Origin of the sequence: uncultured Lactobacillus sp., from assembly GCF_902491705.1 — a bacterium.
In the GTDB taxonomy this organism is placed as follows: Bacteria; Bacillota; Bacilli; order Lactobacillales; family Lactobacillaceae; genus Lactobacillus.
In genome coordinates, this window is sequence record NZ_CABUIW010000006.1 from 1 (window position 1) to 57671 (window position 57671).

General features: G+C 34.0%; 44 protein-coding genes, 1 other RNA gene and 1 pseudogene (1 of these 46 running past the window's edge). 19 read left to right on the forward strand and 27 right to left on the reverse strand.

What is annotated here, in order from left to right; translation table 11 throughout:
- A partial coding sequence (locus RDN22_RS02195; RefSeq protein WP_308554877.1) for an IS3 family transposase occupies positions 1 to 117 on the forward strand: 117 nt, incomplete at its 5' end.
- Positions 118 to 164: 47 nt separating this feature from the next.
- On the opposite strand, the gene RDN22_RS02200 is transcribed toward RDN22_RS02195, so the two are convergent.
- Positions 165 to 746 carry a hypothetical protein gene (locus RDN22_RS02200; protein ID WP_308555472.1) on the reverse strand — a complete coding sequence of 194 codons (582 nt, stop codon included), beginning with the start codon at positions 744 to 746 and terminating at the stop codon, positions 165 to 167.
- A gap of 189 nt (positions 747 to 935) precedes the next feature.
- On the opposite strand from RDN22_RS02200, the gene RDN22_RS02205 reads away from it, so the two are divergent.
- Entirely contained in the window at positions 936 to 4454 is a 3519-nt protein-coding gene (locus tag RDN22_RS02205; RefSeq protein ID WP_308555474.1) for a DEAD/DEAH box helicase, read from the forward strand.
- Positions 4455 to 4583: 129 nt separating this feature from the next.
- On the opposite strand, the gene plsY is transcribed toward RDN22_RS02205, so the two are convergent.
- Positions 4584 to 5213 (reverse strand): glycerol-3-phosphate 1-O-acyltransferase PlsY, encoded by a 630-nt coding sequence (plsY, locus tag RDN22_RS02210; protein ID WP_308555477.1) that lies wholly within the window; start codon positions 5211 to 5213, stop codon positions 4584 to 4586.
- A 97-nt stretch (positions 5214 to 5310) separates the two neighbouring features.
- Between plsY and parE the strand changes: the two genes are divergently transcribed.
- The 5 genes and pseudogenes from parE (at position 5311) to RDN22_RS02235 (ending at position 12542) form a co-directional block, all read left to right on the forward strand.
- Positions 5311 to 7257 (forward strand): DNA topoisomerase IV subunit B, encoded by a 1947-nt coding sequence (gene parE / locus RDN22_RS02215; protein ID WP_308555479.1) that lies wholly within the window; start codon positions 5311 to 5313, stop codon positions 7255 to 7257.
- Positions 7258 to 7273: 16 nt separating this feature from the next.
- Positions 7274 to 9730, forward strand: coding sequence for a DNA topoisomerase IV subunit A (gene parC / locus RDN22_RS02220; protein WP_308555481.1), 2457 nt, complete (start codon positions 7274 to 7276; stop codon positions 9728 to 9730).
- 152 nt (positions 9731 to 9882) lie between these two features.
- Positions 9883 to 10846 (forward strand): annotated as a pseudogene (locus RDN22_RS02225) (LysR substrate-binding domain-containing protein).
- Between the two features lie 26 nt (positions 10847 to 10872).
- Entirely contained in the window at positions 10873 to 11808 is a 936-nt protein-coding gene (locus tag RDN22_RS02230) for a manganese-dependent inorganic pyrophosphatase (protein WP_308555483.1), read from the forward strand.
- A 134-nt stretch (positions 11809 to 11942) separates the two neighbouring features.
- Positions 11943 to 12542 carry a peptidylprolyl isomerase gene (locus tag RDN22_RS02235; RefSeq protein WP_308555485.1) on the forward strand — a complete coding sequence of 200 codons (600 nt, stop codon included), beginning with the start codon at positions 11943 to 11945 and terminating at the stop codon, positions 12540 to 12542.
- 58 nt (positions 12543 to 12600) lie between these two features.
- Here the strand turns inward: RDN22_RS02235 and RDN22_RS02240 are convergent, their stop codons facing one another.
- Entirely contained in the window at positions 12601 to 12954 is a 354-nt protein-coding gene (locus tag RDN22_RS02240) for a helix-turn-helix transcriptional regulator (RefSeq protein WP_308555487.1), read from the reverse strand.
- Between the two features lie 332 nt (positions 12955 to 13286).
- On the opposite strand from RDN22_RS02240, the gene RDN22_RS02245 reads away from it, so the two are divergent.
- Positions 13287 to 13985, forward strand: coding sequence for a YoaK family protein (locus RDN22_RS02245; protein WP_308555490.1), 699 nt, complete (start codon positions 13287 to 13289; stop codon positions 13983 to 13985).
- Between the two features lie 1448 nt (positions 13986 to 15433).
- Here RDN22_RS02245 and RDN22_RS02250 read toward each other — a convergent pair.
- Positions 15434 to 15589 carry a hypothetical protein gene (locus RDN22_RS02250; RefSeq protein ID WP_308555492.1) on the reverse strand — a complete coding sequence of 52 codons (156 nt, stop codon included), beginning with the start codon at positions 15587 to 15589 and terminating at the stop codon, positions 15434 to 15436.
- A gap of 471 nt (positions 15590 to 16060) precedes the next feature.
- Between RDN22_RS02250 and RDN22_RS02255 the strand changes: the two genes are divergently transcribed.
- Both RDN22_RS02255 and RDN22_RS02260 read left to right on the forward strand, forming a co-directional pair.
- A complete protein-coding gene (locus RDN22_RS02255) occupies positions 16061 to 17209 on the forward strand; it encodes a GH25 family lysozyme (RefSeq protein ID WP_308555494.1) in 1149 nt (382 codons plus the stop codon).
- Between the two features lie 102 nt (positions 17210 to 17311).
- Entirely contained in the window at positions 17312 to 17920 is a 609-nt protein-coding gene (locus RDN22_RS02260; protein WP_308555496.1) for a DUF5052 family protein, read from the forward strand.
- A gap of 58 nt (positions 17921 to 17978) precedes the next feature.
- Here RDN22_RS02260 and RDN22_RS02265 read toward each other — a convergent pair whose 3' ends face one another.
- Together RDN22_RS02265 and RDN22_RS02270 are read right to left on the reverse strand one after the other, a co-directional pair.
- Positions 17979 to 18467, reverse strand: coding sequence for an adenylate kinase (locus tag RDN22_RS02265; RefSeq protein ID WP_308555498.1), 489 nt, complete (start codon positions 18465 to 18467; stop codon positions 17979 to 17981).
- 61 nt (positions 18468 to 18528) lie between these two features.
- Positions 18529 to 18984, reverse strand: coding sequence for a hypothetical protein (locus tag RDN22_RS02270; protein ID WP_308555500.1), 456 nt, complete (start codon positions 18982 to 18984; stop codon positions 18529 to 18531).
- 432 nt (positions 18985 to 19416) lie between these two features.
- Here RDN22_RS02270 and xerS point away from each other — a divergent pair, with 432 nt between their 5' ends.
- Positions 19417 to 20502, forward strand: a complete 1086-nt coding sequence (xerS, locus tag RDN22_RS02275) for a tyrosine recombinase XerS (protein WP_308555502.1) — start codon at positions 19417 to 19419, stop codon at positions 20500 to 20502.
- Positions 20503 to 20683: 181 nt separating this feature from the next.
- On the opposite strand, the gene RDN22_RS02280 is transcribed toward xerS, so the two are convergent.
- Together RDN22_RS02280 and RDN22_RS02285 are read right to left on the reverse strand one after the other, a co-directional pair.
- The gene (locus RDN22_RS02280; protein ID WP_308555504.1) at positions 20684 to 21565 is read right to left on the reverse strand and encodes a DegV family protein; all 882 of its coding nucleotides are present in this window, start codon (positions 21563 to 21565) and stop codon (positions 20684 to 20686) included.
- A gap of 77 nt (positions 21566 to 21642) precedes the next feature.
- Positions 21643 to 22059 (reverse strand): winged helix-turn-helix transcriptional regulator, encoded by a 417-nt coding sequence (locus tag RDN22_RS02285; protein ID WP_308555506.1) that lies wholly within the window; start codon positions 22057 to 22059, stop codon positions 21643 to 21645.
- A 277-nt stretch (positions 22060 to 22336) separates the two neighbouring features.
- On the opposite strand from RDN22_RS02285, the gene RDN22_RS02290 reads away from it, so the two are divergent.
- Positions 22337 to 24031, forward strand: coding sequence for an NFACT RNA binding domain-containing protein (locus RDN22_RS02290; protein ID WP_308555508.1), 1695 nt, complete (start codon positions 22337 to 22339; stop codon positions 24029 to 24031).
- An 80-nt stretch (positions 24032 to 24111) separates the two neighbouring features.
- Here RDN22_RS02290 and RDN22_RS02295 read toward each other — a convergent pair whose 3' ends face one another.
- From RDN22_RS02295 to RDN22_RS02345, 11 genes are all read right to left on the reverse strand, one after another.
- Entirely contained in the window at positions 24112 to 27303 is a 3192-nt protein-coding gene (locus RDN22_RS02295) for a carbamoyl phosphate synthase large subunit (RefSeq protein WP_308555510.1), read from the reverse strand.
- A gap of 3 nt (positions 27304 to 27306) precedes the next feature.
- A complete protein-coding gene (locus tag RDN22_RS02300) occupies positions 27307 to 28362 on the reverse strand; it encodes a carbamoyl phosphate synthase small subunit (protein ID WP_308555512.1) in 1056 nt (351 codons plus the stop codon).
- Positions 28363 to 28366: 4 nt separating this feature from the next.
- The gene (locus RDN22_RS02305; protein ID WP_308555514.1) at positions 28367 to 29275 is read right to left on the reverse strand and encodes an RluA family pseudouridine synthase; all 909 of its coding nucleotides are present in this window, start codon (positions 29273 to 29275) and stop codon (positions 28367 to 28369) included.
- A complete protein-coding gene (gene lspA, locus RDN22_RS02310; protein WP_308555516.1) occupies positions 29268 to 29732 on the reverse strand; it encodes a signal peptidase II in 465 nt (154 codons plus the stop codon). The genes RDN22_RS02305 and lspA overlap by 8 nt, the downstream gene beginning before the upstream one ends.
- A 2-nt stretch (positions 29733 to 29734) precedes the next feature.
- Positions 29735 to 31411 carry a formate--tetrahydrofolate ligase gene (locus RDN22_RS02315; protein WP_308555518.1) on the reverse strand — a complete coding sequence of 559 codons (1677 nt, stop codon included), beginning with the start codon at positions 31409 to 31411 and terminating at the stop codon, positions 29735 to 29737.
- A 4-nt stretch (positions 31412 to 31415) separates the two neighbouring features.
- The gene (locus tag RDN22_RS02320) at positions 31416 to 31745 is read right to left on the reverse strand and encodes an EbsA family protein (RefSeq protein WP_308555569.1); all 330 of its coding nucleotides are present in this window, start codon (positions 31743 to 31745) and stop codon (positions 31416 to 31418) included.
- A gap of 115 nt (positions 31746 to 31860) precedes the next feature.
- Complete coding sequence (locus RDN22_RS02325) at positions 31861 to 33093, reverse strand: metallophosphoesterase (RefSeq protein ID WP_308555520.1); 1233 nt, start codon at positions 33091 to 33093, stop codon at positions 31861 to 31863.
- Positions 33090 to 34220 carry a class I SAM-dependent RNA methyltransferase gene (locus tag RDN22_RS02330; RefSeq protein ID WP_308555522.1) on the reverse strand — a complete coding sequence of 377 codons (1131 nt, stop codon included), beginning with the start codon at positions 34218 to 34220 and terminating at the stop codon, positions 33090 to 33092. The genes RDN22_RS02325 and RDN22_RS02330 overlap by 4 nt, the downstream gene beginning before the upstream one ends.
- Positions 34221 to 34285: 65 nt before the next feature.
- An RNA gene (gene rnpB / locus RDN22_RS02335) (RNase P RNA component class B) lies at positions 34286 to 34652 on the reverse strand.
- A gap of 26 nt (positions 34653 to 34678) precedes the next feature.
- Positions 34679 to 35086 carry a DivIVA domain-containing protein gene (locus RDN22_RS02340; protein WP_308555525.1) on the reverse strand — a complete coding sequence of 136 codons (408 nt, stop codon included), beginning with the start codon at positions 35084 to 35086 and terminating at the stop codon, positions 34679 to 34681.
- A gap of 89 nt (positions 35087 to 35175) precedes the next feature.
- Positions 35176 to 35745 carry a DUF1273 domain-containing protein gene (locus RDN22_RS02345; protein WP_308555527.1) on the reverse strand — a complete coding sequence of 190 codons (570 nt, stop codon included), beginning with the start codon at positions 35743 to 35745 and terminating at the stop codon, positions 35176 to 35178.
- 70 nt (positions 35746 to 35815) lie between these two features.
- Here RDN22_RS02345 and recU point away from each other — a divergent pair, with 70 nt between their 5' ends.
- Both recU and RDN22_RS02355 read left to right on the forward strand, forming a co-directional pair.
- On the forward strand, positions 35816 to 36451 hold the full coding sequence (gene recU, locus RDN22_RS02350; RefSeq protein ID WP_308555529.1) for a Holliday junction resolvase RecU: 636 nt from the start codon (positions 35816 to 35818) through the stop codon (positions 36449 to 36451).
- Positions 36451 to 38769 (forward strand): PBP1A family penicillin-binding protein, encoded by a 2319-nt coding sequence (locus tag RDN22_RS02355; protein WP_308555531.1) that lies wholly within the window; start codon positions 36451 to 36453, stop codon positions 38767 to 38769. Before recU ends, RDN22_RS02355 begins: the two co-directional genes overlap by 1 nt.
- 178 nt (positions 38770 to 38947) lie before the next feature.
- On the opposite strand, the gene nth is transcribed toward RDN22_RS02355, so the two are convergent.
- The 7 genes from nth to RDN22_RS02390 form a co-directional block, all read right to left on the reverse strand.
- Positions 38948 to 39577, reverse strand: coding sequence for an endonuclease III (gene nth, locus RDN22_RS02360; protein WP_308555533.1), 630 nt, complete (start codon positions 39575 to 39577; stop codon positions 38948 to 38950).
- Position 39578: 1 nt separating this feature from the next.
- The gene (locus tag RDN22_RS02365; protein WP_308555535.1) at positions 39579 to 40223 is read right to left on the reverse strand and encodes a DnaD domain protein; all 645 of its coding nucleotides are present in this window, start codon (positions 40221 to 40223) and stop codon (positions 39579 to 39581) included.
- A gap of 81 nt (positions 40224 to 40304) precedes the next feature.
- On the reverse strand, positions 40305 to 41603 hold the full coding sequence (gene asnS / locus RDN22_RS02370) for an asparagine--tRNA ligase (RefSeq protein ID WP_308555537.1): 1299 nt from the start codon (positions 41601 to 41603) through the stop codon (positions 40305 to 40307).
- A 54-nt stretch (positions 41604 to 41657) separates the two neighbouring features.
- Complete coding sequence (locus RDN22_RS02375; RefSeq protein WP_308555539.1) at positions 41658 to 42155, reverse strand: hypothetical protein; 498 nt, start codon at positions 42153 to 42155, stop codon at positions 41658 to 41660.
- A gap of 6 nt (positions 42156 to 42161) precedes the next feature.
- Positions 42162 to 44927, reverse strand: coding sequence for a helicase C-terminal domain-containing protein (locus RDN22_RS02380; protein WP_308555541.1), 2766 nt, complete (start codon positions 44925 to 44927; stop codon positions 42162 to 42164).
- Between the two features lie 20 nt (positions 44928 to 44947).
- Complete coding sequence (gene addA / locus RDN22_RS02385; RefSeq protein ID WP_308555543.1) at positions 44948 to 48568, reverse strand: helicase-exonuclease AddAB subunit AddA; 3621 nt, start codon at positions 48566 to 48568, stop codon at positions 44948 to 44950.
- Positions 48569 to 48570: 2 nt separating this feature from the next.
- Positions 48571 to 52053 (reverse strand): PD-(D/E)XK nuclease family protein, encoded by a 3483-nt coding sequence (locus RDN22_RS02390; RefSeq protein ID WP_308555545.1) that lies wholly within the window; start codon positions 52051 to 52053, stop codon positions 48571 to 48573.
- Positions 52054 to 52134: 81 nt separating this feature from the next.
- On the opposite strand from RDN22_RS02390, the gene mvk reads away from it, so the two are divergent.
- Genes mvk through fni form a run of 4 tightly spaced genes read left to right on the forward strand, consistent with a single transcriptional unit; the run spans position 52135 to position 56160 of the window.
- Entirely contained in the window at positions 52135 to 53043 is a 909-nt protein-coding gene (gene mvk, locus RDN22_RS02395; RefSeq protein ID WP_308555547.1) for a mevalonate kinase, read from the forward strand.
- Positions 53043 to 54008, forward strand: a complete 966-nt coding sequence (gene mvaD / locus RDN22_RS02400) for a diphosphomevalonate decarboxylase (RefSeq protein ID WP_308555548.1) — start codon at positions 53043 to 53045, stop codon at positions 54006 to 54008. The genes mvk and mvaD overlap by 1 nt, the downstream gene beginning before the upstream one ends.
- Before the next feature lie 40 nt (positions 54009 to 54048).
- Positions 54049 to 55131, forward strand: a complete 1083-nt coding sequence (locus RDN22_RS02405; RefSeq protein ID WP_308555550.1) for a phosphomevalonate kinase — start codon at positions 54049 to 54051, stop codon at positions 55129 to 55131.
- A 12-nt stretch (positions 55132 to 55143) separates the two neighbouring features.
- On the forward strand, positions 55144 to 56160 hold the full coding sequence (fni, locus tag RDN22_RS02410; RefSeq protein ID WP_308555552.1) for a type 2 isopentenyl-diphosphate Delta-isomerase: 1017 nt from the start codon (positions 55144 to 55146) through the stop codon (positions 56158 to 56160).
- Here the strand turns inward: fni and RDN22_RS02415 are convergent.
- Positions 56157 to 56996 (reverse strand): MurR/RpiR family transcriptional regulator, encoded by an 840-nt coding sequence (locus tag RDN22_RS02415; RefSeq protein ID WP_308555554.1) that lies wholly within the window; start codon positions 56994 to 56996, stop codon positions 56157 to 56159. The two genes, fni and RDN22_RS02415, sit on opposite strands and share 4 nt — an antisense overlap.
- 140 nt (positions 56997 to 57136) lie before the next feature.
- Between RDN22_RS02415 and RDN22_RS02420 the strand changes: the two genes are divergently transcribed.
- Positions 57137 to 57671: the 5' portion of a ribose-5-phosphate isomerase A gene (locus RDN22_RS02420; protein ID WP_308555556.1), read on the forward strand. The gene runs 164 nt beyond the window's last position; 535 of the gene's 699 nt are visible here — the first part of the coding sequence; it begins with the start codon at positions 57137 to 57139; its stop codon lies beyond the right edge, outside the window.

Below are 57671 nucleotides of genomic sequence, written 5' to 3' on the forward strand. Positions count from 1 at the left end.
GCTCAAGCTATAGAGGAATATATCAAATACTATAACGAAGAAAGGATAAAGAGCAGATTAAAAGGCTTAACTCCGAAAGAATATCGGAATCAAGCCTCTATTAATCCTATGTTTTAAAATGTCTACTTTTTAGGTCCCACTTCATCACGATGTAGAATACTTTTTTAATTAGAATAATTTGAATCTGTATTTAACTCACTTTTATCATCGTCAAAAAAGGTAACTAAATCATCATAATCAGGGTAGGGTTCTGGATAAACTTCTAAGTAATCGTGAATATTACGACAATATTCGCGATTTTTTTCATTTTGACTGCGCCGGTATATCTTCTCTAGACTGTTTCGAGTCACAGGGTAAAGATAGTTTTCTTCCGCAAATCCTACGGCATTAGATTGCACATCGTTAAATATATATGACGTGCCAAATTGATCAATTAAATTAATTAAAACATCGATTCTTTGTACTTCTTGATCTACATTATGACTTTTAGGCAACAATAATAAAGATACGCCAGTGATATCCATTTCATATTGATCCCAGAACTTTTGATATAGATCATTAAAATCCATATCTTCTTGAGATAATAACCATTGACGGTATATTCTTAGAATTCTAATTGTTTTTTGTACATCGAAAATATAAAAATTACTATAGCAAAACTGCTGAGTCTTTTTAGTAATGCCCGAAAATAGTTCTCTGTAGCAATCCAAATCTTCAGCAGTTAATCTTTCAAATTGCTGAGTCATTTTAATTACTCCTATTCTATTCGTGTTTCATTTACATTATCGTATTATTCCATAAGCAAATATGTTAATACTGCACTACTTACAACCATATTATAATGTGATTTCAGGATTTGTTAATAATAAAATGCTTGTTATTTTCGTTACAAATTGTTAGGTTAAAGCTATATATCAATATGAGGAGTTTTCAAGATGGCACAGTGGTCTAAACTATTTCCTCAGCGAATTCTTGATCGCGGAGAAATTTATTTTGAAAATGAAACGATACAAAGTGTTCAGCTGGCAACTGATAGAGAGCACTTTACTGCAAAAGTCCAAGGCGGAATTGGGCAATATTATAATGTTTCCGGTCGTTTACGCTTAGATGGTCGGGCATCGGAACTAAAATGCGATTGTCCATGGGCTAAGAAAGGTCATCGCTGCAAACATCAAGTGGCAGTACTAATGGCTGTAGAAAAAGAGCAAGAACATACCGAATCAACTAGAAAAGGTACTGAAATCAACTTTAAAGATTTAATCTCAGATCAACTTAAAGAAGCCATTCTTCAAGCTAATCCTGCTGTAGATCCTTTTGAAATTATTGGACCAAGGTCTTTTAGTCAAGATGCTTATGATCGTGCATTAGAGTTAACTGATAGTTTTCATGAAATCAATTTTCGTAAGCTTGACGATAAAATGCGGGCATATGCATATATCTGGAATTTTGAAGACGAAAATGGTAAATGGCAGAATCTATCTATTAAATTTACACGCTGGCAAATTTTAACCATTGATTTTGAAGATAATGCATCAGACTCTGCTACTATTTTTGCTTTACTTAATTTTTTAAAGAAGTACATCCAAGATGATCCTTTTGATGTAACTAATCAGGCAGCTAATCAATTACTGGATTTATATTCAAAAGACACTGCTAAAACTGAAAGCGCAATTGTTCTAAGAGCACAGATTGATGATTATGGTAGAATGCCTCGACTCAGTTTTAAATTAGGCGTAGAGAAACATCTTTATCAACTAAACGATTTGACTGCGCTAATCGATGCAGTTCACCAGCAAAAGCCAGTAAAATTAGGTAAATTCTTTAACCAGACAATTGATCCTAATCAGATGACTCAAGATAGTAAAAAGTGGCTTGAGTTTATTGCAAAAATTATTGATGCACGAAATTTAAGTGTTTACTACGGTGGATCTAGTCATTTTGATTCAATCGAAATTGAAAATTCAATTGCCGATGAACTAAATGATCTGATCTACAATGGTACAAAGCTTTATTCTGGAACTCATTTAGTAGGATATACTTCTGACAAGTTAGATTTAAATATTGATATAACCGACGATAATGGTGGAGCAATTGTCACAATTGAAGATTTTCCTGCCGGAACCATAATAACCGGTAGAAATAGTTATTATGGTTATTACAATGGCGTCTGGATCAAATATACAGGTTTATCACCCAGTTATTTGCAAAAATTAAAACTTCATCCGGGAGATGAATTGCGTTTTAGCAAGAAGACTGTTTTGCAATTTGCTCGTAAAGTTTTGCCTACACTAGAACAGGCTGATCATATTTCGATAACAGGAGCACAAGAGTTAAAAGATAAACTACCACCTAAAGCTAGATTTGTTTTTAAAATAGACTATTTAGCTGGCAAAATTCGCTGCAATGCTTCTGTATTATATGGGGATGCTGAATATCCATTAAATGATGACTATACTTCAGTGCAGCGAGAAGCCGATCTTGAAGAATCTGTTCAAGAGAAGTTAAAGCAATACTTTCCTGATTTTGATAAGGGACAGTATCTACTTCCTAACGAAGACGCAGATGCAGTTGCTGACTTTTTAGATAATGGTCTAGCTAAATTAAAAGAGCTTGGTGAAGTTCAGATTACTGCCAATTTCAGATCACTACTAAAAGGCATTAAAATTAATACTCAAATCGGTGTAAGCGTCAATTTAACTGATGAACTGCTTAATATAGATCTGACTAGTCAAAAATTAAGCTGGGAAGAAATCCAGACAGCTTTAAAGGCCTATCAAGAAAAGAAACGCTATTTTGTTTTACAAAATGGCATGTTAGAGCAAACCGAACAACCTACAATCGAGCAGCTTGCTCAAGTTATGCATGATCTAAATATCAAATTTACTGATTTTATTCATGGGAAGTTGCAAATGCCTGCATATAGGGCATTTTACTTTGCTAAGAAGATGCAGAGTATGAAAGCTTTGCACTTCTCAACGAATAAAACCTTCAATAGATTGATTAGTGATTTATCTAATAATGAAATAAAGAGGGATGCAATACCTAAGAGCTTAGTGAATACTTTGCGACCATATCAAAAAGAAGGTTTTAACTGGCTTAGTACTATCATTAATTATAATTTTGGCGGACTCTTAGCAGATGAAATGGGTCTAGGAAAAACGCTACAAGTTATCACTTTGCTTTTAGCTAGAAAAGAACAAAATAAGAGTAAACAGCCTAGCTTAATTATTGCCCCTGCTTCTGTGATTTATAATTGGCAAGCCGAAATTAAGAGGTTTGCTCCCCAACTAGTTGTTGGTGTATTAGGTGGCAATAAAGCTGAACGTCAAAACATGTTATTGCACCAAAGTGATTATGATGTGCTTATTACTTCTTATCAATCACTTAATCATGATCTTGAGAACTACAACAACCTGACTTTTGATGTGCAAGTTCTGGATGAAGCACAAAACATTAAAAATCATCAGTCAATTACAGCCCAAACTGTTAAAGTAATTAAAGCACACCATAGATTAGCTTTAACAGGTACACCGATTGAAAATAAACTAAGTGAATTATGGAGCATCTTTGACTATTTAATGCCAGGCTTTTTAGGTTCTTATGTTGATTTCAAAAAGAAATTCGAACTGCCAATCGTTAAAAAAGAAGACAAAGATATGGAAGCTATCTTAAGTGAGACAGTAGCTCCTTTTATATTGCGTCGCCTTAAGAAGGATGTTTTACAAGACCTGCCTGAGAAAGATGAAGAAGTAGTCTATGTAAAAATGAGTAAAAAGCAGACTGAATTGTATCAGCTGCAGATGGAAAAGATTATTGCTCAGTTAAACGGACAAGACGATAATGATTTCAAGAAATCTCGTTTTCAAATTCTAGCGCAGATTACCAAGCTTAGAGAAATATGTTGTGATCCGCATCTGCTATATGATAATTATCACGGTAGATCCACTAAATTAATTTCAACTATCAATCTAATAAAAAACAATATAGAAAATGGACACAAGATTTTATTGTTCTCTCAATTTACTACCATGCTATCTATTTTGCGTGAAAAACTAACTAAATTGAGCATCCCTATTTTTATGCTTACTGGAGCTACACCAAAAGAGCAAAGACAAAACGATATTCAAAAATTCAATTCACTCAAAAAGCCGGGTATCTTCTTAATTTCTCTTAAAGCTGGAGGAACAGGAATTAATCTAACCAGTGCTGATATAGTAATTCACTATGATCCATGGTGGAATTTAGCGGCAGAGAATCAAGCAACCGACCGAGCACACCGAATTGGGCAAAAACACTCTGTAAAAATTTATAAGATGGTCTCACAAGATACGATAGAAGAACGTATTATTAAGCTTCAGCAAAAGAAGGCAGAATTAGCTCAAGCTATATTAAGTAATAAAGATATGTCAAATACTGCTATGAGAAGAGAAGATCTACTTAAATTACTGAAGTAGCTTATAGTTATATCTTTATTAAATTATATTTTTGTCCTTGCGAACTATTGTTTGCATGAGTATAATAATTTATGTAACAAAAAAGCCAACAAGTTAAATACTTGCTGGTTTTATATTTTAGTTATTAGTTTATTTAGCATGTTTCTTTTTATACCAGTAATATAGACCAAACGGTACCATGTTTTCTTGGTGATGTTCGATTCGTACAATATTACTTCTATGGCTCCAGTAGATTAAGACTACGAGCAATCCACTGATAATGCTTAAGGCAAGATCGTGGAAGAAGAATGAAGCAATAAAGATTAGAACCACTGAGATTAAACTAGTTAATGAAACCATACTTGTGATAAACAAGATAGGGAAGAAGATCACTGCACAGATTAAAAAGAAATGTACATTGTATCCTAATAGAAAACCTGCTGTTGTTGCAACAGCTTTGCCTCCCTTGAATTTTAAGAATACAGGGAAAGCATGGCCAATGATTGCAGCTAAGCCAAAGAGAAGACAAAGATAATGTGGCCCTAAATTAAAGATGACAGGAATTAATGTAGCTAGTGTTCCCTTGAAGAAATCAACTAAGAATACAACTATACCTGCTACAGGTCCTAGAACTCTAAATGTATTTGTAGTTCCTATGTTTCCTGAACCATATTTTCTGATGTCCTTATGGAAAAAGGTTTTTCCTACTAACACACCTGTCGGAAACGATCCGAGCAAATATGCTAAAATAAACAACGATGCAAATTTTAATGCAAACATATTTAACAACTCCTATTGAATCTATCGCTATTTTAGCAAAGATTATCCTTTAAATATATGGTGGTTGCTGAATTTATGAACAAGTGGAGGAATTTTAGTGGCAAAAGCTAATACTTATGATGATTCTTCAATTCAAATATTGCATGGCCTAGAAGCTGTTCGTAAAAGACCAGGTATGTATATTGGTTCAACAGATATACACGGTTTAAATCAATTGGTTTATGAAATCGTTGATAACTCAGTTGATGAAGCTATGGCCGGCTTTGGTAAAGAAATTGATGTAACAATCCATAAAGATAATAGTGTAACTGTAAGAGACTTTGGACGTGGTATGCCTACGGGGATGCATAAGTCTGGTAAGCCAACAATCGAAGTTATTTTGACTGTGCTTCACGCTGGTGGTAAGTTTACCGAACAAAACTATAAGACATCTGGTGGACTTCACGGTGTAGGTTCATCAGTTGTTAATGCTCTTTCAAGTTATATGAAAGTAAGAGTAGTTCGTGATGGCAAAGCTTACGAAGAAGAATTTAAAAATGGTGGTCATCCAGTAGGTACACTTAAGTGTGTTGGTAAAACCAAGGATAAAACAGGTACAACTATTACTTTTAAACCTGATGAAACTATTTTTTCAACTACTAAGTATAAGTACGAGACTATTCAAGAAAGAATTCGTGAATCTGCATTTTTACTTAAAGGTGTTAAATTTGTTTTAACAGATGAACGTGAACCTGAACATCATGATGTTTTTCAATATGATGATGGAATTAAGTCATTTGTTTCATACCTTAATGAAGGTAAGGGAACAATTAGTGATGTTTTCTATTTTGAAGGAAAACAAGATGGCATGGAAATTGAATTTTCTGGTCAATACAGTGATGGATATTCAGAAAATCTAGTTTCATTTGTTAACAATGTACGTACTGCAGATGGTGGTACTCATGAATCTGGTGCTCGTAGTGGATTTACCCGTGCATTTAATGATTATGCTAAAAAGCAAGGTTTACTTGGTAAAAAAGATAAGAATATAGATGGATCCGATTATCGTGAAGGATTAAGTGCTGTTTTATCAGTAAAGATTCCAGAAGAATTGCTTGAATTTGAGGGACAAACTAAAGGTAAACTTGGTACGCCTCAAGCTCGTTCTGCTGTTGATTCTCTTGTATATGAGAAGATGTCTTACTATCTCATGGAAAATGGTGAACTAGCCCAAGAGTTGGTTAAAAAGGCTCAACGAGCTAGGGATGCACGTGAAGCTGCTAAAAAAGCTAGAGATGAAAGCAGAAACGGTAAAAAGAGACGAAAGAAAGAAGTTCTTTCAGGTAAGCTTACTCCAGCTCAATCACGCAATCCTAAGAAAAATGAATTGTTCCTAGTAGAAGGGGACTCAGCTGGTGGTTCTGCAAAACAGGGTAGAGATAGACGCTTCCAAGCTATTCTTCCTCTTCGTGGTAAGGTATTAAATACCCAAAAAGCTAAACTGCAAGACATCTTCAAGAACGAAGAAATTAACACAATGATTTATACCATTGGTGCAGGTGTTGGTACAGAATTCAATGTTGATGATTCTAACTACGATAAAGTTATCATCATGACTGACGCCGATGACGATGGTGCTCACATTCAAATCTTGTTATTAACTTTCTTCTATCGCTACATGCGCCCAATGATTGAAAAAGGCAAAGTTTATATTGCATTACCACCTCTTTATCGTCTGCAAAAAGGTCGCGGCAAAAAGACCAAGGTTCAATATGCTTGGACTGATGAAGAATTAGCAGAAGACGAAAAGAAAATGGGTCGTGGATACTCTTTGCAAAGATTTAAAGGACTTGGTGAAATGAACGCCGAACAGCTTTGGCAAACAACTATGAATCCTGAATCTAGAATGTTAATCAGAGTAAAAATTGATGATGCTGCTTTAGCAGAAAGAAGAGTAACCACTCTAATGGGCGATAAAGTTGCTGCAAGAAGAAAATGGATCGAAGAAAACGTCAAATTCAGAATGGGCGAAGACAGCTCAATTCTAGAATCTGAAAATGAATAAAGAAGGTTTTAATTTAATGGCCACAAAAGAACGAATTCGCGAGATGCCACTTGAACAAGTTATGGGTGAGCGTTTCGGAAGATATTCTAAATATATTATTCAAGAGCGTGCATTGCCAGATATTCGCGATGGCTTAAAGCCTGTACAGCGTCGTATTCTATATGCAATGTATCAAGATGGAAATACCTACGATAAGCCATTTAAGAAAGCAGCTAAAGCTGTCGGAAATATCATGGGTAACTTCCACCCACATGGTGACAGTTCTATTTATGGTGCCTTAGTTCACTTATCTCAAGATTGGAAGATGCGTGAACCTTTAGTAGAAATGCACGGTAACAATGGTTCAATGGATGGTGATGGACCTGCCGCAATGCGTTATACCGAATCTCGTTTAAGTAAAATTTCAAATATGCTTTTACAAGATATCGATAAAGATACAGTTAATATGGTTCTCAACTTCGATGATACCGAGTATGAACCAACTGTATTGCCAGCACGCTTTCCTAACTTATTAGTTAATGGTTCAACTGGTATTTCAGCAGGATATGCTACTGAGATTCCACCTCATAATTTAGGTGAAGTCATCGATGCAACAATTTATTTATTAAAACATCCCGATGCTACACTTGAAGATTTAATGAAATACGTTAAGGGGCCAGATTTTCCTACAGGTGCCATTATTATGGGTACTAAGGGAATTAAAGAAGCATATAAGACTGGCCGCGGCCGTATTCAAGTTCGTGCTAAAACAAACATTCAAGAAATTCGTGGACACCGTCAAGAAATCGTAGCTACTGAAATTCCATTTGATGTAAACAAGTCACTTCTTGTAAAGAAGATTGATGAAATTCGCTTAAATAAGGAAATCGATGGTATTGCGGAAGTTCGTGACGAAACTGACCGTCACGGTTTATCAATTGTAATTGAACTAAAAAAAGATGCTGACGCACAAAATATCTTGAATTACTTGTTTAAGAATACTGACTTGCAAGTATCTTATAACTTCAATATGGTTGCTATTGACCATATGACACCAGTTCAAGTCGGGTTAAAGCACATTTTAACTTCATATTTGGAGCATGAAGTCGATATAGTTACCAAGCGTACTAAATTTGATCTAAATAAAGCTGAATCACGTTTAGAAATTATTCAAGGCTTGATTCATGCAATGGATATCTTAGATCAAGTGATTAAGACTATCCGTGCATCTAAAAACAAGGCTGACGCCAAGAAGAATTTAGTAGCAAAATACAAATTCACCGAAAACCAAGCTGAAGCTATCGTTTCTTTACAACTTTATAGATTAACTAACACTGATGTTAATGAGTTGATCGCTGAACAAGATAAGTTAAATAAATTAGCCAAAAAGTATCGTAAGCTTTTATCTGATCGCAAGACTCTTGAAAAAGAAATAATTAAAGAGCTTTCAGCTGTAAAGAAGGAATTCAGTAATCCTCGTCGTACACAAATTTCTGAAGAAAGCGCCAAAGTCGAAATTGATGAAAAAGCATTAGTTGCTGATGAACAAGTAAGAGTATTGATCAGTCGTGATGGTTATCTTAAGCGTTCATCCATTAGATCATACCAATCAACTGATGACGCAGATAATGGCTTACCTGATGGTGACAAAGTAGTTTATGAAAACACATTATCTACATTGTCTAACCTTTATTTGTTTACTAATCGAGGTAACGTAATTTATCGTCCAGTTCATGAATTAGTCGAAGCTAAATGGAAAGAGACAGGTCAGCACTTATCTCAAGAAATAGGCCTAGATAACGATGAAAAGATTATTCGTGTATTTGTTTTAGACAAATTAAGTGCCAATATTAACTTCTTATTGGCTACTAACGATGGCTATATTAAGCAACTGGAACTTGCTAACTTACAACCAACGAGAACTTATAAATCTCGTGCTATGACAGCAATTAAACTAAAGGGCAAAGACAGCTTATTAGTAGGTGTGGACGTTGTTAAGCCAGATGATAAGAAAGAAATCACTCTGTTTACTCACCGTGCTTACGCAATTAGATACGATATAAGCGAAATTCCTACATCAGGTGCTAAAGCTGTTGGTGTTAAGTCAGCTAACCTTAAGGACGATGACTATATCGTAAATTATGTTTTAGTTGACAGTAAGTATCTTGATTTAATGCATGTCGGATTAATCACTCAACGTGGTGCATTTAAGCAATTCCAATTGAAACTAGTTAATAAGGTATCTAGAGCTAAACGTGGTGTTCTAGTATTACGTGAACTAAAGACTAAGCCACACAGAATTGCTGCATTGGTACCATATGCTCAAGATCATGTACTGCATGTTACTACAACTAGTGATCGTCACGTTAAGATTCAAACCAATGAATACCCATTAGGTGATCGTTATTCAAACGGTTCATTTGTTATTGATACAACTACAGATGGAACACCAGTAAGTATTGAATTGGGTCGACCAATTAGTGGGAAGAATTAATTCTTATTCAATAACAATCACTTTTTACTTAAAGATCTATAAATAGTGTTAAGACGTTTGTTTTGACACTATTTATTTTTGGATAGATAATGAAGGTGTTATGGGACACGGCTTATTATGAAATAATATTTTTGAGAAAGAAGATAATTATTATGCCTAAAGCTGATACTATACTTTCGGCCAAGTCCTTGCGTTATTTTTTACAGCTAATTGACACTATGAATTACACCCAAGCTGCTCAAATCTTAGGAATTACTCAACCTGCCTTAACTCAACAAGTTAAGAAATTAGAGCGCGCCATCGGTGCTCCTTTATTTGGACAAATGGGGAAGAAACTATACTTAACTGAAGCAGGTAAGGAAATGGAGTCTGCCGCAGTTGAATTATTAAGTACTATAAATGGTGTCGTAAGCGACATTCAAGAATATACGCAAGCTGATAAGGGTCATATCTCAATTGGAATTTTAGATACTTTACAAGCTGATGTCTTTTACGAATTTCTCCATTTCTTTAACAGAAAATATCCAGACGTTACTTTTACAATTAATTATTATGATAGAAAGGATCTTTGGCACAGACTCGATACTAATTTAATCGACATGGCAATCATGTATTTACCAGATAACACTAAGAGAGAAGAAACTAATTTGCGTCACCAAATTTAACCACAAAGACATTTCTTCTGATAAACTCGTTGTTTTGACTCATAAAACAACTGTAGAAGCCGGTCATACTTATCCAGTATCTCGTTTTCTTAACAGAAAATGGGTTGCATATCCTGACGACTTTTACTTAACACCACTAATGCGTGAATACTTTGGTAAAAAGCACAAACCTGACATCTCTATTAAAGTTGCCTCTACTAGAAAAATGATTGAATTAGCCGAAGCAACAGATTATGATACATATATTACTCAATCCTATTATGACGCCCACAAAAATGAAATTAGTTTAACTCCTGTCTACTTAGAGGGTGAGCATGAATTTCATATTTCATATGTTTACCGTAAAGGAAAGCTAGAAATTCCAAGAATGGAAAATATGCTAAAAGAATTAGAAATTTTCTTGGATAAATGGCTAGGTTCTAGTAGACTAGTAGGAGTAAAGCAAAAATAAAGTTAGAAAAAGAGGCAATTAATCTAATGGAAAAAGAATTCGTTTTCGGACACCAAAATCCAGACACTGATGCTATTGGTACTGCTATTGCATATTCATACTTGCAAAACAAATTAGGTTACAACACTGAAGCAGTTGCTTTGGGTGAACCTAATGACGAAACTGCTTATGCACTTAAGAAGTTCGGTTTCAAGGCTCCACGTGTGATCAAAGAAGCTGCACCAGAAGTTAAGGCAGTTATGTTGGTTGACCACAACGAACCTCAACAAAGTGTTTCAGATATTGACAAAGTTAAGGTAACTCACGTAGTAGATCACCACAGAATTATGAACTTCAATACTGCTGATCCTTTGTACTACCGTGCAGAACCAATGGGCTGTACTTCAACTATTGTTTGGAAGATGTTTAACGAAAACAACATTGAAATTCCAGAAAAGCTTGCTGGTTTGATGCTTTCAGCTATCATTTCAGATACTTTACTTCTTAAATCACCAACCACTACTGACAAAGACAAGGAAGCTGTAGAAGCTTTAGCTAAGATTGCCGGTGTTGATTACAAGGAATACGGCTTAGCAATGCTTAAAGCTGGTACTAACATCGATGACAAGTCAGAAGAAGAATTAATTGACTTAGATGCTAAGAGCTTTGAATTAAACGGCCAAAATGTACGTGTAGCACAAATCAACGTTGTTGACTTACCAGATGCTTTGAAGCGTAAAGATGCTTTCTTAAAGGCTATGGAAGCTTCATCAAAGGATAACAACTACGATATGTTTATGCTTTTAATCACTAACATTCTTGATTCTGACTCAGAAGCTTTGGTTGTAGGTAGTGATGAAAACAAGGCAGTATTTGAAAAGGCATTTGACAAGAAGCTTGAAGATTCAGAAGTTAAGTTGCCAGGTGTTGTATCACGTAAGAAGCAAGTTGTTCCACCACTTACTGATGCTTTCAACGCTTAATTTAAAGTAAGGAAATAAGAGACAGTTGATAATAACTGCCTCTTATTTTTTATGTCAAAACTTTGCTTCATAACCATACAACGTTATAATAGAGAACGTTCAATAAAATTAAATTATTAGAAAAGAGAATAGACATGGATTACCCACAATTAAACTTAGACAAAGTAGAAGGGCCAAAAGCTACTATTAAGACCAATCATGGTGATATTACAATTCAATTGTTCCCTAAGCAAGCACCAATGACTGTCGAAAATTTTGTTCGATTAGCTCAAAAAGGTTACTATGATAACACAACTTTCCACCGTGTAATCAGTGACTTCATGATTCAAGGTGGAGATCCAAATGGTAATGGCACTGGCGGAACAAGTATCTGGAATCATCCTTTCGAAGATGAATTTTCTCGAGAATTATTTAACTTACGTGGTGCTTTATCAATGGCTAACTCTGGTCCTAACACTAACGAAAGTCAATTTTTCATTGTTCAAAATAAAAACATGCCTAAGCGCTATATTAAGCAAATGGAACCAGCCGGTTATCCTAAAGAAATTATTCATGCATATAAGCAGGGTGGTACACCATGGTTAGATGGCCGTCACACAGTCTTTGGTCAAGTAGTAGATGGCATGGACGTAGTAGACGAAATTGCTAAGGTTAAGAAAGACAAAATGGATAAGCCATTAGAAGATGTCATCATCAATACGATTGAAATTGATCATTCAATTTTTGAAGACTAAAAAATAAGAGTTATTACTCATATATATCATTATATTGAGCAATAACTCTTATTTTCTTTCAATTCATATCTTTTAAAAGGACGATCAAAGATTTACACACGCGTTCTGCTTTAACGGTTGGTAATTTTCTTAATTCATTAGTTACTTTTTGAATGAAAACATGCGTATTATTAACCGGACTTTCAGGTTTTATCTTTTTAACTCGATAAGCATTATTTATGATATCTGGAGTAGTAGTATTCAAAGCTCTTGCAATTGAATCAAGCTTTTGAATACTAATGTTTTGATCTTTAGTCCTTTCCAAACGTGAAATGAAATTCACTGAAAGATCGCTAAGTTCAGCTAGATCTTCCTGCGTAAGTTTTTGTTCACGTCTTCTACGAGAAATTTCTTCTCCTAAATTAATATTCACAAAGCATTCGATCCTTTCAAACTACTTATATTCTTATGTGTATAGCTTATAAAAGATTAGGTGGAAAATGAATAAACTATTTTAATATTATTAACTTGTATTATATTAAACATCTATATAGCTTTATTTATTGATTATTCAAAGCTTGATGTCTCAACCTTTTAGGCTATTCTAACGCAAACAATATTTAATATTAAACAATTAGGCTTTTTAAATCTTAAGATAAAATTTAAAAAATAATAAAATTAAAATTAGCCAGCAAAGTTTAATTACAAAGCACAAGAAAGACTATAATAATTAATGACTATATTTTTGGAGGATTGAAGATATTAATGAGTTTACGAGACATTATTAACAGCGCCAAGCCCTCAGAATCAAGGCAATTAGCTTGTGCTTTAACTTTTTGTGGAGGTTTTATTGACGCCTATACGTATATACAAAGGGGACACACGTTATCTGCTGGACAAACAGGGAACGTAATATTCTTTAGTTCAGCATTAGCTGATCATAATATTCCAGGAATGATTAATCGTGCTAGTACGTTTATAGCTTTTTCACTAGGACTTCTTCTTGTTGGACTTTTTCATAAGTATGTAAAAAGTCATTATTGGAGAGTTTTTTGTTTGTTCCCAATTTTACTAATTTGTATGGTTGTAGGATTTCTACCTAAGAGTGTACCTAATTATTACATAGTACCAGCAATTGCTTTTGGATTAGCTATACAAAATGCGTCCTTCAGCAAAATTGAAGGTATGGGGTACAACAATGCATTTACAACAGGAAATTTGAAAAAGTCTGTAGTTGCTTGGAGCGCATTTTTCTTCGGTGAGGATAAAAGTAAGCATACAGCAGCCGTTAATTATATGTTGTTGACAATTTCATTTGCAGTTGGAGCAATCGTTTCAGCATTATTACAAAAAATCTGGGTATTAAAAACTATTTGGTTTGCAGTTGTATTTTTAGCAATAATTAACTTTATATATTTACTAGCTCTTAAGACAAATAATAAATTAGATTTCAAAAACAAATAAAATTTATAAATCATCTGTATAAATTGCAGATGATTTTTTATTGTCAATTAACGAAAAGAGTAATGAAGAGCAGAAGAAAATTATGTTTTATATATCTGCGCATAATTGATATTATGTAAAGTTAAATATAAAAATGTCAGCAAGTGAAGTACCGCTTAGTTTTATTATATGACTTTGATACTTTGTGTTTTATGAATTATAAATTTTATATCCACTGTAAATACTCCAATTCATCATTCATAAATCTACTGAACATTTTTACTGCTTATAAAAATGCTTCAATAGATTTTTTGATTCTCTATTTAATTTAATTGCAGCTACTTGTAATTAATCTTGTATCAGATATTTGAAATCTAAATTAATTCAAAAAATTTAATGCTGAGATCGCAATTCTACGGTCAAGTTCATTCATTTTAGTCAATAAAACCTAATAATTACTGTCAATTCATTTTTATTGAATTTAGGCCCAACTCATACATAATCAATCTAATAAGCTACTATAACTCAATTATCAATGAATTCTACAATTATATGGCTAATCAAGCTTAACTATCTATGTAGTAAAACAAAATATCGCTATATAAGAAATCTGCCGATTATTTGCTGATTATACTCAAAATAGCTATATATTTGATACCTCTCTAATCCATGCATATTTATAATGATTAATTAAGCATGGAAATTATAATTAATCATTATAAATAGTAGGATGTATTTGCTGAATTTTTGTATGTATTGCTTTACATAAAACAATAATTTTAATGATAGCAAGACAAACCTCTCTTGAAAAACAACGATTTTTAAGCTATTAATTTAATCTACAAATTATCGTTTTTTAGTAAATTTATAAATTAAATTTGTTCATTCGCAGTCATTCTAAAAATATTTATATAGATTGTTGCTATATACAAATATAGCTTGCTATTTGAAATAGCAAAAACTTCCCTATTTTAATGCTAATATACTTCTTTGTACGCTAAGTTAGAGTGTTATAAATTGCTTTGTTTTGCATAATTTAGATTAACTGTATTGCTAAATTATGCATATTTAACTTGTGGTTTACGCAAATAACTATATGGCTATATATGACGCCTAGATCTTATTTCAGGCCTTTAAAATCAACTATAATTACCGCAATTAGCTATTTAATTAAAAAAGATCATTATAATTAATATATTTTGCTTATATAGTATATATAATTAGCTAATTGGATATACTTTTAAAGGTAAATCTCCCCTCCTCTACGACTAGGGAGCAGGAAAGTAGACATAAACTCGGCTTAATCTTCAGCAAAACAGTTAATAAGCCTGCTAACATACTTATTCGATCTATTTTTTAGTGTGTATCATGCGGCAAAATTAGCTATATATAGATTTCTTACAAACTTGATACACATAGTAGTATTTCAATAATTATTTTATGTCATCCTAGTTACTTACAGCTTATTTTTAGTCACTTTCTTTCTTCCTACAAGCTATCCACTTATCTCTAGCTTCTTGACCTAAAGACGCTGACTGAACTGCTATATTTCCTATTACAGTCTCATCCAAATAAGCAACTAAACTAGCTTTTGAATCATAATTAGTAAGTTCTTCTAAACGCATTCCTAAATGTTACTCTTAGTTCAGCTTTTAACTGTTTTCACCTAAGAGCGTATTAGTTTTAGTATCTGAATGACTTACACCAATAATTAGCATATTGATACTTATCCATCTAAAGTAATTTTCTCAACTATTGCAGTTTGCTACATTTAATTAGACACCTTTCCTTTCCTTACCTTAAGCATTATAAAAAGCTTTAAAATACAATACCAACTAAAATTATTTTTATAATGCATCCCTCCATTGAAGCAATCTCCCTTTCCATCTATTACTCCGCCTTTACCTACATACTATTAACTATCCATGTATCAATAATGTTTCAAATATTTCTACAATATTACTAGTCTATTAACATTCGATCACGCCTATTGCCTTTTGGTCTCTACCAATGTAATCTATAATATATACAATTTAAACATATTACGTGAGAGATATAGATTATTAACTCTCTCCACCAATCTGGAGGAATTAATTTTGGTAAAAAAGAAAACTATCGTCAAATTAGCATGTGCAACTATGTTGCTTAACTCAGGAATGGCTCTCTTCCCTCATATGGCTCCTGCCACATCCACTGTTCAAGCATCCGCAACTTCTGTTGCAGCTAAGGCATTAGGTATCGACGTTGCAAGCTATCAAAGTGCTGATTTAACTGCTCATGCTAAAGCAGGTTCACAATTTGCTGTTGTTAAAGTAAGTGAAGGTACAAGCTACCGTAACCCTAAAGCAGCTAGTCAAATTAAGTCTGCAATTTCTAACGACATGATGCCTATGGGCTACCACTTTGCGACTTTTAGCTCTAATGCATCCCTAGCTAAGAAAGAAGCACAATACGCAATCTCTTCTGCTAACGCTTTAGGCTTACCTAAGGGATCATACCTTGCATGTGATTATGAAACTGGTCAAGGCAATATCATTACTAATGGTAAAACAGTAACTGCTAAAGCAATCATTGCTTTTATGGATCAAATTAAGTCTGCAGGATACCAACCACTTTTATATGCTAGTTCATCAGTGCTTCAGCATAACATCGATACTCCATCTATCGTAAAGAAGTATCCTAATTCATTATGGGTAGCTGCCTACGCTATTTCTGGTAGAGTTGATAAGCCTAATTTTAAGTACTTTCCTTCAATGGATGGTGTAGCAATTTGGCAATATACTGACAACTGGAAAGGTATGTCAACTGACGGTAATGTGTCTATTTTGCCATTATCAATCTCTGGTGCTGCCGTTTCTCAGGCACCAGTCAATCCTAATACTAAGCACACTGGTACTGTGATGTACAAAGCAAACGTTTATGATTCAAATGGTAAGCAAACTGGTGATAGCTATAAAGCATACAGTTCAATTACTTACTACGGTGGTAAAACTAAACTTAAAAACGGTAAATCTGCAATCAGAGTTGGTGAAAATCGCTATGTTCTTGCAAGCAACGTTTTAGGAAACTCTCGCAAGGTTAAGAGTGATGCATCTGTTTACCAAGGAAACGGTACTTTAAACAGCAGTTGGAAGACATTGCAAAAAGGTTCACCAATTAAGACATATGGTCCAAAGCATTACATTAATAATGAAGCTTACTATAGAGTTGGTAAGAACGCATACGTTAAAGCAGACATCTTTTAATTAACAAATAACCTAGGGTTTGATACCTAGGTTATTTTTGTGCATCCCTATAAAGCCTAATGATACAATTAGGGTAACATTTTAGAATACGGAGAAATGATTATGAAATTCAGAAAAAAGCTAAGTTTAATGTTTGGCTTAGGTGTTTTAGCACTTATCCTATCTTCTTGTAGTAACTTCGAAAACTGGGAGCTATCAATGCGATCCAAGATTGGTTCTTTACCTCTTACTGTATCGACCTATGATTCAAATGGTCAAAAAATTGATCAAATTACAGCTAAATCAGTAAACATTCATACTGATAATAAAATGTCACAAAAAGATGATAACGGCAAAGAAAACTCCAGTGTAATTGATGTCGACTATGGTCATAATAGAATGATCCACGTAGGCTCTACTTTAATCGCATATGAAGGCATTAAAAACTATCAAGATACATTTAGTAAGCATGTTAAGATTAATGATCAAAATCACGCTGTGCCTGTTCTAAATACCATGTATCAGAACTTTAAGAACGACTGGAAAGGCGATTCTAAGGTGGTTATGATTAGAAGCCAACTAGGGATGCCTGTTGCAGTGTTTGCTGGTAAAAACGTATCAATTCATAAGAGCGATATGAAGAATTCTACTCAATTTGTAATTGATGGTCATCGTCTATTTGTTTACCGAGCAGACTATACTATTTATCCTATTGCAAGTCTTAAGAAATAAAGTACATTTGTAATAAAAATAAAGCAATGCAGTAATTACTACTACATTGCTTTTTCAATTATATTGTTTTTAAGAAATGATTTGCTTCAGTTCGATTATTAAAACGATAAACTTTCACATTAGGATGTTGATGCAGGGATGCTATTATCTTAGATCTTCTCTTAACAGGAAACTCACGAATGTATTCCATAAACTCAGGATCTTCTTTTTTCTCTATCCATGGCATATCAGGCCTTTGCATCCCTCGCCTACTTCTTACACCGTCTAAACATGTCTGCACGTCATAATCTAAGAAGAAAACAGTATCACAATGATTCAATCGTTCATTAAACAAATACTGACTATAATTACCATCTATAATCCATTCATCTTTGGCTAGTTCTTTTCTTAACTTATGAATCAGTTCTTCTGGCGAAACAGTAGTTTTATCTGCTTTCCAAAACAAGCGATCTATATAGACAATTGGCAGCCCTGTCTTTTGATGCAATTTACGTGTAAAGGTACTTTTCCCTGCTCCTGGCGAGCCTATAACCATTATTCTTTTCATTACTATTTTCCGATAAAAAAAGAAAGAGAAAAATCCCTTTCACTCTTTCAATCCAACTAAATTATTCATTAACTAAATCATTAAATGATTCATTGGTTTCTACAATATCACTCATCAATTGGTTAACCCAGTCATTAAGCTTATCATTATCATAATTCTCAAGACCGCCTTCGGTATCGCCAATATCTGTAATACCATTGTTGAAGTCAACCATTTCTGTAATTAACTTTTCAGCAAAATCTTTAGTTGTACCCGCAAAGTTATTTGCAAAGTTATTAACGTCGCCATAAGCTTTAGTAATATCAGTAAAGGTTTCTACAGCCTTACCGAAAGTATCACTTAAATTGCTGATATCTTCTTGAGTTGGAACAGTTAATTCTTCATCTTCATTATTAAGTTGCTCGTCCAAACGCACACCAATATCATTTAAAACTAGGTGTCCATCATATAGACGATTCAATAATTTAATACCACTAGGATTCTTTGCTTGAAAATTTACTTCAATTTCTTCTGTCATATCTTTCATCTCACTTATAGTTTTTCTTTATTGTACAATTTTTAAATAAAAAATACCATTTTATGCTTGATCATTATAGATAAACAGCTTAAAATAAGCTATTGAAAGCTGTATTGTACTATACAACTTTCAAACTATTAACTTTATTGATTGATTTGCTAAAGGTAAATTGACTGTATTGTAATAGCTAATCAATGTTGCCATAACTGGCATGCTAAGATTGCGCTGCTGGTATCCCAGTTGTGGCAAAATGATTTTCTGAGTCATCTTTTTTATGAATAATGCTTCATGATAATTACTATAGATATTGTTATTGGTATTAGGAGTAAATAAGTTGAAGCAGTGCTTATTAGCACCTATCTGATTAGATAGGTGTTTTTCTTTTTTATGATATAATTTTCAGTGAAACATTTGTTTGCAAAGGAGTAAGCTATGGAAACTGCTAAATACCTCGAGTTAATTAATACAGAACTAGACAAAATGCCAGATTATGTTAAGCAATATAATTTAGGCACAAATCATTCATTAACTACTACTTATCAATATTTAACGGAGATCCGTCGCTTCTTAGATTGGCTACGCAAGGAAGGCATTTCTAACGCTTCTGATAATCAACACGTCACTACTGACACATTAGCCTCGTTGAGACGAAATGACGTAATGCTCTATATTGATTACTTAGGTCATACTAAAAACAAACAAGGTCACTTAAATTCTCCAACTACGATCAATCGATCAATCAATGCATTAAGGTCTTTTTTTAAGTTCTTAACGATTACAGCCGATAACAACAACGGTATGCCCTACTTTGAACATAATGTAATGCTTAAAATTAATTCTTTAAACGATACTAAAACTCTAAACTATCGAGCACACGTTTTAGCATCACATATGTATACTGGTAATTTGAAATTCGAATTTTTAAAGTTCATTGATCATGATTATGAAAATAAATGTAATAAGCAAGCTAAGCCCGGCTTTAAGATGAATAAAGAAAGAGACATGGCGATTATTGCTTTGATACTAGGTACTGGCATTCGCGTTTCTGAATGTGCTGGAGTTGATCTGCAAGATCTTAACTTAAAAGACGCTATTTTGGATGTGACACGCAAAGGCGGGCAAAAAGACAGTGTGCCTATTGCTGAATGGACATTAGATTACATTCAAAAATATAAGGATATTCGTATGAAACGTTATTCTGCTGATCAAAAAGAAACGGCATTTTTCTTAACTAGATGGCACAATCAAACCAGAAGAATTACTACCAATGCAATTGAAAAAATGGTAAATAAGTATTCTGCTGCTTTTGGCCATCCACTTACACCCCATAAATTACGACACACTTTAGCTTCAGATTTATATGAAGTTACTAAGGACCAAGTATTAGTCGCTCAGCAATTAGGTCAAAAGGGAACCACAGCTACTGACCTATATACACACGTTGATCAAAAAGTACAAAGAGCGGCATTAAATAGAATCTCTGATGAAGAGCTAGAAAATACTGATAACAAGTCGTAATAATAAAATTATTATTAATATAAATAGTGTCAAACTAGAACTAATAGTAAAAATGCTATTAGTAATCATAATAGCTAATTAATTATTGCCGCAATAATATATCTATATTTACCAATTACAATTTTATTATTGCAACTAACATACAAAAAAGAGTGAGTTTTTGTTACTCACTCTTTTTACTTTAATTATTTAAATCTATTTTATCAATATCTACCATCCATGCAATCGCAATTGATTTTTCACCTAAGTGAGTAGCTATTACTGGACTAAACTCAGCTATATCTACAGGCTTATTAGGGAAATTATCATTTATAAATTGCTTGATTTCTTCTGCTTGCTTAAGATCGTTTGAATGGAATACAAATAAACGAAGTTTATCCTTATAAGGTAGATCTGCTGTTTTCTCTAATGCAAGTTTTTCTACTTTAGATACAGCGCGCTTTAAAGATCTAATCTTATCAAATGCAACAATTTTTCCTTCATCATTGAAAGTTAACAGAGGCTTAATTTGAAGCATTGTACCAATAAATGCGCCCGCATTGCTTAATCGTCCACCGCGACTAAGGTTTTTCAAATCATCAACTACAAATAATTCATCAATTGTACTTCTGATCTCATCAAGCTTATTAAGAATAACTTGTGGTTCCATACCATTCTTAATCATTCTTGCTGCAGCTAATACTAAGTAGCCTTGCAATCTTACAGTCATCTTAGAGTCATATGGATACAAATTATACTCAGGATTGTTATGTGCCATATTAACTAAGTTTTGATAGAAACCGGAAATTCCACTTGATAGCGTAATAGCAATGATTGCTTCGTAACCTTCACTGTGCAATTTATTACATAGCTCGATCATCTCTCCCATGCTAGGTTGAGATGTTTTTGGAAAAGCAGCACCTTGTCTTTCCATTTCAAAAAGCTGTGCGGAAGTAATATCTATACCTTCCTTGTATTCCTTATCGCCAACGATTACAGGGATAGGCACTACGTTTATATTATTATCGCTAACTTCTTGTTTGGTTAAGACACTAGTACTGTCAGTAACTAATGCAATTTTCAATTTATTAAACCCTTCCCATTTTTAAATTCAATACTTAATACAAAAAATTATAGCATAAAAGCATTGTATTACGCACCCTATTCTATTTTTTCAAGGGATGCAGAAGTACGGGCAATTTCATTAAGTTGTTTAATAAATAAAGATGATGCATCTTGATCTAGGTAAACAAACAGATTCTTCTCTATTTCAGCAAGAACATTCTTTAACTCTCTTGCTTTTTTAATTCCTTCATCGCTCAAATTTACGATCTTACTAGAGTCTTTTTCTGAACGCGCAATTTTTATGTAGTCTTTCGTCTTTTTTTGTTGCAGTTGACGACTTAAAGTAGATAAAGAGATGTTTAAAGCCTCTGCCAATTTCCCCATGGCTAAAGCTTGATTGTTTGTTTCGTCAAAGTACAGCAAAATTCTTGTTTGTGAAATATTTAAACCACATTTGTGATTTATTTCCTTTTTAATTTGATCTGCGATCGTACTAAAAAATAATACATCCATATATATGTCCTTTTTCTCCAAAGTAGTGTTTGCTATAGTTGTATTTTATCATTTAATAGATGCTTTGATAATACCATTTAAGAACAAACTTTCACTTTACATCTTTGCTTGTATTATGTGAAACAATATCACTTAATATTTTTATCATATTTGTGAAACATTAATATTTTATTTTGTCATTACATATTATTAAAAGCGTATAATTAATCCGGCCTTTTCTATTTTAGAAATTTTCAAATTATTGTTATAATATTAGACGTATTTTGAGGTGATATATATGGCATTTGATGGATTATTTATCCATAGTTTATTACAAGACTTGACTCCTACCCTTGTAGACAGTCGTTTATCAAAAATTTACCAACCATTTGATCAAGATCTAGTCTTGATTTTCAGAAAAAATAGAAAGAATTATCAATTCTTGATCTCAGCTAATGCACAGTATCCCAGAATGTATTTAACTGATCAATCAATTGCTAATCCAGACAAAGCACCCATTTTCGTAATGGTGCTGAGAAAGTACTTAGAAGGCTCAGTTTTACAATCTATCGAGCAAGTAGGTTTAAATCGTATTATAAACTTCCATTTCAGCAATCGAAATGAACTCGGTGATCAAGTTAAGCTTGTTCTTTCTGTTGAATTAATGGGTCGACACAGTAACGTTATTCTTTATGATCAACAAGATAATCATATTATTGACTTATTAAAGCGAATTAATCCAGACGAAAATAGAGCTAGAATTCTTTTGCCAAAAGCAAAATATGAGTTACCTCCTCTAAAACCAGGTTTAAATGGACTAACTTTATCCGAAAATGAATTTAAACAGTTGAGTTCTAAGTATCAACCTGATGAATTAGCCAAGCAAATGGATGGTTTAGATCGCGATGATCGTAATGAACTAATCGGCTATCTTGAAGATGATTATAGCTATTCATCATTTAAGACATTTTTCGATCAATTCAACAACCCACGTGCTTTTGTTTTAAAAACGCCTAGAAATAAAAGAAAGATCTTTTGCTATCTTCCTTACCATTTGGATCTTGAAAAAGAAAGCTCTAATCCAGATCTAAACAAAGGACTAGAAGATTTTTATGAATATCAAGCAACACGTGATTGGGTAAAACAACGTGCCAGCCAAGTTGAGCGTGTTGTTAAAAATGAGCAAAAAAAGCTAAGCAAAAAAATCAAGAAGCTAGAGAAACAATTAAACTTAGCCGAAAACTCTGAAGGTTATCGAATTAGAGGCGAAATTTTAAACGCAAATCTTGCTCAAGTAAAACCAGGTATGACTAAGATATCATTACCTAATTACTATGAGAATAATGCTCCAATAGAAATCAAATTAGATCCCGCCCTTTCCCCTGCTCGTAATGCTCAAAAGTATTTTGTTCGTTACAAGAAATTGCGTGACTCTATTAAGCACGTCAATGAACAAATCAAAATTGCTAAAGAAAATTTACGTTACTTTGATTCCATTCAAACAGCGATTGATAATGCTGACCCACAAGATATCGATCAAATTAACGATGAATTGATCAATCAAGGGTACATTCGTAAACAAAAGAAAAACAAACGACGCAAGAAGATCACTGAACGCAATTTGAATGAATTCAAACTTTCATCAGGTAAGCACGTTTTAGTTGGTAAAAATAATTATCAAAATGATTGGTTAACTTTAAAGAAAGCTAATAAATCTGACTACTGGTTCCACGTTAAAAACATGCCTGGATCTCACGTAATTTTACGTGATGATCATCCAACTGACCAAGACATTAAAGAAGCAGCCGAAATTGCAGCATTCTTCTCTAAAGGAAAAGACTCTGCCCATGTACAGGTTGACTATGTTCAAGATAAACGTGTCAAAAAGCCAAATGGTGCAAAGCCAGGTTTTGTCATTTACACTGGTCAAAATTCAATTGAAGTTACTCCTCATGAAGACAATATCATGGCTATGAAAGTTGAAAAGAAATAAAAAAAGATATGCCCTAAAGCATATCTTTCATTAAGCAATATCTGCATTAATACAGATATTGCTTTTTATTTTACTATTAATTAAATCGGTTGCGTTGTTAATGCAAGAGATTCCAAAACATCCAAAATTAATTCTGCCGTTTCAATACTAGAAAATACTGGAATATGAGTATTCAAAGCTTGGTCTCTGATTCTTAAAGCATCCTCGCTTGCTGCATCAGATAAGTTGGTAATATTAACAACCATCACAATCTTATGCTGACGAATCTTGTCTAATAATTTACGTGGATCGTCATGAACTTTTTCTACTACTCCAGTAGTAATACCAGCTTCCGCAAACATATTAGCAGTACCTTCTGTGGCAATTAATTTAAAACCCAGTCTATCAAATCTGCGTGCAAGTTCAGTTACCCGTTCCTTATCTTCATCTCTAACAGAAATAAAAATAGTACCATAACTAGGAATATGTAAATCACTTGCTTCGTATCCTTTATACAAAGCTTTGGCCAAATGAGTATCACGGCCCATTACAGAACCAGAAGATTTCATATTAGAATCAAAAGTATTACCACTACTATAGTTTAAGAAAGAAAAGACTGGCATTTTAATATGAATGAAGTCACTGTTTTTCCATAAACCATTAGGATACCCTAACTCTTGCAGATTTTTGCCAATCAAGACTTCAGTTGCGCATGCAGTAATATCTTTGTTTAATGATTTAGATAAAAATGCCACATTATGCCCTGCATAAGGCTTAATTTGCAGCAAATACAAATTATCGCCGACAAATAGATAATGTAAATTGAAAATTCCTCGTGTCTTTAAATGCTTAATTAACTTAATTGATTCTTTTTCAATCTTATCTTGCTGTTCTACCGTTAAATTTTGTGGCTTAATCACTGCAATAGAATCTGAAGCATGTGATCCCGTTTGTTCTAGGTGCTCAATAATGCCCGGCAGCGTGACATTTTCACCATCAGAAATAGCTGTTACTTCATACTTATTTCCTTCAATAAAACGAGAAACCAAAATTTTATCAAGTTGATTTTCATTTAAATATTTTTCAATTGCAGGGACATCATAAACAACAGCAGATTTCTGCTTGATTTCTTTATTCATTCCACCAATTAAAATTGGAAAACCATATTTATCTGCAAAGGTAAATACATCATCTGGATTTTCTGTATTCAATGCTGGAACTCGTTTTAAACCAGATAATTTTTGATTCAATAAATCGAAGATCTCATCACGAGGATCAGAAGTTGGATCTTGACCAATGACATGCAGACCACATTCTTCAAGCTTCTTACTTAATGCACTTATTCTTTTACCAGAAAATTGCAATAAGACATCAGTAATTTCTTCTTTTTTAGCAACAGTTAAAATATTTTCTAATGTGATTGATTCAAAGTAGACACGGTCTACATCTTTATATCTAGAAGAAACTGACTCATCATTGTTAGAAAGTAAGACTGTAACATAGCCATTCTTATGTAAAGTTTTAGCCGCATGAGCAATCATGTAGTCAAACTCACTGGTAACTGATACTTGAAGTGGCAACATTCCTAGAATCAAAATCTTTTTCTTCGCATCTAGAGCATGAGCCTCATTTTGGACATTATAAGCACTGTAGTATGAACAAACATTAGGTTTATAAACACCTGCTGAACCATCAATTTTAAGAAAGGATGGTTTCAAATTAAAGTGTTTAATAATTCGGTGAATTTCATCTACAGATCGATCTAAAACTTTGCCAAGTAAAGGATTGAAAAAGCCATATACTTTGGCTTCTTCAATTAAATCCGCAGAAAGGCGATCCTTGTTTTCATAAAGCTTCTTACCTATTTCAATAATATGCAATAGCTTTTGATAATAAATGGGATGCAGATGAGTAATGTCCTGCAATTTAGCATAAGGGATGCCTTGATTAATTGCTGCCAATAAAGTAATTAGATGCAATTCATTGGGATGCATAAGATCATCTATTATTTCATCATTAGATTTGTTTATTTCTTTAACATATGCATTCCAACCTAATTCCAAATTGATCGTTGCATCAAGTGCCTTTAAAAAAGCAGTTTCAAAATTACGGCCAATCCCCATTGCTTCACCACTGGCCTGCATTCGATTACCTAACTCATAATGGTTGTAACCAGATTCAGCAAAAGACCAGTATGGCATTTTGATTGCGACAGCATCAAGTGTAGGTTCAATTGCAGCATTCAAACCTGACAATGGATCAGTAATTTCATTTAAGCGATAGCCAATAGCCACTTTACTTACAATATAACCGACATCATACAATCCTATTCTTTGAGCCCAGACTGAACTGCGAGTTAACCGAGGACGAATGGTTAAAAGTTTAGACCTAATTTGAGTACCATGATGCTTTATTGCAAAATGAAAACTGGCAAAACCAACTAGGTCTAAATGGTCGGTAATATTTCTAACTGATTCACGTAATTCTTGAATATGATCATTATTTAGAGTTAAAGAAGGCATTACTACAGCTGAATCACCAGAATTTATGGCAACTGGTTCAACAGAGCCAGCAAAATTGATAAACACCATATTGCCATCTTTATCACGAATTACATCAACAATTACTTCTTCCCATGCAGAAAGATCTTCAGTCAAACGATATTTTTTCCAATTAAAATTGTCGTTTTGACTTTCGTTTTTAAAGTAAGCAATTAATGTATCAGGATCTTCAAATCTTAAATGGTCATTATGAATAAAGCGATTATATTTAGTTACTAGAACTGGAAAAGTTATTTTTTGTTTTAATTCTTCTGGAGTAATATTTAAATTATCTGGAATGCTTTGATTCAATTCCCATGATTTGCTAGTCTCAATATTTAACTTTTCTAAAAACTCAGTTTTCTTTTGCTGGTTACCCATTTGAAGAGTCTTGGAGTTCAGAGTTAATAATTGGATGCCCATTTGTTCCAAGATGCCATCTTGCAATAATTTATATGCAACTTTTAACCCATTAGTAGAACCATAAGCTGTAATGATTGCATCAGGCTCTTCCATTCTTAAAATTCGTTTTAAGAAGTCTAGTGTCATTGGCTCTAAGTAAACAGTAACATCTGGTTTTTTATCAGTGGAAATTGTAGCTGGATTAGGATTAACCAAAACTACCTGAATGCCCTCTTCTGTAAGTGCATCAATAGCTTCAGTTGCCATAAGATCCATTTCGGCTACACTTCCAATTAAAGTAGGTCCCGAGCCGATAATTAATACTTTATCTAAGTCATTTTCTAATGGCATAATCTACTCCATCATTTGTACAAAATAATCAAAAATTTCATCTGCATCATGAGTTCCTGGTGCACCTTCAGGATTAAATGCTGTAGCAATCAATTTATCTTTGATATTCCAAAAACCAGCCATTAATTCACTATGAAGGTCAAAATACTCACGATTCATGTTCATTTTAATACTATCAGGCAAAACCAATTGATCAATATTCATTGAAGTCTGCCAAATTGTATTAGTATTTTGTTCAATCACCGGATAATTAATTCCGTCAAATTCTTGAGGAAGATCCACCAATTCAAAATCCAAATAACCACTTAATGCTAAAAATCCTAATCCAATACCCAAAATTGGATATTTACCATAGAATTTATCAAAGATTGGACTAAGCTGGTTGATAACTTCTTCCGGTTTACCTGGACCATTTGAAATAATAATTCCTTCAGGTCTTAGATTTTCAATATCTGCAGCACTAACGTTGTAAGGTAAAACAGTCGCATTGACTTTTCTCAAAGATAAAGCACGAAGCATAGAGTGTTTTAAGCCTAAGTCAATTACCGCTACAGTCTTACCTACGTTTGGGGATGCATAAGCATTTTTGGTAGATACCATTGCAGATTTATTCTTTTGTAACACTAGTGCTTTAATTTGATCAAAGGCATGTTCATCATCAGTATCCATAATAGAAGCTTTGATTGTTCCTTCTTCCATTAAACGATGAACTAAAGCACGAGTATCTACTTTAAAAATAGCCGGAATTTTCTTTTCTTTTAAAAATGAACTTAAGTCTTCAAAGTTTTCACTATCGGAAATGTTTAAAGCAATATCATTGGCAATAATCCCTTTTACAGTTGGATCAATACTTTCATAATCGATCGCATTAATTCCATTATTACCAATCATAGGAGAAGTAAATACCAAAATCTTTCCAGCATTAGTTGGATCGGTTAGTGCCTCTTGGTAACCAAAATTAGTTGTTTGAATTGCTAATTCACCAGTAGAAATAATATTGGCACCTATTCCCTCACCTGGAAAAGAACTGCCATCTTCTAAAATCAAATAACGCTTCATTTTATCACTTGTTTTTCTCTAATTGAGCTAATGTTTCTTGAAAAATCTTAGGTGGTTCAACAGTAAATTCCATCCATTTTCCAGTTCTAGGATGTTTGAATCCTAGAACTTTGGCATGCAAAAATTGACCATTACCCTTTAATGTCTTGCGTGGTCCATATAATGGATCTCCTGCTACAGCATGCCCAATATAATCAAGATGAACTCTAATCTGATGAGTGCGACCTGTTTCAAGTTGACATTCAATCAAACTATAACCCTTGAATTGTTTTAAGACTTTAAAGTGGGTAATAGCTTTTTTGCCGTTTTCAACTACAGCCATCTTTTTACGATCATATGGATTACGTCCAATTGGAGCATCAATAGTTCCATTTTCTTCACTAAAATTGCCATGAACAATTGCCAAATAAATTCGTTTATTAGTTTTATGAGCTAATTGATCTTCTAACGATTCACGAGCTTGAGCATTTTTAGCAATCATTAAAAGTCCGGAAGTATCTTTATCGATTCGATGCACGATCCCAGGTCTAAAACCTTCAGGAGATTTAGCTAAATCCTTAGTATGATATAGCAGAGCATTAACTAATGTATGATCTGGATGACCTGGTGCGGGATGCACTACCATACCTTGCGGCTTATTAACTACAATTACATCATCATCTTCATAGACAATATCAAGCGGGATGTCTTCTGGAACAACATCTAGTGGTTTTACCGCTGGGACATTAACTTCTATTTGATCTCCTGCTTGCACTTTGTAAGATACTTTTTCACTCTTATGATTAACTAGAATATTTTTATCTTGAACTAATTCCTTAACTCTAGTTCTTGATAAATCTGGTATTTGTTCAGAAATAAATTTATCTAAACGACCATGTTGATCTTTTACTTCAAGTAGATATTTTTTAGGCATCCTCGTCTTCCTTATCTGCAAAAGCAATTAAATAAATGAAAATAATGATTACACCCACCGTAATTGCGCTATCTGCAATATTGAAAATATTAAAATGAATGAAATCTAGTTGGAGCATATCAATAACGTATTTCAGGTGAATTCTATCAATAAAATTACCAATGATTCCGCCTAAAACTAAAGATAATCCAACGTCAAATAGAACGTTCTTATATTTTTTATTAAAAAGGAAATACAGACACACGGCGATTGCAATAATACTGATGAAATAGAAGAGCCACATTTGACCTGTCAAAATATTCCAAGCAGCACCATTATTTTGCAAATAGTTAAAAGAAAGAATACCCGGAATAATTTGATGAACTTCACCTACTGCATAATTACTTACAATATAATTTTTTAAGCCTTGGTCAGCTAAAACGATGAATAATGAAATAAATAAATATAGAAATTGCATTTTTAGAATAATCCACTGATTTTGCCATTGTTGTCTACATCAATATCGAGTGCTGCGGGATGCTTAGGCAAGCCTGGCATATCTAATACATGACCGGTAGTAACTACAATAAAACGTGCACCATTCTTTAAACTTACACCTTTAACATGCAATTTGAAATCTGTTGGCACACCCAATTGCTTCTTATCATCACTAAATGAATATTGAGTCTTAGCAATGATTACAGGAAGTTTTTCTTTACCTAATTCGTGCAAAGCTTGAATTTGCTTTTCAGCTTTTTCAGTATATTCAACTCCTGCAGCATGGTATATCTTAGTTGCTACTTTTTCAATCTTGGTCTTAACATCATCATTATCATCATAAGTTGGTGTTAAATTAGCTTCACCTGAATCTGCTAAAGCAACAACTTCTTGAGCTGCCTTAATGCCGCCCTTTGAGCCAATATCATGGTAGTTAACTACTTCCGCTTTAATACCTTGCTCTTCTACAAGTTGTTTCAAAAGATCTAACTCTTTATCAGTATCAGTTGCAAAACGATTAATTAAAACGATTACTGGAACATTATATGCACGCATATTATTCATATGACGTTCCAAGTTCTTAAAGCCTTCTTTTAAGGCGTCCAAATTCTCTTCGTCTAAGTGATCAGTTGAGCCTAGTGCTTGATATTTAAGTGCACGTACTGTAGCTACAACTACTGTAGCATCAGGTGTTTTATCTAAATGTTTTGAAACAAAGTCCATAAACTTTTGTCCACCTAGATCACTACCAAATCCAGCCTCAGTTAAAACATAGTCACTTAAATGCATTGCTAAATTAGTAGCAATTACCGAATTAGCTCCATGTGCAATATTAGCAAATGGTCCACCGTGTACTAAAGTTGGTGTATGCTCCAATGTTTGAACTAAGTTTGGCTTTAAAGCATTAGACAAAAGAGCTGCGATTGCTCCTTCAAAGCCTAGTTGCTTTACATAGACTGGTTGGTCATCTTTAGTATATCCAACAAGCATATCGCCAATTCTTGCTTTAAGATCATTAATGTCATTAGCTAAACATAAAATGGCCATTAATTCATTTGCGACAGTAATTGCAAAACTAGATTGATGTTCAACACCATTAAATTTAGATCCTTCACCTACAGTGATTTTTCTTAAAGCACGATCATTTACGTCAAGTCCGCGCTTTAACAAGATACGATCAGGATCAATGTTCAAACTATTATCTTGGTAAATATAGTTATCAACTAAAGCTGCCAAAGTATCAATTGCAGCAGTTAAAGCATGCATGTCACCAGTGAAATGTAAATTAATGTCTTCCATAGGGATGATTTGTGCCATACCACCGCCTGTAGCACCACCCTTAAGACCAAAAACAGGTCCCATTGAAGGTTCACGCAATGCAATCATAGTATTTTTATGCAATTGATTCTTAATAGCATCACCTAAACCAATAGTAATTGTTGACTTTCCTTCTCCTGCTGGAGTTGGAGAAATAGATGTTACTAAAATTAATTTACCTAAATGTTTGTTTTGACGAACGGTATTAATTGCTTGCCAGTTAATCTTAGCTTTATCATAGCCGTATGGTTCAAGATCATTTTTCTTTAAATTGACTTCAGCTGCAATTTCATCAATTGGCAATGCTTTTGTTTCTTGTGCGATCTCAATGTCTGATTTCATTAAATTAACTCTTCTTTCTTGAAATTACTAAAACAGAATAGCTTTGAACTTCACCTTTTAACTGATAAATTTTAAAATTACGCCACTCGGCATATAAAGTGGGCTTATTAACTTTCATTTTTGTACGATATGGCAATTTCAAGATAAATTGATCATTACTTTTCATTAAATAAGAAAAGAACCATGTGTATACCAGTGCTAATGTGAAGATAATTCCAACTACTATTCCAGAAATACTAATTGCTTTATTCCCTTCATACCCAAGGATCATAGCTATAAAAAGAATAATTAGGAGCCATGAATAATAGATTATTCCAGCAGTCCCTAAGAATATTACATGCCGTTTAAATTTTAGAATTTAGATCACACCCTGTTTAATCATTTATTCTTATTGTAACAAATATAACTAAAATAAGAGAGTATGTTTTATCACATACTCTCTTATTAACTTAATATCTTATCTTCACTTGTAAATTAGTATGATCACTAGTGTCATAAAGAGTTTCTAGATACAATCGAAATTCAGGGTGATGTTTAACTAAAGTCTGATATTCTTTTGAAGCATGAATTTTATTTAGTTCACTAATTTTTAAGTGATTATGACCAGTAAAGAAATGATAATTCATCCAACCAAAGAGCTTACCCATTCCTCGAACTAAATCAATATCATCATGATACTTATTTAATTCACTTTGCATCATATCTGCGGAAATACTGCCTAATTGTAAATTCTTCAAATATTTATGAAAATGCTCTAAAGTGTAATCTTGCTTTTCTTCTTCAGTCAAATATCGTGTCATATCAAAGGTTCTTCTAATATAAGTAATATGACGTGAGTGTACGCGTACTACCCCATATCCTTGATCATTTGAACAAAAACTAGATGTAACAATTTCGGTAGTCGGAGTTGTTTCTTGAGGACCCATGATATTTTGAGCATGAATATGTCCTGAAAAAGCTAACTTAACATTATATCTTGCACATAGACGACGCAATTCAACTGCATCATCGACTACATAACCTCTATTTACTGCTGGATTATGTGCATATAAATTATGATGCATGAAAAGAATAGGACGCAAATTATGTTCTTGAGCATAACGAAATTGCTTTTCTATCCACTTTAATTGCTCTTTACCAATCATTCCGTGAGTGTGAGGCGCTTCTGTAGTTTCTTCTCTACCATAGATATTCGAATCAGCTAAAACCAAGAAATATTGTGGGTTTAATTGAACACTGTATGCTAGCGAACTTTCATCTTCATCAGTAGCTTCACGATATGATTTATCAAATATCGAACGCCAGAACATAGGACTAATTTCACCAGCATAAAATTGCTTTTTACCACGAAACTCTCTGGCCCAGCCATCGAAAATGTCGTGGTTTCCAGGTAAAACTAATACCCTAGTCTTTTTCAATGGCTTAAAAATCTCCGCAAATTTTTCTGCAGAAACTCTTTCCCCATTAAAAGTCAAATCTCCTGTCACAATAATAGCAGCAGGATTCTTTCGTTGAGCCATACGCATAAAAGCGGTCAACGCGGTTTCTTGATAATACAGGTCTTTGCCTTGACTTGTCTTTTGCATACGCGAAAAGGCTTGACCTTCATCATGCAAACTATCTGCAATTAAATGAGTATCAGAAATTACCCAAAATTCTGTATTCAGATCTTTTGTAATCATTTTTGCCTTCTATTAGCCCAATATTGGTAGAAATCAACTCGTAAATTACCGTTGAATAATTTACGCTTCTTTGTAGCTTTAGCACCAAAGCATTTTTCAAAGTTAGGATCAGCAGTTAAGTAATATTGACTGAATGAATCTAATGGTTGTAAGACTTCACCCATTTGTTTATATAATTCTTCTGCAGATTCACGATCCTTAAGTCGCTTACCATATGGAGGGTTAGCAATAATAATTCCGTTTTCCAAATCTGTAGTAAAATCTTTTACCGCAACTTGTTTAAATCGAATATCTTGCAAGACTCCTGCATTATGAGCATTCAACTTAGCAATTTCTAAAACAGATTGATCAATATCACTAGCCCAAATAGGTGCTTCTAATGGTTTAACTTCTGCCTTTGCCTTTGCTAAAGCTTCTTTATGCAAGTTAGCATTAAACCAATCAAAGCCATCAAAAGCAAATTTACGCCAAGTACCAGGTGCAATATTTTTAGCAATCAAGGCTGCCTCAATTGCTAAAGTACCTGAACCAGTCATCGGATCAATCAATGGGTGTGTACCATTATAAGGAGTTAATTTTAATAACCCTGCAGCGAAGTTTTCCTTTAAAGGTGCGCCACCGTGTTCAACACGATAACCACGTTTAAATAAACTTGCCCCTGTAGTATCTAATGATAAACGAGCTACATTTTTATAAATATGGATATCTAAAGGATATTCATTACCTGATTCTGGTAATAAACCGCGACGGTGATATTGATCAACCATTTTATTAACAATTGCTTTTTTAACAATTGATTGAACGTCTGGTTCTGAATGAAGTTTAGATTTAACTGCTCGTCCTTGTACAGGGAACTTAGCATCAACTGGCAACAATTCTGCCCAGTCATAGTCATATGTTTCGTTAAACAAAGTATCAAAATCAGTTGCTTTAAATTCTTTAAGCAGAATTTTGACTCTATCAGCAGTTCTTAACCATAAATTGGTTCTAACAATATCTTCTTGAGTTCCTTTAAAAAATACACGACCATTTTCAACACGGGTTTGATAACCCATGCCTTGTAATTCTTTATTAACGACGCTTTCAAAACCAGCGCCCATTGTTGCGTAAAGTTGATATTCTTTCATTATTACTCTTTCATTTATCAAAATAAAAAGAGTTGGACCAAAAGCCCAACTCTGCCGGTGTGAATCTCTATAAGCCACGTTTTGTTCCAGTAATTTTGGCAAAATTACCTTCAGTAGTCATCTATCTTTATTGTAAAAACAACAACTCGGTTTTTAGTTCATTTTCTTAAACCGAAGCTCCCCCACCAAATTTGGGTTTCACGCTCGCAGGGTTTACCTCGTTCCACCAAGATCATTTCTGACCTTGCTTCGTCACTGTGGCACTTTTCAGGATAGTAATGCATGTCATAAGATTTAGCACTTTTTCCGCCGTAAAAGTCAAAAGACTTCTCTCCAGCTTATTAGGCTGAATACGATCACTACAAGCATCGCAGCTTGTGCGTGCGTGGACTTTCCTCAACTAGCAATAGCTAGCCGCGCCTACTCGAAATTCACACTGTTGACTATTATAACAAAAATTAATGCTTTAAGCCATAGACATGTTGTTCAAGATTATAAACTTTTCTTTCCAAGGTAGAAATTCGTTGAATAATTGCCATGTTAGTTGAAATTTCACCTTGGCCATCATCTTGAGCGAAATTAGAAACAACAGCTCTTCTGTGAGTTGGGGTATAGGTCTTAACCTTCTCCTCTTTTTCTTCAGCAACTACTTTCTTTTCTTTTTGCTTTTCATCCATTAATTGACGTTGAAGCGTACCAATTTGGCCGTATAAATCTTCAATTAATTGTTGAAAAGTTTCATAATCAGAAATCACTTGATCTAGATATGTATCAACTTCATCTGGATCATAACCTTTTACTTTACTTCTAAATTGTTTCTTTAATATATCTTGTGCAGATAGTTTTATATCATTTAAATTTGCCATCTTACTGACAACTCCTTTACATTCCCTCTTATTTTAGCAAAAAGAAAGACTACTTAAAACAAATTTACCGGCTTTAATAAAACTTTTAATTATTCAGAAAAACTAGAACTCTGATGATTTTCTTGATATTCTTCTGCTGCGTCCTGCAAATCATAAAAATCAATTAAATCTAATGGATATTCTTTGGTTTCTTGATATTTTTGGATTAAATTATAGTCATATTTCGGTTTACCGGGATGCTCTGGATCATAAATCATCATTGCTCTATCTGTATGCTGAACCATAAAATTTTGATAATTGCGCAATTGTACTGGACTTTGATATGGCGTATTTGAAGTTGAAGCAAAGAAATCAACTTTTTCTTTTAGATTAATAAATTTTGCTTGATTGTTTTCATTCCAGCGATGAGCAAATTCTTCATAGGGAATCATCATGGACACTCTAACAGGATATTTTTCTCCTAATTCTAGTCCAACTTCAGCTGCCCACTGTTCTACTCCTAAATTGGCGCCTGTAATGATCCAATCCAGCTGGCCCTCTTCAATTAAGTTAACGAAATAATTCTTCAGGGCATATTTTATTACAGTGATTTTTGGATCTCGATCGCCAAACACATTCAACTCATAAGAACGATAGCCAGTTACCCATAAACGCTGCATTGTTATAAGAGCCCTCCTAATATTCAAAAATCCGGTCTTTATTGCTATAATGCTAACAGGAGTGAGGTTAATGGTCAAATATCCAAGCGGTAGTTTAGCCGCATTCAGAAAACCAGTAACAAAAAAAGAAGAACATGCCACTGTTCGTCGATCATATACACACAGAAAAGGTGTTAATTTCTCTGATCGTGGTATGACGCTAGAGCAACAAATAAATGAATCTAATAAATACTATTTAATGGAAGAAATAGCTGTTGTTCATAAGAAGCCAACACCGATCCAAATTGTTAAAGTTGACTATCCTAAGCGTTCAAAGGCAGTAATTAGAGAAGCTTATTTTAGACAAGCCTCAACTACTGACTATAATGGCGTATACAAAGGTTATTATCTTGATTTTGAAGCTAAGGAAACAAGAAACAAAACAAACTTTCCGTTGAAAAACTTCCATGATCATCAGATTTTCCATTTAGATGAATGTTTAAAGCAAAAAGGTATTTGTTTTACAATTATTAGATTTGCTAGTTTAGAGAGGTATTTTGTAACTCCTGCTAGTTTTGTAATTCATGCTTACAGAGAAAAAGATAAAAGCTCAATGACTTTAAAGGAAATTGAAAGCCATTCTTACGAAATTAAGAGTGGCTTTCGGCCTACGCTACCTTATCTTGAGGCAGTGGACAAATTTATTGCAGATAGGAAAAGTGAATAATGGCAGATAATAATATGAAACGTGAATCACGTAGAGACTATCATGGACGAAAACCCCATAGTAGTCATTTATGGGTAAAAATCATTAAATGGATTTTTCTTATTGTGCTTTTAGCAGTTGTTTCAGGTATTGGACTCTTTGCTTTTTATGCTAAAGATGCTCCTAATATTAGCCAGGATCAATTGCAAAGTGGTGGTACATCTGGACTATACACTAATAATGGAAAGTTTTTACTTTCACTTGGCTCTGAAAAGAGAATCTACGTTAGAAACAAGGATATCCCACAACAACTAAAAGATGCCATTGTTTCTGTAGAAGATAAACGTTTTTATAAAGATCGTTTAGGTGTAGACCCTATCAGAATTGTTGGTTCAATGCTTACAAACGCTAAAAGTAATAGTATTGCTGCTGGTGGTTCTACTATTACACAGCAGTTAGTTAAGTTAACAGTGTTCTCAACTGCGGCTTCACAACGTACCTTGAAGAGAAAGGCACAAGAAGCATGGCTAGCTATGAAGGTACAACATGAATTTAGCAAGGATCAAATTCTAGAGTTCTACATTAATAAGGTATTTATGAACTACGGCAACTACGGAATGGGTACTGCCGCAAATTACTACTATAATAAGTCACTTAAGCAATTGGACTTGGCACAAACTGCTTTAATTGCAGGGATGCCTAACGCCCCTGTTGCTTATGATCCTTATCTATATCCACAAAAAGCTAGATATCGTCGTAACATTGTTTTAAAGACAATGCTTGAAAATGACAAGATCAATAAGAGTCAATACAATCAAGCTATCAATGAACCAATAAATAAAGGCTTGCGTCCTAGACATTCTAACAATGAATCTAAGATCAGAAAGATTGATGACCCATATATCAAGGAAGTTATTTCTGAAGTTAAGAGTAAAGGCTTTGATCCATATAACGATAATTTAAAGATTACTGTTAATATTGATCAAAAAGCTCAAAACAAGCTTTACAAGTTAGCAAATAATGGTTCTGTACCTTTCACTAATGACAAGATGCAAGTTGGTGCTACTGTAGTTGATCCTAATAATGGTCACGTGGTTGCCATCTTAGGTGGTCGTCACTTACCTTCTGTTCAATTAGGTCTTGACCGTGCTGTACAAACTGGGAGATCAACAGGTTCTTCTATTAAACCTGTATTAGATTACGGTCCTGCTATTCAATACTTGAATTGGTCAACAGCTAAGATGATTGACGATAGCAAGTACGTTTACCCTGGTACTAATATCCAGCTTTATGACTGGGATAACAAGTATGATGGTATGATGACCATGCGTAAGGCTCTAGAACAATCAAGAAACGTTCCAGCTGTTAAGACACTTGCTGAAGTTGGTGTAAAACGTGCTTCCGCATTTGCCCGTAGAATGGGTGTTAATGTTCCTGCAAGTTCTGGATTATCTGTTGCTATCGGTGCAAATGCTTCAAGCTTGCAAATGACAGGTGCATACAGTGCTTTTGCTACTATGGGTATCTACCATAAGCCACAATTTGTTTCTAAGATTGAAACTCCTGACGGTTTAACTAGGAACTATGATTCAAATGGTGTCCGCGTTATGAAGAAGTCAACAGCATACATGATTACTGATATGCTTAAGGGCGTTATCAAGCGTGGTTCTGGTACCAATGCTAAAATTGCTAACTTACATCAAGCTGGTAAAACTGGTACTGTTAAATATTCAGATGAAGATTTAGCTAAGTATCCTGGTTATAATTCAACACCAAAAGATTCATGGTTTGTCGGTTACACTAGATCATATGTAATGGGCGTTTGGACCGGTTACGATAATTTGAAGGATGGTACAATTTCTGGAGTCGGTCAGCAATCTGCTCAATTGTTATACAAGAGTATGATGACTTACTTAATGAACAATAAGCCAAACTTAGATTGGAAGCAGCCTAAATCAGTTGTAGGAGCTAAAATCGTTAATAACTCTAACCCACCTGAAGTTGCTACAAGTGGTGGTACTTGGCAATTATTTGTTAGAGGTCACGCTCCTGCCGGTGTTGGCAATAGTGCAACTAGCTACGATGAAGATGATGAAGAAACTGATTCAAATAATAGCGATAATACCAATGCTACTAATTCATCAGTAACAACTGGAAATAGCTCTTCTTCAAGTAGAGAAAATGGGTCTACTAATCAATCAAGTCAAAATCAAAGATCTTCTTCTCAACAAAGTCGAAACCAATCATCTGCATCATCTCAGGCACAAAGTAGTGCAACTTCGAGGTCTGAAAATAATAATGAACGTCGTGAACAAGAAAATTCTAGTTCAAACGATTAATAAACTTTTTAAGTCAAGCTGCAATTTGCGGTTTGACTTTTTGTTTGCTGTTTTTTTATTTTGTCTGCTGAAACGAAGTGGAAGCAGACTTTGTTTATTAAAAATAGATTTAGTAACAATTCACTTATTAAAAATATTGTCAAAAAAAGAAGCAATTGAAATCAATTGCTTCTAAAATTTATTTCTGAGAATTTAAATAAGAATACGGATCACCTTTTGCCCTTGAAGGCATTGTATAGCGGCCAAACAGGATCATTGCGTGATGTGTTTTAATCCATTCATCCTTCGGTAAAATCGATTCTAGCCTTTGTTCAACTTCATGAGGCGTTGCCTTTTCATCTACAATATGAAATTTCTTTGATATTCTTGAAACGTGTGTATCTACTGCAATTGCAGGAACTCCATATCCTTCAGCTAATACAACATTAGCTGTCTTCTCACCTACTCCAGGAAGAGTCATTAAAATTTTCTTATCCTTAGGAACTTGGCTATCATATTTATCTACCAGGATTTGTGCCATAGCCTTTAAATGTTTAGCTTTGGATCTATATAAACCAATTGTTTTGATTTCTTTCTCAATTTCTTCAATTGGTGCAGCCGCTAAACTTTCAGGTGTTGGAAAATCTTTACTAAATTGAGGCATTACACGGTTAACCATTTTATCTGTCGTCTGTGCGCTCATTAAAACAGCACATAACAAATGAAACTTACTATCCCAGTGTAATTCTCCTTTAGCATCTGGATAAAGAGATAATATCTTTTTTAAAACCTTACGGGCTTCATCATCACTTAACAATTTTTCTGTCATATTATCTATTCCTCTTTAAAAATCTCTCAACTTCATCTGGCGTTTTTAAATTATGTCTTTGCCAATTAAGTAAAACACGATCGATATATTTTAAAGAATACGCCTGTGATAATACTGCTTCTCGCAACGCTAATTCTATAATTTTTGGATCATAATGGTCAACATTAAGCCACTGAGCTAATTCTTCACGCTCAATTGGACTCAAATAACGACCAAATTCCACCTCCACTTTACGAGACAAATAGTTTAAAGAATTATTTTCCAAGTTATCTGCAACAGCAACAGTTTTATTTTTCTTTTTATCCTTAATCAAAATATTCTGATCGATATAACGATCCAAGGCATTATACAGTTTATTTAAACTATATTTATTACCTATTTTGTCTTGATCATCAGTTGTTTGCTCAATTGTTAAGTAATCACGATCAATTAATCTTTGAATTAAATTACCCACATCAGCAACTGATAAATTGGTATTAGCAGCTATCTTTTCATTAGATGGAAATGATTCGTCACGCTGATTAAAAGCTTCAAGTTGGATAATTACTAATAATTCTGCATCACTAATATTTAAACGAGGATAATAAGCTATTAGTCCATTCTGCAAAGTGGTAAACCCCAATGCACGGTAGTCATTAAATTGCAAAATTAGTTTTCCTTTCAAAAACAAAAGTTGAACTAACAAATAGTCCAACTTTTGTTTAAATATTTAATTGTCAAATGCTAATTAAGGTTGCATTCTGTTAATCAATCTTGGGAATGGAATTGCTTCACGAATGTGGTCAAGGTGACAAACCCAAGCAATAGTACGTTCAAATCCCATACCGAAACCAGAGTGAGGTACACCACCGAATTTACGCAAGTCAAGGTACCATTGGTAATCTTCAAGGTTAAGACCTGCATCCAAAATTTGTTGCTTCAAAACTTCGTAATTACCTTCACGTTCTGAACCACCAAAGATTTCACCATAACCTTCTGGTGCAATAACATCAGCACATAAGTATTCCTTAGGATTGTCAGGATTCTTCTTCATGTAAAATGGTTTGATAGAAGTTGGATAGTTAACGATAAAGACAGGACGATCGTATTGTTCAGAGATGTATCCTTCATCAGGTGCTCCGAAGTCATCGCCCCACTTGAAGTCTCGACCAGCATCTTGAAGCATCTTTACAGTATCATCATATGGAAGACGAGTAAAGTTACCTTCAGTAGTTGGACGAAGTTTTTCTGGATCTCTACCTAAAATCTTAAGTTCGTATTCGTTCTTATCCAATACTTGCTTAACCATGTAAGCCAAGTATCTTTCTTGGAGATCAAGAGATTCATCTTGGTGCATCCAAGCCATTTCTGGTTCCATCATCCAGAATTCAGTCATGTGACGGCGACCCTTTGATTCTTCAGCTCTAAATGTTGGGCCAAAAGTAAAGATCTTGCCGTATGCCATAGCACCAGCTTCACCGTATAATTGACCAGATTGTGATAAATATGCATCGTGGTCAAAGTAATCAACGTGGAATAATTGAGTAGTGCCTTCTGGAGCTGAGTGCATGAAAATTGGGGCATCAAACTTAATGAAGCCTTCCTTTTCAAAGAAGTCTACAGTAGCCTTAAACATAGTGTTTCTAATTTGCATAATTGCAAATGGCTTCTTTGATCTTAACCATAAGTGACGGTGGTCAAGTAAGAAGTCAACACCGTGTTCCTTATTACCAATTGGGTAACCTTCGTTGTTTGAAACTACCTTTAAATCAGTAATTTGAATTTCATAGCCAAAGTGAGAACGTGCATCTTCGTGAACAGTACCAGTAATGTAGAAACTTGCTTCTTGTCTAAGTGACTTAGCAGCTTCAAAAACTTCATCTGATACGTCGTTCTTACGAACTACCCCTTGGAAAAATGCAGTACCATCACGTAATTGCAAAAAGATAATCTTTCCGCTTGATCGTTTATCTGTAAGCCAAACATGCATCTTTACTTCTTCATCAACATGTTTGGAAGAATCTTTAATTGAAATCAATTCTGTCATAAAATTCCTATCCACCTTTTTATCATTTATACAATGTCCATAATACCAAAGTTTCTACAAATTATCGACTTCTGAGATATCATTTCCATTTTTAAATTCATATAAAGTATAACCTAGGTTGCCATTTTGCTTTTTATAAGCAACTTCCCAAACAGCTTCACCTTTGTACCAACCCAGATTGATATGATTAATTGTAGCATCCGAATGAGAAGATTTAAACTTATTTTTAATATTAGCTTCACTTACGCCTCTTTTAGCAGGATATAAGTAAGCTTTTTTAGAATTAGGCAAATAAATGAAGTAGTATCCTTTGCCTTTCTTATTTGTACCATTGATCGCATAACTACTTGTACCGCGATCCAAATGATAATACTTAGAGATATTAGTAATTGGAGTCTTGCTTTTAGCTAATTCAGCTATTCTTTGATCATTACCTCTACTTTTAGAACCTGCATAGTAAAAAATTGCAATACTTGCAAAAAAGGCAATAATAATCAAACCAATTACCCATGCTACAAATTTAATCGTTTGCCTTGTATCGTCTTGTATCATAACTATTTATTTCTTAACTTCTTTTCGCGTAACTTTTTCCACTTTTACAGGAATAGCCTTTAAAAATGCATCCCCATAATTCTTAGTCCATATCCTCGGATCCAAGATAACGAATTGACCATGATCATCTTCACCACGAATTAAGCGTCCCATTCCTTGTCTAAAGCGAATAATCGCACGAGGAAGGCTATCTTTTTCAAAGACGTTAATTCCCTGGTCCTCTAATTTCTTTTGCCTCAGGCGCACTTCAGGCTGATCTGGAGACTCAAATGGAAGACGTGCAGCAAACACAGTATCAATGCCGCAATCATGAAAGTCGATTCCTTCCCAGAAACTATCAGCTCCTATAATAATTGCTTTTTTAGCAATCACAAATCTTTTGGCAATTCGATTATTAGAACCTGACATCCCTTGAGCTAAAATCTCAAAGTCTTTTAATTCTGGTGCATTTAAGATTTCAGTAAAAACATCGTGAATTTTATCAAGATTGGTCATTAAAACTAATACATGATTTTTATCTGCCAAGTCATTGATCATAATCTGAGCAATATCTTTTTGATAATCTTCACTATCAGGATTAGGCATATTAACTACAGCAAAAGCTTCTAAATGTTTATCCATATTAAAAGTACTCTTACCGATATACTTAACTAAATTCATCTTGCCTAAAGCCAATTGACTGATTGCGTAATCAAAATTATGATTGCTAGTCAACGTAGCACTAACAAATGCAATATGGTTAAAACGACTATAAATCTGATTAAGAACATCACTTGCATCAAGCATTAACCAGTCTAAGTTTGTACTCAATGGGTCTTCTGGATTGGTGATCATTAGAATAAAACCATCTTGTGCTAAATTCTTTTGGTCAGATAATAAATCTGCTAATTGATAGCCTTTTTCAGAATAATAATCCAGACGATCAATTTGCTCAGTAATTTCACTTACCAATGCTTCAACATTTGCTAGCATTCGCTCTTGTTCATGATAAAGTTCAAATAGAATTTGGTTAGTCAATTCTCTAACTTCTTCCAGTTTCTGTTGGAACTTAGGTAATATTTGTTTAAATTGACTATCTTGATTAAACAATCCTTTACCTTGAAAACTAAGCTCAAGTGTTCCATTAGGTAAGTTAACTTTGTTAATAGCATTATCAAATTGTGCATATAACTGCTTCTGCAGTTCATTAATAAAGTTAATCAATTCCAAAATCTTAGGATCAAGCCTAGTCAATAAAGAATTGAGTTGCACATTATCATTAAACTGATTCTCTACACTATCATTTGAATAATATAGCAAATTACGCAAATGACTTAATACACCCCAAAGGGCTTCAAAACGCATTGAATCATTTCGAGAACTAATTACATTATCTGTAAAACGATGTGCCTCATCAATTACTAAATAAGGATTCTGACCCCAAATTGTATCCATATAATGGTTAGCTAAGTATGCGTGATTAGTAACTAGGATATCCGCTTCTTCTTGTTTACGCCGAGCTAAATTCCAAAAATCAACTTCCGCAAAACGGCTACCTACACGTGCATCCCCAGGATGTTGGATCTGGGCAAATAATGGTGCATTGTAATTAGTTAAATTTAACTCGTCTAAATCACCTGTTTTAGTTTTCGTTAACCAAACTAAAATCTGCATTTGTAAAATTAACGTTGGCTTATTAGGTGTCCCTTGAAAGATTGTTTGAACAAATCCATCTAGGTCAAGATACCGACTACTTGACTTAACCACTTCAGCTTTTAAATCAAGCTTAGTTACCTTTAACAACTGAGGAATTTCTCTTTCCATTATTTGCTCTTGCAAGACCTTAGTCGGAGTAGCAATTACTAATTTTCTTCCAGAATAAAGCTGGTAAGCATAGGCAAATAAATAAGAAAATGTCTTACCTGTCCCGTTAGGTGCTTCTACTAACATTGCCATTTTTTCAGGATTATTAATAAACTGATGCAAGTGATTAATTAAATCAACTTGAGCTCTACGGAAATGCAACTTTCCTTTAAACATCTTCCGTTTATCATTATCATTTTGCGGAAAGACACCATTTTCACCATGACTTTCAAAGTGATCAGTTTGCTTTTGCAAAATAATATTGCGCACTTGCATATATTCTGAAGGAAGAGGTCTTTTTTCTTGTCTCAAATTATCTGCAATTGTAGTAATCACCCATGATGTATCACGAATTAATCCATGTGACAAAGAGCTTAACGTATTAAGCGTTGCCTGAGGCAATGTCTCAAGCTGCTTAATAATTTTAATTAATAATACAGCTGTCCCATAAGCATCAGAATCAGCCTTATGAGGGTTTAAATGCTTAATTTCAAGCTGTGCAGTTAAATCACTTAGCTTATATGATGGCAATGTTGGAAAAGCAATTTTAGCCAATTCAACCGTATCAATTGCCTTATTAGTTAATGCATCATAGCCATGTTGCGTTAATTCATAATTCAAAAATGGCAAGTCAAAATCAACATTATGAGCTACAAATACAGTATCTTTTAGGATATCAATTATTTTAGGCGCATAAAAATCGAAATCTTTTTGTTTTTGCACATCTTCATTACTAATCCCAGTTAAATTAACAACAGATTGTGGTATTTCACGATGAGGATTAATCATAAAAGAATAGGTCTTAACAACTTGAAGATTTTTAATAATTGCACATCCAAATTGAATAATATGATGACCATTTTCTCGTTGAGTTCCTGTAGTTTCTAGATCAACTACAGCAAAAGTATCATTTGAAAATATTTTTGCCATCCTGCTCCTCCCTTCTTTGTTTACTTAACTTCTACTGCTTGTTTAGCATCAAGCAAGATTGAATACTTTCCTATTACTTTCTTAGTACTAAATTCATTTATTGCTCGTTCATACAAACGAAGCTGTCCGGTATACTTCTCTTTTAACAAATCGATTGATTTATCTAAATGCGATTTGTCAACATGATCAGTTTTGTAGTCAAACAAAATAATACCATTATTTGTAATAAAATAGCCATCAATCGTACCATGAACCAAAATTTTTGCATTCGCATCACTAAAATCATCAAATAAGGTTTTAGCAGAAAGCAGACTAGAAAAATCAACTTCTCGTTTTAAGTTCTCTGGCTTTTGCCAAAACTCTTTAGCAAATTCGCTATGAACAAACCACTCAATTTGATCTTTCTTAAGGCTAGAAACAATATCAGCATTTAGCTTTTTTTGATCAATCAATTGCTGAATTTCTTGATCAAGCTGCTCTTCACTTCCATTGCCTGTATAGTCATAATATTGCAAAATCAAGTGCGTTGCTGTACCAATCTCTGCTCCGGTAAATTTAGTTTGATACAAAAAGCTTGGCTTAGTATCAATCGGTTGTAAATATCGATTGGTTGAAGCTAATAAGTGTGAATTCTCTAATTCTGCTTCATCTGGATCATTGAAAGCTTTCTTAATTTCAGAAACGGCTTGATAAGCAGTAGTCGCACTTGCATCTTTAAATGGATAATCAAATTGATAAAGCTTCTCAGTAGTTTCTGTCAGCTTCTTAATTTCTGCTTCGCCATCTTCATGCTTTTCTTTATCTTCACCAATAAAACTATCTGTATTTAGATCCTCATCTGAAAAATCAACAAATAAAATTGGCTGGCTTTGGTCAAGTGAATTAGTAATATCAGTGATTCTCATAGCTACATGACGATCAAAGGCCAGGGCAGGTCCCATAAAGCTCAACGGAGTTGTAGCAGATAATTTATCTGCTAGTGACAATTGTCCTTGTCGATCCAGTTTAGTAGACCATTCTTTGACCTTTTTATCAAAACTAGGGATATCACCAACTAAAATCAATTTTTGCTTGGCTCTCGTTAAAGCAACATAAAGAACACGTGCTTCTTCTTCAAGCAGTTGCCTTTTCTTAGTTATATTACCCATTGCCTTAACCAATGAATCAATTCGGTAATGTTCTTCTCTTAAAGTAACACCCAAACTTTCAGCATTAATGACATAATTGCCATTTAAGTCTCTTAATTGATACTGATGGTGCATCCCTAAATAAAAGACTATTGGAAACTCCAACCCTTTAGAACCGTGAATTGTCATTAACCTTACTGCGTTTCCAGCTTCTTTAGTCAAAAGCGGCTGGGCTAAATCCTTTTGGCTTTGACGCATTCTGTTAATGAAGTTAATAAATTGATAAAGTCCTTTAAAGCCTGCACTCTCATAAGAAGTGGCTCTTTCATAAAGTGCTTCTAGGTTAACGCGGCGCTGTTCCCCGTTAGGCAAGGCAGTCATGATTTCCAAAAGATTGGTTCTCGTATAAATACTCCAAATCAATTCAGAAATACGATGCGTAGTAGCAAAATCACGCAGTGATGCTAATTGATTTAAAAAGTCTTTACACTTATCGCTGAGTTCATCCCCCACACCAACATATGAAGTAAGTGCACTATAAAAGCTGCTGTTCTTACTCTTAATTCGAATCTTAGCCAAATCCTTTTCGCCAAAATTAAACAATGGTGATCGTAAAACAGTAACCAGAGGAATATCTTGATCAGGATTATCGATAATTTTCAGATAATTCATAATCACAGTTAATTCAAAAGTTTGGAAGTAATTCTCGGCATCCGTTACAAAAAGAGGCACATCTTGCTTAGCGAATTCCTGCATAATCTCCAAATTATCGCTGTGACTTCTAGTCAAAATAGCAATATCGCTGTATCTCATCTCGCGCATTTGTCCGCTTTTACTGTCAAAGACTTGCATATGCTCTTTTTTTAATTGCTTAATTCGAGCTAAAACCATTTGAATTTCTGAAAAATCGACCTTATCGCTGTCTTCTTTTTCTCCTCTTTCTTTTTTGTGAATTATTACTTCACTTGCTTTAGGCAAATTATCTGGATAATAACTAGCTCCAAATACTAATTGACCTTCTTTTTGGTAATCAATCCCACCAAAATTAGAACTCAGAATGCTATCAAACAAATGATTTACAGTACGAGTAACAGGCTCAGTTGATCTAAAGTTATCAGAAAGTAAAATTCGTTCTTCGTGTTCATTCTCTTTTTGAGCAAAATCATGATATTTTCTTAAGAACAAACTTGGTTCAGCTTGTCTAAAACCGTAAATAGACTGCTTTACGTCCCCAACCATAAACAAGGTATTTTTACCAGTTTTTCTAACCTGTTGGATAATGTTTTCCTGTAAAGCGTTAATATCCTGATATTCATCAACCAAGATTTCTTTAAATTTATTTTGATAAAACTCTCTAGCCATCTGTGAGCTAGAAGTATCCTGACTAAGAATTCGATATGCTAATTGCTCCATATCGCTGTAATCTATTAAATTCTCGTCACGCTTTAATTTATTAAAGCGATCGATCAAAGCTATTTCAGCTTGAGCAATTGCAGAGACAACCTTCTGACCATCATGCATTACTTTTACTTGTTCTTTTTCATCAGTTGCATAAAAAGCAGTAAAGGCATCAAAAACTTGGCTTTTAGCTTCATCTTTTAGTTTTTGTAAATCGCTATAAAATTCTAAAATGTCTTCGTCCCATTTATTAGATTTACGATAGCGACCTGTAAAAATGCAAGAGCGCAACAAGTCTCTTTGCTCATCATAGGCCTTATCAGAAGTCAGTGCTGCTAAAAAATTATGCAAATTTTGTGCAAATAAGCTGAAGTCTTCTCTAACTTTTTTCAGCTCTTTAGTTTCAAAAATAGTCTCTTCTAAATATTTGTTAATCTTATCTTCTAATTCAGTAAAACTATCTAACAAATATGGCTTAATCTGCTTCTGCCATAACTGTGACTGGGTAATTTCGCTGCCTGTTTCATATATTTGGGGTAATTGTTTTAACCAGCTAAGATATTCAGGCTTAGCCATCGCATAGTTGTAAAGATCCAATAATAAATCTCGAGGACTATTTGCATCCCTATCACCAGCAAAATTATCATAAAAACTTCTAAAATTAGAGTCTTGCTTAGTTAAAAATTCTCCTTCAACCTCACGCAAAGCACGCTCTTTCAATAAAGCAGCTTGCGTTTCATCAGTAAGAATTTGAAAACTAGGATCTAAATCTACTGAATAATAGAAACGGTGAATCACTTCAAGACAAAATGCATCAATAGTTGAGATATTTGCAGTATCAACTTGATTCAATTGTTCTCTTAAATATCTACGATTAACCCCAGGCTTAGTCAATTCCTTTGTTAAAGCATTTTTTATTCTCGTCTTCATTTCTTCGGCAGCAGCCTTAGTAAACGTAACAACCAGTAATTCACTTACTTGTGTTCCTGCCAAAATTTCTCTTAAGACCCGCTCAACCAAGACAGTAGTTTTACCACTACCAGCTGAAGCCGAAACTAAAATGTCGTGTCCGCGATCATTAATCGCCTTTTCCTGCTCTTTAGTAAATTGTGGCAAAATTAGTCCTCTCTTCCTAATCGCTCTTTAATTTTAGTTAAAAGATCTTTCTTCTTCATGTTGCTAATTTCATGGTATTGATTCTGTCTAAGCATAGCATCAAAGAAAAAGATGTCTTTAAAGTCTGAGTAAGTCAGAGCACTTTGCGACTTACCATATTTATATGGATTCAAGCTGATCTTGCCTGAAAGAATTTGACTTGATGCCTCTTTGATTAGATATTCATCGTATTCCAAAAGCAATTTGATTTCATCTTCACTAAAATTACGATTTGCGGGCAAACTAAAGCCGCCCCTAGCCTTAGTTTTAACCCCAGAATAAAGCTCAGAAGCTTGGCTAACGCTTCCATTTAGTAATGGTTCAGCCTCTGTCAAAATATCTGGATCATTACTGATAATTCCGTTATACATTAATTTAGGCTTACTATCTGTTGCAGCTTGCTTAAGATTCATAGAACCATCAATCAATTTATTACTGTTTAATCGTTCCAGTTGTCTAGTAACTGTCTGATAAAATGCTCCTAATAATGATAATTGATCATCCCCAGCAAAGAATTGACCATTATTAGCTAAAACATCCAGATAAGAAATCATTTGCAGTGAAATCCCATTATAGAACATCCCCAAATCAAACTTTTTAGCAGAAGATTTATAGTCAATAACTTGTGCTAATACCTGATCTTTATCTGCAAATTTAGCTAAATCTACACGGTCCATTTTTCCGCGCAAATCAACTCGGTGATTACCTGATAAATCTGGCACACCAAAACTTAATCCTTTAAGACGCTCACCTACACCAAAACTTAATTCAGAATACTTAGCTCTAAGCGGTGTTTTTGTTAGTGATCTGCGCCAATTATGAGCTACCTTAGATGTTGTATGATCTAAGCACTTAAATAAATACTGATTGAAAGGATCATTCATTAGCTGTGCATATTTTCCTTCATCTTTCATGACCTCTCTAACAGAATTAAGCATATTTTCTAGTTCAATACTATTAAGATCTGCCAAATCAAGATGTTGCTTATTAAGCTGCTTTACCAGACGATCAAAAGTTTCATGGAAATAGTTACCCACTTGAATGACATCAAATTCATTTTCAAAACGACGCCGCAGCTTTAATCCATAAGTTAAGAAGTACTCATACGAATTTTCATAAAAAGTTTCCAGCTGTGATACTGATGAATTCAGATTTTCACCATATAACTTGGTAGCAAGTTCTTGACCAATATCTTCTGGTTGATTGTCAAATTGACTGGCATCTAAAACAGACTTTGTTTTTTCTGGCAATACTTTTTGTGTAAATTGAAGCAATTTAGTTACTGCAGAAGACTTAGCTAATGAATTCAGATAAGCTAAATATCCTAAACTAGCATCTGCATTAGTAATAAACGACAATAAATCCTGCAATTTTTCTGGTAAATCATGCTGTTCAAATTCTTGAGCACCATAATCACTGAGCCGTTTGTAATAAATAGAAGGATCCAGCGTTTCATTTGAGGCATTTAATACAGGATACGACACATATACACGATCCTGTGCTAAAGCAAGTGATAATCCAAATTGATAGTTTTGATCCAAATTATTTAGTTGTTGGTTATCTTCCAAATATGAATCGGAACTAAAGCTGTTTTGCAGTTGAGTCAAGTTTTCAGTGGTTAAAAAGCCTGGCATTTTTTGAATAGCAGGTAAATTACCGCTAGTAGCACCAATAATGAAAACTTGCTTGTATCCGCTAGTTTGAACCATTCCAATTTCAGATAAGTTAACTGCATCAAGCGTTGAAGGAATTTGCGAAAAATTAGCTTCTTTAAATGCATTAATCAGCATGTTAAAGAATTCGTCCATATTAAATTTTTCAGGATTGATCATTAAATAGTCACTAAGCAGTTGAATTAACAAATCCCATAATTGCTCTGGCTGTTGAGCTTGTTGCAGATCGCCAGCTTCATTAGCATCATCACGCCATTTTTCTAGTCTTGCAGCTATGCCATTTTCAGTTAAAAAGTCGAAAAAGATGGTTAATGCCTTTTGACTGTTTTCTTCTTGGGATAATTTTTCAAATAAGTTAGTTACTTTATCAACTAAATATCCACGCAATTGATCAATCTTAGCGACTTCCTCATCCATTTTGTCTAGTCGAATAACTTCAGCATCCACAAAATCAGAGAACTTTTTACGCCACAAACCATGGTTAATACCGTGAGCTAACACAAAATTTTCTAGTTCATCAACATCATGAATGTATTCGGCTTCTTCTTTATACCACGATGGAATAAGCAAATGTGTTTTTAAAATAGCTAACATGCTAGAAGTTGTAAAAGGATTAGCCTTTAAATCATGCAAATTAAACAGGTTTTCGATCAACACAACCAAAGGGTGGTATTTCATTTCCTGCTGCAAGTCATTGAAGAATGGAATCTTATTTTGTCGTAAAATTGGCGTTAAATAAGTTTCATATTCCTTTAAATCCGGCGCTAAAATCAAAAAATCATGATAACGATAATTGCTCAAAGCCACTTGCTGATAAATAGTTCGTGCTACAAAATATGCTTCCGCATAACGTGAATCTGCTTTAATAAGTTGCACTTGATTCAATTCATCAGTTTTTGAAATTGCCTCGGTCCACAAACTATTTAAAGTTTCGCGCTTAGTAGGTTTGGGTGAAAGTGGATAATTTTCAACCGTATAATCCATTTTTCTTTCTTGTAAAAATGAAGTAAATCGGTCGATCGTTTGCTGGATTACGTAATCATAGTCACCTTCCTCAGCTTGCGGATTAATATCACCTAATCTAGTTTTAAAAGCTAACACTACATTCTTAGCCTTACGCATCAACAATTTAATAGTTAAGGTTTCTTGCAATGAAAAATGCGAAAAATCGCAGAAATAAAAGCTGGCATTGTCCAAAGCCTTACTTTTAGCTAAAATCTCATTCAATTGAACTTGAACTTCATTTTTAGTTGAAAATTTACCAGCTATTTCTTTAATGAAAGCATCGTAAATTATGCGTAAGTCATGAACTTTGCTTTTAGTTTCTTGATCTAGACTATCTTTATCAATATCATCCAAGTTCACATTGCCATCATAAATTTGCAAAATAGTGCTATATAACTGATTGATCAATCCAGTATTTGAATTCTCAAAAATTGTCAGCTTATCTTTTTCTTGTTCTACAATATGCGTCAATAGCATTGCACTAGCTGCATCATCTAGCTGTATTGGCAACCCCTGCTCTGCATCTTTTAAGAAAAACCAAGCAAGACGAGAAAAAGAAAGAACGTGCAAATTTTTTACTGCTGTCTCACTTTGATTTTTACTGATTGCAAGTTTATTAATTGCCCTAACTTCTGTGGTAAACTTAATATGATTAGGAACAATGATAAAAGTTTGTTTTTCTGGATGCTGCTGATAATTTTGCACTGCTTCTTCCAGAATTTTTTCTTGTAATGGGTCGGTTTGTCTTCCTGTTAGAATTTTGATCATTTGTTCGTACTCCTTGTTTAATATTTTAGCATAACAAGGTTTTAACTTTTATTAAATCTATTTTAAGGATGATTGAATATAATGAAGTGTAGTTTTTTAGCTCATGGAAAAGTAATTATTATCGGTGAACATTCTGTCGTTTATGGCTATGACGCTTTAGCAATGCCAATTAAAGCTTTGCATATTAAAACCACGGTTGAAGATTCCGATCAAATGTGGATGGACACTGCACGCTATCATGGTCCCTTTTTTGATGCACCAGATGAATATGATGGCCTTAAATATGTAGTCAAAACCATGCGTGAAAAAGCAAATAGTACGCAACCTTTAAAAATCACTTACACAGGTGAAATTCCTATGGAACGTGGCTTTGGCTCAAGCGCTACAGTTGCACTTGGCACAACAAGAGCTTTAAACAAATTTTTCGATTTAAACTTAACAGAACAAGAAATTATGGCAGTTACTAACCATGCTGAAATGATTAATCATGGTAAGGCATCTGGCCTTGATGCTGCTACTGTTAATTCAGATTACGTAGTCTTTTTCAATAAAAAGATTGGGCCTAAGATGCTCAAAGCTAAATTAGGAGCCACTCTTTTAATTATGGATACAGGACAATTGGGCAATACCAAAAAAGCTGTAACTCAAGTAAGATCATTATTAGATCAATCTGAAACAGCTCAAAAGAATATGAAGCGTTTAGGCGAATTAGCTGATATAACTAAGCAAGCTTGGCTTGATCAAGATGTTCCAACAGTAGGCAAAGTGTTTAACGAAGCACAAGAAATTTTGCATTCTTTCAATATCTCTACAGACAAGATTGATCAATTGCAAAAAATCGCCCTAGCAAATGGAGCTTTAGGATTTAAACTTTCTGGTGGCGGTTTAGGTGGTATTACCATCACCTTATGTGAAAACAAAGAAATTGCCAATAATATAGCAGACAAGTGTAAAGATATCATTAGCAACAGCTGGATCGAGGAAATTTAATGACAAAAACTGCACGAGCACATACAAATATTGCCTTAATCAAATACTGGGGTAAAAAAGACGCTACTTTAAGAATTCCATTAATGTCAAGTTTATCAATGACGCTTGATGCTTTTTATACTGATACTTCTATTGAAAAAGCTAAAGATTCAAGTGAATTCTATTTGAATGGTAAAAAGCAATCTATTACTGACAGTCAGCGTGTTTTTAACTACATCAAAATGTTGCAACATAAATTTAATCTTGAAGAAGAAAATTTAGTAATTAAGTCTATTAACCATGTACCAACTTCTGCTGGTCTTGCTTCTTCAAGCTCTGCTTTTGCAGCACTTGCCGCAGCTTTTTGTGCCTACTATAATATTGACGCAGATAAAACTTTGTTATCGCGTTTAGCCAGAATCGGCTCAGGCTCTGCCAGTCGTTCTATTTTTGGTGGATTTTCTATTTGGCAAAAAGGCGACTCAGATGAGAGCTCTTATGCATATGCTTTAGATGAAGATCCAAAAATGGATTTACAACTTTTAGCAGTTGAATTAGACACTAAGCAAAAAAAGATTTCATCAACTCGCGGAATGAAGGATGCTCAATCTTCCCCATTTTTCAAGCCATGGATTGCACGCAACGAACTTGAATTAAACAAGATGATTGAAGCAATAAAAAATAATGATTTCACTGCCTTAGGTGAATTAGCTGAACTTAACGCTAATGAGATGCACGCGATTAACTTAACTGCACAACCAGAGTTTACTTATTTTGAACCGGATACCATTCGCGCTATAAAATTAATAGAAAATTTACGTGAACATGGAATCGAATGCTACTATACTATTGATGCTGGTCCAAATATTAAAGTACTCTGCCAATTAAGAAATAGAAAAGAAATTATTGAAAACTTTGAGTCAGAATTCAATAATGTTAATATAGTGAGTGCAAGTTTTGGTCCCGGAGTTACTTATTTGGACTAATTTGTACATATAAAGTTTTAGATTCGAGGATTTAGTTCTTTTGATAACAGAAAAAGCACCTGGAAAGTTATATATTGCCGGAGAATATGCAGTTTTAGAGCAGGATTGTCCTGCCGTTTTGGTTGCAGTGAATCAATTTGTACGCGTTTCAATTACGAAAAGCAAAACTTCTACTGGATTAATTCACTCTAAGCAATACTCACAAGATTCTATCCATTGGGTTCGTCAAGGCTCCAAGATGGTAATTGACAACCGTGATAATCCATTTGAGTATATTTTGTCTGCAATCTCTTTTACAGAACAATACTGCATTGAACAAAACATTAAGATGAAAGTATATGATCTGCATGTTAATTCAGATTTGGATTCTGCCGACGGTAAAAAATATGGTTTAGGCTCTAGTGCTGCCGTTACAGTAGCCACTGTTAAAGCTATTTTGCATTTTTATGGCGTAAAAATGAGCAATGAGCTTGTTTATAAGCTCTCAGCTATCTCCCACTATTCTGTTCAAGGTAATGGTTCTGCAGGAGATATTGCTGCTAGTGTCTACGGCGGCTGGTTAGCTTACCAAACCTTTGATAAGCCTTGGCTTAAACATGAACTTGATAAAAAGACTTTGTCTGAAGTAGTTAATGAAGCTTGGCCTGGTTTAAAGATTCAATTGCTCAATCCACCTAAGGATATGAAATTGATGATTGGTTGGAGTCAAAAACCAGCTTCTACTTCTCGCTTAGTTGATGAAACTAATGCTAATAAAGCTGCTTTAAATATGGAATACAAGAATTTCTTAGCTGATTCCAGAGCATGTGTTCTAAAGATGATCGCTGATTTTGAAGCAAACGATATTTCATTAATTAAAAAGCAAATTCGTGCTAACCGTAAGTTATTACAACACTTTGCTAAAATTAACCAAATCGCTATTGAAATTCCTCGTTTGACTCAATTAATCAAAATTGCGGAAGACTTTGGCGGAGCTGCTAAGACTTCTGGTGCAGGTAATGGTGACTGCGGTATCGTGATCACCGACTCTAATACTGATGTTGCTGCTCTCGAAAGTGAATGGCGTCATAATGGCATCTTACCTCTTAATTTTAGAGTGCACCAAATTAGTCTAGCTCACTAATGGAGAAACTACATGTCAATTAGATCTGAAAGAAAAGAAGAACATCTGAAATTAGCTCAGATGTTTTTTAATGAGAAAAAATATAATAGCTTTGATCAACTGCATTTACTTCGCCCTGCTTTGCCCGAAACCAAAGTTGATACAAAAATATTAGGAGTAGAAATGTTCAAAAAACGCGTTTCTGCGCCTTTTTTTATCAATGCAATGACCGGTGGCTCACAAAAATCCAAAGTTGTTAATCAAGCTTTAGGTCACGTAGCTGCTAAAGAAAATATCGCCTTAGCCCTAGGATCAGCAAGTATTCTTACTAAAGAAAAAAATCAGTTAGATAGCTTTTATGTAGCTAGAAATGAAGATCCTGATGGTGTTTTACTGGTTAATATTAATCCAGAAACACCTGTTAATGCTGCTAAGCAAATCATTCAAGAATTACAAGCAGATGCATTGCAGATTCATCTCAATACTGTTCAAGAAATTGCCATGCCTGAAGGCGATCGAAATTTCTTATGGCTAAACCATATTAAAGAAATGCGCGAGCAAATTGATCTTCCAATTATCATTAAAGAAGTTGGTTTTGGACTAGATCAAAAGACAATTAATACCCTAAAAAACATTGGTATTCAATACTTTGACGTTGCTGGTAGCGGTGGTACAAATTTTGCTCAGATTGAAAATGCCCGTAATTCAAGAGACGTTTCATATCTAGAAGACATTGGTATCCCTACTGTTATTTCGGCTTTAATGGCAAAAAAAGAAGACGTCAACTTTATCGTCTCAGGCGGTGTACGCAATCCTTTAGATGTTTTAAAAGGATTGGCACTTGGTGGACAATACGTTGGCATCTCTAATGTCTTTTTACAAGAATATAACCAAAATGGCACTGATGGACTAGAACAACTCATCTCTTCTTGGAAAGATGAATTAGCTGCTTTAATTGCAATTTATGGGCAACATAGCTTAGCATCTGTACCTCAAATCAAAAAATATTACGATTTACCTTTAAAGAGTCAAATCGATCAACTGCTTTAAATTTTTTGACTAGAAATGATCTCTTCATGTCTTTTGATATGTTCTATTCGTTCATCATCTTGTGAGATCAATAATAAGAAAATTGCTTCAATCATGGTAAACGCTGCTACTCTTGAGAAGTAATACTGCGTTTGTAAAACTGTTTGTCTTACTGCTGTTTGCAAATGATAATCTGCCTCTAAAGCGATAGGTGAATCGGCTCTATTAGTAATCGCAATTACTTTAATTCCCTGTTTTTTAGCAACTTTAATTTGTTTAAGCAATGCGGCAGATTCGCCGGAATTAGAAATCACCAGTAGACAGTCTTGATCAGTCAAATTCATACTTTGAGCAATTGCAGTTTCGACATTGCCGCCTGAAGCCATCGCAAAAATGCCAATTTGATTAAATTTATAAACAGCGTCCTCAGCTACAGGATATGTATCCCCTTCCGCTGAAACCTGAACTATCTTGCTAGTAGTTAATAAGTCGAGTACTTTCTTTAATACGTGACTATCAACATTAGTTAAAGTAGCCTCTATTTCTGCTACTTTATTATTGCTTATCTGCTTTAATGCAGCTTGTAAGTCATCCTTTACAATTTCTTGTAAAGAATGGCTTTTTTCATTGCCAGAAACTTGAGCTAATTGAATCTTTAGATCATGAAAGCCTGTTAAGCCAAGATTATGACAAAAACGCGTCACTGATGCACCACTAACTGCAGCATTTTGAGCCAATTCAGAAATGGTACTATTTACAATCTTTTCTGGATCAGCCAATACTTGTTTAGCAATTTTCTGATCACTTTGCGACATGGCTGGTAATTCGCTATAAATTCTATCGATTATTGTTGTCATGTTGTTCACTTCCTAGTTAAAAGTATATCATGTGTAAATTATTTTCACATTTATTTTAAAAATGTAAATATTTTTATTGACTGTAAATCGGTTTCAGTATAATATTATTCATGTAAATTAATTACACAAATAATTACTTAATGAAATTTATTTACGAGGTGATTCTTATTACTACGATAAGTGAATTAGCTTTAAGCAAAATTAAACCTAGAATGACTGTTAGTTTAGGTGGCGGTCACAATGTATTTAATCTTGCTCAAGCTATTAAAAAAGCAAAGCCAAATATTCAGCTTTGCTCTCCTTCTGAATTAACTAGACTAAATTGCCAAGCTATCGGATTAAAAGTCGATTCATTAAATGACACTGATCATATTGATTTAGCTTTTGATGGTTGTGACAGCGTTGATTATAATTTCGATGCTTTAAAAAGTGGCGGCGGCATCCATCTATATGAAAAAATAGCAGCTCAAATGAGCGATGAATATATATTGCTATTACCTGCCGAAAGAATTACTAAAGAATTATCTAGTAAAGTCCCATTGTGTATTGAGGTTGCACCGCCAGCAGTAAGACAAGTAATCAAAGCTGGTGAAGCTATGGAATTAAAGATGCAAATTCGCCAAGGAGAAAAAGTAGCATCCCTTGCTAGAAGTCCACAAGGCAATTTACTCGTTG

What these genes read in the sequence shown, in the direction of transcription:
- RDN22_RS02305 (WP_308555514.1), bottom strand. Translation starts at nt 29,275, where the DNA reads ATGCCTAAAAAATATCTACTTGAAGTAAAAGATCAACATGGTCGTTTA.
- RDN22_RS02290 (WP_308555508.1), top strand. Translation starts at nt 22,337, where the DNA reads ATGGCATTTGATGGATTATTTATCCATAGTTTATTACAAGACTTGACT.
- RDN22_RS02260 (WP_308555496.1), top strand. Translation starts at nt 17,312, where the DNA reads ATGAAATTCAGAAAAAAGCTAAGTTTAATGTTTGGCTTAGGTGTTTTA.
- RDN22_RS02230 (WP_308555483.1), top strand. Translation starts at nt 10,873, where the DNA reads ATGGAAAAAGAATTCGTTTTCGGACACCAAAATCCAGACACTGATGCT.
- mvaD (WP_308555548.1), top strand. Translation starts at nt 53,043, where the DNA reads ATGACAAAAACTGCACGAGCACATACAAATATTGCCTTAATCAAATAC.
- RDN22_RS02375 (WP_308555539.1), bottom strand. Translation starts at nt 42,155, where the DNA reads ATGATACAAGACGATACAAGGCAAACGATTAAATTTGTAGCATGGGTA.
- RDN22_RS02285 (WP_308555506.1), bottom strand. Translation starts at nt 22,059, where the DNA reads ATGGATGTATTATTTTTTAGTACGATCGCAGATCAAATTAAAAAGGAA.
- RDN22_RS02265 (WP_308555498.1), bottom strand. Translation starts at nt 18,467, where the DNA reads ATGAAAAGAATAATGGTTATAGGCTCGCCAGGAGCAGGGAAAAGTACC.
- RDN22_RS02325 (WP_308555520.1), bottom strand. Translation starts at nt 33,093, where the DNA reads ATGATTACAAAAGATCTGAATACAGAATTTTGGGTAATTTCTGATACT.
- plsY (WP_308555477.1), bottom strand. Translation starts at nt 5,213, where the DNA reads ATGTTTGCATTAAAATTTGCATCGTTGTTTATTTTAGCATATTTGCTC.
- RDN22_RS02200 (WP_308555472.1), bottom strand. Translation starts at nt 746, where the DNA reads ATGACTCAGCAATTTGAAAGATTAACTGCTGAAGATTTGGATTGCTAC.
- xerS (WP_308555502.1), top strand. Translation starts at nt 19,417, where the DNA reads ATGGAAACTGCTAAATACCTCGAGTTAATTAATACAGAACTAGACAAA.
- RDN22_RS02250 (WP_308555492.1), bottom strand. Translation starts at nt 15,589, where the DNA reads ATGCGTTTAGAAGAACTTACTAATTATGATTCAAAAGCTAGTTTAGTT.
- RDN22_RS02295 (WP_308555510.1), bottom strand. Translation starts at nt 27,303, where the DNA reads ATGCCATTAGAAAATGACTTAGATAAAGTATTAATTATCGGCTCGGGA.
- RDN22_RS02415 (WP_308555554.1), bottom strand. Translation starts at nt 56,996, where the DNA reads ATGACAACAATAATCGATAGAATTTATAGCGAATTACCAGCCATGTCG.
- mvk (WP_308555547.1), top strand. Translation starts at nt 52,135, where the DNA reads ATGAAGTGTAGTTTTTTAGCTCATGGAAAAGTAATTATTATCGGTGAA.
- recU (WP_308555529.1), top strand. Translation starts at nt 35,816, where the DNA reads ATGGTCAAATATCCAAGCGGTAGTTTAGCCGCATTCAGAAAACCAGTA.
- fni (WP_308555552.1), top strand. Translation starts at nt 55,144, where the DNA reads ATGTCAATTAGATCTGAAAGAAAAGAAGAACATCTGAAATTAGCTCAG.
- RDN22_RS02345 (WP_308555527.1), bottom strand. Translation starts at nt 35,745, where the DNA reads ATGCAGCGTTTATGGGTAACTGGCTATCGTTCTTATGAGTTGAATGTG.
- lspA (WP_308555516.1), bottom strand. Translation starts at nt 29,732, where the DNA reads ATGCAATTTCTATATTTATTTATTTCATTATTCATCGTTTTAGCTGAC.
- RDN22_RS02330 (WP_308555522.1), bottom strand. Translation starts at nt 34,220, where the DNA reads ATGAAAGAATATCAACTTTACGCAACAATGGGCGCTGGTTTTGAAAGC.
- RDN22_RS02315 (WP_308555518.1), bottom strand. Translation starts at nt 31,411, where the DNA reads ATGAAATCAGACATTGAGATCGCACAAGAAACAAAAGCATTGCCAATT.
- parC (WP_308555481.1), top strand. Translation starts at nt 7,274, where the DNA reads ATGGCCACAAAAGAACGAATTCGCGAGATGCCACTTGAACAAGTTATG.
- RDN22_RS02270 (WP_308555500.1), bottom strand. Translation starts at nt 18,984, where the DNA reads ATGACAGAAGAAATTGAAGTAAATTTTCAAGCAAAGAATCCTAGTGGT.
- RDN22_RS02300 (WP_308555512.1), bottom strand. Translation starts at nt 28,362, where the DNA reads ATGAAGCGTTATTTGATTTTAGAAGATGGCAGTTCTTTTCCAGGTGAG.
- asnS (WP_308555537.1), bottom strand. Translation starts at nt 41,603, where the DNA reads ATGACAGAATTGATTTCAATTAAAGATTCTTCCAAACATGTTGATGAA.
- nth (WP_308555533.1), bottom strand. Translation starts at nt 39,577, where the DNA reads ATGACAGAAAAATTGTTAAGTGATGATGAAGCCCGTAAGGTTTTAAAA.
- RDN22_RS02380 (WP_308555541.1), bottom strand. Translation starts at nt 44,927, where the DNA reads ATGGCAAAAATATTTTCAAATGATACTTTTGCTGTAGTTGATCTAGAA.
- RDN22_RS02235 (WP_308555485.1), top strand. Translation starts at nt 11,943, where the DNA reads ATGGATTACCCACAATTAAACTTAGACAAAGTAGAAGGGCCAAAAGCT.
- RDN22_RS02245 (WP_308555490.1), top strand. Translation starts at nt 13,287, where the DNA reads ATGAGTTTACGAGACATTATTAACAGCGCCAAGCCCTCAGAATCAAGG.
- RDN22_RS02205 (WP_308555474.1), top strand. Translation starts at nt 936, where the DNA reads ATGGCACAGTGGTCTAAACTATTTCCTCAGCGAATTCTTGATCGCGGA.
- RDN22_RS02355 (WP_308555531.1), top strand. Translation starts at nt 36,451, where the DNA reads ATGGCAGATAATAATATGAAACGTGAATCACGTAGAGACTATCATGGA.
- RDN22_RS02340 (WP_308555525.1), bottom strand. Translation starts at nt 35,086, where the DNA reads ATGGCAAATTTAAATGATATAAAACTATCTGCACAAGATATATTAAAG.
- RDN22_RS02390 (WP_308555545.1), bottom strand. Translation starts at nt 52,053, where the DNA reads ATGATCAAAATTCTAACAGGAAGACAAACCGACCCATTACAAGAAAAA.